Below are 55124 nucleotides of genomic sequence, written 5' to 3'. Positions count from 1 at the left end.
GTCATCGGTTCTCCTTGTTCCGGTCTCGCTCCTGAGAGCGAACCGGGCGGTGAAACGTGACATCGCCGCCCGGATGTGATCTGGATCGCTCGATGTCACACCGCGCGGCCGGATGCGCTCTCGGTTGGCGAAGGGATGAACCCCTCCTGTCACCGAGTGAAGGACATCGCCCGTGCTCCGAGAAACCGCATCATCCTCATTCCTCGCCACGCGCCGCGGCAAATCGACGCTGGCGCTGTTGTGCACCATCGCCTTCCTGGATTTCGTCGACGGCTCGATCGTCAATGTCGCCTTGCCGACGATCCAGCGGGATCTGGGCATGCCCGTCTCGACGCTGCAATGGATCACCAGCGGCTACATGCTCACCTACGGCGGCTTGCTGCTGCTCGGCGGCCGCTTGGCCGATCTGCTCGGCCGCCGCCGCGTTCTCGTTTCCGGCACCGTGCTCATCGCGCTCGCGTCGGCGACGGGCGGGCTGGCCCAGTCCGGGGGGTTGCTGATCGGCGCGCGGCTGGCCCAGGGGATCGGCGCGGCGCTCATGCTGCCCGCCGCGCTGTCGATTCTGACGACCAGTTTCCGGGAGGGCTCGGATCGCAATACCGCACTGGGCGTGTGGGGCGGCGCGGCCGGACTGGCCTCCGCCTCCGGTGTGCTGCTCGGCGGCCTGCTCACCCAGGGGCCGGGCTGGCGCTGGGTGTTCTACGTCAACACCCCCGTGTGCGTGCTGGTGCTGGTCGCGATCCCGCTGCTGATCGCAGACGATCGTCGCAATGAAATCCGCGGCGGCTTCGACGTTCTCGGCACCGCGCTCGCCACCGGTGGTGTGATGCTGCTCGTCTACGGCCTGGTGAAAGCGCCCGATCACGGCTGGTCCGATGTGCGGACGCTCACCATGCTCGCGGTGGCGATCGCCCTGCTGATCGGTTTCGTGGTCAACGAATCTCGCGCCGCCGCACCGCTGGTCCCGCTGTCGATCTTCCGCATCAAGGGGCTGGCCGCCGCGAATCTGTCCTACGCGAGCATCGCCGCCGGCATGCTGGCCATGTTCTTCTTCCTCACCCTTTACATGCAGTCCGTCCTCGATTACAGCGAACTCCAGGCCGGCCTGGCCTACCTGCCCTTCAGCCTGGCGCTCGCCGTCGTCGCCGGTCTCGTCACGAAGCTGTTCCCGCGCATCGGGACTCGCCCGTTCATCGTGGCCGGCGCTCTCGTCACGGGCCTCGGCCTGTTCTGGCTGTCGCGCATCCCCACCGACGGCACCTATGCGGCCGACGTGCTGCCCGGCATGCTCGTCATGGCGGTCGGCGCGGGCGCGGTCTTCGTGGCCGCCAATACCGCCGCCAATGCCGGGGTGCCGGCCGAACAAGCGGGATTGGCGGCGGCCCTGCTGAATACGGCCCAGCAGATCGGCGGGGCACTGGGCATCGCGGTGCTCACCGCCATCGCGACCTCCCGCACCGCGAACGAGCTGACCGCCGGGCACGCTCCCGCGGCCGCGATGACCTCCGGCTTCCGGCTCGCGCTGCTGGTCGGTGGCTTCCTGGTGCTGGCCGCCGCGGTCATCGGGCTGCGCACCGCCGATTCGCGCGGCGACGCGACGACCGGGGTGCTGTAGGCAACCGTCCAGTCTTGGGTGAGTGGATACGTTGGTGCGCATGGCATTGCGCACCGCGTTCACCGATCTCATCGGCATTCGCCATCCCATCGTCTCGGCGGGGCCGAGCCAGGACCCTTGGTGTCGCCATGCCTGATGTCCAGTGGGTGGTGTTGGAGGCAGTAGCGGCCCCTGACATCGGGTGCGGTGAGTGCACCTGGCACGGATCGATGTCGCTGAACATTGGATTGCGTCGATGACGGACCCGGTGACCGGCTGATCGACCGATCTCACGACGGATTCGCAACGTTCTCGTTCGAGACGCCACGCAATAGGGTGAGTTCTCGAGTTCGCAGCGATTCGTGATCTGCGGCGGAGGCGAAGTACGCGCGGCAGACACGTAATGCCGCCCGCGCGCAGGTCGCTCAGAATGCCATGCAGCTGGAAATGCAGCGCCAACAGTTGGCTGCGCTCGACCATGCCAATGTCCGGGAAGCCGTCCGGCCGAACGCAACCCCTCCCGGCTGGTACGGCGACCCGGGACAACCGGGTCAACTCCGTTGGTGGGACGGTAGCCGGTGGACCCAACATATCCAGGCGGCGCCTTCGCTTCCGCAACCGCCGCGGCCGCCTCACGGGTACTGAATCGTTGGGATAACGGCCGGAGGACTTACTCGACGGGCTTCGGGGTCCAAGGCCAGGATCGAACGACCGCCGTCGACCGGAATGGTTGCACCGTTGATGAATCCGCCGTCTGGGGTCAGCAGGAATTCGGTGGTGGCGGCGACTTCGTCGGTCGTTGCGATGCGGCCCAGGGGATGGAGCTCAGCCATTTCGCGTTCGACGGCCGCTGCGGATTCCGGTGTCAGTGCGGCAAGGTAGTCGGTGTAGCGCTCGGTTACGACCGAGCCCGGTGCCACCGAGTTCACCCGGATCCCGTATCGGCCGTACTCCACGGCGAGTGCTCTGGTGAGACCTTCGAGTGCGGCCTTGGCGGTGCTGTAGGGCAGCGCGCCGGGAACGGCTCGTCGGGCCTGATGCGAGCTGATGTTGACGATCGCGCCCGGGGTGCGGGCGGCCAGGAAGCGCCGAACTGCTGTGCCGCATCCGACTACCGCCGGGCGCAGGTTGGCATCGATGAGCTCCAGGACTCGGTCCGGACCCGAGTCGTGCAGTGACGCGTCTCGGAAGACGGCGGCGTTGTCGACCCAGCCGGTGAGGGTGCCGATCTGTTGTGCGCGTTCGGCTGCTTGTTCGGTGATCTCTTCATTGCCGGCGTCTCCCGTCACTGCTGTGGCCAGATCCGTAGTCCAGGAGAGGTTTTCGGTATCGCGGTCGACGATCACGACCGCGTGCCCGCGCCCCAGCAGTCGTTCCACGATCGCGCGTCCGATTCCGCGTCCACCGCCGGTTACTACGTAGGACTGCGTCATATATCCGATGCTAGACAAACCGGCCGCTTCCATATGGCCGCGAATGATTGCCCGGGTCGAGGGTGCGGTATTTCGCAGGAGTTCACGGGATGTTCGGTACCTGCAGTAGTGGTAGAAGCCATCGCTCGCCGACCGGCGCGCGGCGCGCCTCCACAGTGCTGCTCGCGGGATACGTTGGTGGGTATGGGGCTGCGCACCGTCTTCACCGAACTGGTCGGCATTCGGCATCCGATTGTCTCCGCTCCCATGGGCGGGGCAGCTGGCGGGGAGTTGGCGGCGGCGGTGTCGAACGGCGGGGGATTGGGGCTGGTCGGGGCGAGTCGCGCCGATGCCGCGTGGGTGGCGGATGAATTGGCGATTGTCGCCGCGCGTGCCGAGAAGCCCTGGGGCGTAGGGTTTTTGAGCTGGGGTGCGGAGGTGTCCGCGGTCGAGCGGGCATTGGAGTTCGAGCCGGCCGCGCTCATGCTGGGGTTCGGGGACCCGCGTCCCTTCCTGCCCGCGGTGCGGGCTTCGGGGGCCGTATTGCTGCTGCAGGTCACCGATATGGCCGAGGTCGAGGACGCGCTCGCGGTGGGGGCGGATGTGCTGGTGGTACAGGGTTCCGAGAGCGGCGGGCACGGCGCCCGGCAGGGCCGTTCGACGCTCACCTTCGTGCCCGCTGTGCTGGATCGCGCCGGCGCGGTGCCGGTGCTGGCCGCCGGCGGAATCGCGGACGGCCGGGGGCTGGCCGCGGTGCTGGCGCTGGGCGCGGCGGGCGCCATGCTGGGCACGCGGTTCCAGGCCACCCCGGAAGCCACGGTGAACGCCGCCGTCCATGCCGCCGTTGCCGCTGCGACGGGCGCGGACACCGAGCGCAGCAGCGTGCTCGACATCATTCGGGGTGCGCAGTGGCCGCGGCGCTGGACCGCCCGCACCCTGCATCACCCGGCGCTGGATCGCTGGCGTGATCGCGAGACCGAACTCGCACAGGATGATTCGGCCAAACGGGACTATTCGGATGCGGTGCGCCGGGGTGAGTACCCGCCCGAGCCGATCTGGGCGGGGGAGGCCATCGACAATATCGACACGGTCGTCCCGGCCCGTGAACTGGTGGAAACCCTTGCCGCTGAGGCGGAAGCGGCGCTGCGCCGGGCGAGCGGCGCGGACGAGCTGTCGTAGGGGCGCGGTAGGGTATCCGCGAATCGAGCTGGAGGGGAACCGATGTCATACGCAGTCATGCCCTACGCCGTGGACGTGAACCGCATTCGCGCGGCGGTGGACGCGGGGACGAGCTTCCCGGATGGGTACGCGTTCAAGGACTTCTGCGCGGCCGAGGGCGCCATGCTGGCCAACGAGGGCTGGTGGGGTATGCGGTCCGCGTACTTCGATGTGGTCGATGCCGCGTTGAGTGAACTGGGCGCGGGGTTCAAGGTGTCGCACCTGGTGTTCAGCGGTGCGCCGGTCTCTGTTCCGGTCGAGGACTTTCCGGTCATCGGTTATGTCGGAAATGACCGGGTCGGTGAATATGCCGACGCCCTGGCCGCATTGGATCTCGGCGGCGTGGACGCCGGCGTGCGGGAATCGATCACTCAGCTACGCGAGTGGTTCGAGGACTGCCGGGCGCGGGGGACCGGCTGGGTGAGTTTCTATCACTGAAACCGCGGCACTGCCGCGCAGGTCGTCCCCGGAATCGCGGGCCCGGCACCGTAAGATGCGCGGGTGACCGGTTACGACGACTTCGACGGGTTCGAGCATTTCGACACCTCGACCCTGCCGCCGCGGCAGCAGCAGATCCTGTGCACCATTCGCGATTGGGTACAGCGGCACGGGTATTCGCCCAGTACGCGCGAGATCGGCGACGCGGTGGGGTTGCGGTCCGGTTCGTCGGTTTCCAAGCATCTGAAGGCGCTGGAGGATCAGGGCTTGCTGCGGCGCAGCGAATCGGTGACGCGGCCGATGGATGTGCGGCTGTTCCTCAAGCCGGTCGCGGCGCCACAGACCGGGGACTCGGTGCCGGTCCCGGTGGTGGGCGATATCGCCGCCGGCGTACCGATTCTCGCCGAGGAGCACACCGACGACGTGTTGTCGCTGCCGCGCGAGCTGGTCGGTCGCGGCACCGTCTTCGGGCTGCGCGTGCGCGGTGATTCCATGATCGACGCGGCCATCTGCGACGGGGACATCGTGGTGGTGCGCAAGGAGAGCGAAGCGCACTCCGGCGAGATCGTGGCCGCCATGCTGGACGGCGAGGCGACCGTAAAGGTCTATCGCCGACGCAATGGTCACATCTACCTCGAACCTCGCAATCCGGCCTACGAGGTCATCGACGGTGACGAAGCGGTGGTGCTGGGCAAGGTAGTCTCGGTCATGCGCCGCGTCTGAGCCGTTCCGGGCCCCGGGGTTCGGGGGCTTGCCCCCGAGAGTCCGAGAGCTTCTGGACTGGACATTGCGTGTGAGGTCGATCATGATTCGACGCGTCATCATCATCCATCATCGGGAGTACGAATGTCGTTGTTGCGCAAGGCCGGGATGGGCCTCGCCGTTACATCGATGGCCGCGATCGGCACCGTGGCAGCCGGGCCCGCCAAGGCCGCGGAGGCCGACGGTCCGGTCTTCACGGCAGCCTCCGGCGATCTGAACGGATCGCTGGCGCTGTCTCGCAGCACCAGGAACGTCGCGTACGCGGTGAACTACACCAAGAGCGGCGACGCCGATGCCGACGCGCTGCGGCAGTGCGGTGGCGGTGACTGCGAAGTGGTCGTGCGGTTCACCAATGCCTGCGGGGCCGTCACGGCGGATTCGAACGGCGCCTTCGGCTATGCCTGGGCGCCGACCAAGGTGGAGGCCGAGAAGGCCGCCACCGATGTGCTGGGCAACAAGTCCTTCCCGGACGTGGGCTCGGCTTCGGGACGCAATACCAAGGTCATCGTGTCTGTTTGCACGGACAACGCCCGCTGAGCGGGTTGTTTCGGCCTGACTGATGCGCCGCACCGGATTCCGGTGCGGCGCATTCGTTTCGAAACTGTCGTGTTTGCCGGGCCCGATTCGCCCGCAACGAACCCGCTGTGCCCGCGATGATGCAAGGGTGGACGAGCTCACCTATGAAGGCACTCGGTTCGGATTGCACGCGGCGGCGGAGCTGCTCATCGCGGGGCCGCAGTACAAACGGTTCGGCAGTATCCGCATGCGGATCGTGCTGGGCGGTTTCGCGGGGGTGAAATGGCCGGTGTCGATAACCGGGGCGGACCTGGTGTGGCCGCAGGGCCGCATCGCGCTGCACGGCACCTATCGGGAACTGGCCATGCACGCCGGCTTCGATGCCGAGGCCCCGCCGGAGGGACTCTATCGCGACGGCACCCATATGGATCCGGACGAGCCGTTCACCGTCGACGCCGACGCGGCGGCCATCGTGCACGACTGGTTCGCGGTGGGCGATACCGCGCTGCGCCGCTTCGCGCTCGAGCAACCGGTGCTCTGGCCCGAGCACTTCGACCTATCGGTGGCCGTCGACGAAGTGAATTACGGTGTGTCGCCGGGGGATTCGCAGATTCCGCAGCCGTACGCGTACGTAGGCCCGTGGCAGCCACGGCAGGGTGAGTTCTGGAACGCGTCGTTCGGGGCGGTGCGCACCCGCGCCGAGACCGGCACGGTGGAGAGCCTGCTGGACTTCTTCCGCGAAGGAAGGCAGCGCGCCGCCGCCGCGAGCTGACCGGCGGCGCACCGCACCGAATCAGGGCTTGGGCCGCCCGTGCCGGCCGTCGCCGGTGATCCGGCCGCGCCGGATCAGGTCGCGTTTGGTGCCGGGCCCGAGTGCGATCTGATCGGCCCCGTCCGCGGCCGATTCGTTCGGGTTCGGCCGCACGAACAAGGTCACCGTGGTGCCCTCGGTGAAGCCGTTCTTGCGCATCATGCCCGCCGAGGCGGTGTTGTGCAGTTCCACATCGGTGACGATGCGCCGCGCCCCGTGCCGGAAGAGCGTGTCGCAGCAGACCGTCATGAGCCGCCCGGCGATCCCGCGCCCCTGCATCTCCGGATCGACCGCGATCCATTCCAGATACGCCCAGTCGTCGCGCAATTCGAATTCCATGGAGGCGAGCACGAATCCGACCACCCGATCCGAATCCACCGCCACCCAGCAGGACTTGCCGGCACTGTCGAGGTGCTCGGCCACCGAGGTCAGCGACCACGAGGTGTAGGGCTTGGCGGAGGTGTCGAACACCTGGTAACCGAGGTCGATGACCTGACGCAGATGGCCGAGACCCATCGGGACGATAGCGATGTCCGGTTCGATGGCTATGTCGGATTCCATGCCGAACAGTTTGCCAGGTGAATGCTGTTTCGCGGCGAATCGTGCAGCTCAGGCGCCCTTGCGGGTCGCCGATTTGGTCGCCGTCTTCTTGGCGGCCTTCTTGGCCGGAGCCTTCGCCGCGGCCTTGGCGGCCTTGGCCGGTTTCGCCGGTTCGGAACTCTTGGTCTTGCGCCCGGACGCTTCCAGACTGCGCTGCAACGCCGCGACCAGGTCCACCACCTCGGCGTCCATCTCCGGCGCGGCGGCCTCCGGGGCCCGGGTGACCTTGCTGCTCCCGCTGGCGATGGCCTCGTCCAGCATCTTCTTCAGCTCGATCTGGTACTCGTCCACGTACAGGCTCGGATCGAAGTCGTCCGACAGCGTGTCCACCAGCGTCTCGGCCATCTTCAATTCCTGCGCCTTCGGCGCCCCCACCCCGTCCAGCTTGTCGAACGCCACCGCCCGCACCTCATCGGGCCACAACAGTGTCTGCAACACCAGCACCCCGTCCCGCACCCGCAGCGCCCCCAGCCGCGTCTTCTGCCGCAACGTGAAATGCACCAGCGCGACCCGATCCACCTCTTCGAGCGTCTTGGCCAGCAGCACATACGCTTTCGGCGTATTGGAATCCGGTTCCAGGTAATAACTCTTGTCGTAGAGAATCGGATCGATCTGTTCCGACGGCACGAATTGCAGCACCGGAATCTCGTGTTTCTCCGCCGCCGGCAGTTTCGCGAAATCCTCGTCCGTGAGAATCACCCGATCGCCCTCCGGCGACTCGTACGCCTTGTCGATATCGGCGTACTGCACCGGCTGCCCATCGATGGTGCACAGCCGCTCATACCGGATCCGCCCCCCGTCGGCGGCATGCACCTGGTGGAACTTGATGTCGTGGTCCTCCGTGGCGGTGTACACCTTCACGGGGACGTTGACCAGCCCGAACGCGATGGAGCCCTTCCAGATGGACCTCATACCACCCCACTCTACGGATGACCATACGGGTCGGTCGACCGAATCGCCGTTGACGCGGGAATTGCAAGGGGCTTTCCACGGTGTGGAAAATCCGGGCGGTTCAGGATCGGGCTGAGCCGAATCGTTCTGCCGAAGAGGTTGTGCGCCTTACCGTTCCGGGCACCGACTTCCCGGAAGGATCCTGCCATGACGCTGCAATTGGACCCGCCGGTGTCCGTGCTGCCGGCCGTGCCGGAAGTTTCCGCGACCCGTGGCGTGTCTCCGAAGGTGGGCGCGGTCGCGCGGCGCGTGGGCGGGGTGGTCCGGAAATCGTCCGGATTGGTGCTGGTCCTGGTGTTGTGGCAGCTGGGGGCGCGGGGCTGGCTGGGGCCGACCACACCGGCGCCCACCGAGGTGCTCGAGGCGGGGCGGGAGCTGGTGGCCTCGGGGGAGCTGTGGCGGCATCTGGCGGCGTCCTCGCGCCGGGTGGGCGTCGGGCTGGCCATCGGGATCGCGATCGGGCTGGTGCTCGGGGCGGCGGCGGGGTTGTTCCGGCTGGCGGAAGATCTGGTGAACGGGCCGCTGCAGGCGTTGCGGATGTTGCCGACGCTGGCGCTGGTGCCGGTGTTCATCATCTGGTTCGGGATCGGCGATCCGTTCAAGATCGCGTTGATCATCGTCGCGCCGATCTTCCCGATCTACCTGAACGTGCTGGCCGGTATTCGCGGCGTGGACCGGCGGCTGGTCGAGGCGGCGGAATCGCTGGGCCTGAACCGGTGGCAGCTGACCACGCGGATCATTCTGCCGGGAGCGTTGCCGCAGATCCTGGTCGGTTTACGGCAGGCGCTCGGGCTGGGCTGGCTGACGCTGGTGGTCGCGGAGATGCAGACCACGCCGGTCGGGCTCGGCTTCCTGATGAACGACGCCAAGGAGTTCCTGCGCACCGACCAGATCTTCCTGGTGCTGGTGATCTACGCACTGCTGGGGCTGTTGACCGATCTGTTCGTGCGGGCGCTGGAACGCCGATTCCTGGCCTGGCGCACCGGATTCGAAGGAGAGTAGATGACCACGGCAGTCTCCGCCGCCGTCCGCATTCGGAACGCGACCCGGGTATTCGCCGGACGCACCGTCCTGAACGGCGTCGATCTCGATATCGCACCGGGTGAGTTCGTCGCGCTGCTGGGCGCGAGCGGTTCGGGCAAGAGCACGCTGCTGCGCGGGCTCGGCGGCCTGGATCGCGGCTTCACCGGCGTGTTCGACGCCCCGCGAACCAAGGCGATCGTCTTCCAGGAGCATCGGCTGATCCCGTGGATGACGGTGTGGCGCAATGTGATTCTGGGCGTGGACGGCGCGCGCAAACCCCGCGCCCTGGAAGCCCTGACCGAGGTCGGGCTCGCGCCCAAGGCCGATGTCTGGCCCGCCACCCTCTCCGGCGGCGAGGCGCAACGCGTGGCCCTGGCGCGCGCCCTGGTCCGCAATCCCGAACTGCTGCTGCTGGACGAGCCGTTCGGCGCCCTGGACGCGCTGACCCGGCTCAAGGCGCAAGCCCTGGTGGCCCGGCTGTGGTCTCAGCACCGGCAGGCGGTCCTGCTGGTCACCCACGATGTGGAAGAGGCGCTGCTGCTGGCCGATCGCGCCCTCGTCCTGCGCGACGGCCGCATCGCCGAATCCTTCGACATCACCGTGCCGCGCCCGCGCTCGGTGGTCGACCCCGCCTTCTCCGACCTGCGTCGCCGGCTGCTGCTCGCGCTCGGCGTCGATCCCGAAGCACCGACAGGAGCCGAGCAATGAGTGAACCGTGGCAGATCAGCACCGACGTCCTGGTGATCGGCGGCGGACCGGCCGCCTGCTGGGCCGCCGTGCACGCCCGCGAGACCGGCGCGGAGGTGGTGCTGGTGGACAAGGGCTACTGCGGAACCTCCGGCGCCACAGCGCCTTCGGGCACCGGCGTCTGGTACGTCGCACCGGAAGCGACGGCCCGCGCCAATGCCAAGGCCAGCCGCGAGGCGCTGGGCGGGCACCTGGCCGACCACTATTGGATGGATCGGGTCCTCGATCAGACGTACTCGAACATGAACCGGCTCGCCGTCGAGGGCCGCTACCCGTTCCCGGTCGATCCGGCGACGGGGGAACAGTTGCGCACCGGCGTGCAGGGGCCGGAGTACATGCGGCGTATGCGGGCCTGGGTCAAGCGCCTCGGGGTGCAGATCCTGGATCATTCCCCCGCACTGGAACTGCTGGTCGACGCCGACGGCGTGGTCCGCGGCGCGGCCGGATACCAGCGGCAGGCCGATCGCGACTATCGCGTGGCAGCGGGCGCGGTGGTGCTGGCCAGCGGCGGCTGCGCCTTCCTGTCCCGGGCGCTGGGCACCAATGTCGACACCGGTGACGGTGCGCTCATGGCCGCCGAGGTGGGCGCGCGGTTCTCCGGCATGGAGTTCTCCAACGCCTACGCCATCGTGCCCAAGGGCTCGACCATCACCAAGACCGCCTACTACGGCTACGCCACCTTCTTCCACGAGGACGGCCGGGTGCTGGAAGGTGCGGGCTCGACCAAGGGACGTTCGGTGATCGCGCGAACCCTGTTGTCGGAGAAGGTGTTCGCGCAACTGGACCGTGCCGATGCGACGGTGCAGGAACAGATGCGCCTGGGTCAGCCGAACTTCTTCCTCCAGTTCGATCGGCGCGGCATCAACCCGTTCACCGACCGGTTCGAGGTCGATCTGCTCGCCGAGGGCACGGTGCGAGGCACCGGCGGCATCGATATCGTCGACGACGATTGCGCCACCACGGTGCCCGGCCTGTACGCGGCCGGCGACGCGGCGACCCGGGAGCGGATCTGCGGCGGTTTCACCGGCGGCGGGAGCCACAATTCGGCGTGGGCCATGTCCTCGGGCAGCTGGGCGGGACGCGGCGCGGCCGAGTTCGCCTTGCGCGAGCGGCCCGCCGATCATGCCGCGCTGCGCGGTACCGGCGGGGCCGGATTGCGCCCGGCGGCAACCGCATCCGTGACCGCCGAGGAGGTCGTGGCGGCCGCGCAGGCCGAGCTGATCCCGTTCGAGAAGAACTACCTGCGCCACGGCGACCGCATCGAACCGGCCCTGACCGCGCTCGACGACCTCTGGGACCGCGCCGTACAGGGCCTGGGCGGCGGCACGGGGGAGGGGCGCGTGCGGGCCCGCCAGGCCGCCGCCATCACCGCCGTCGGCCGGCTCATGTACCGATCCACTTTGGCACGCACCGAAACTCGCGGCATGAGCAAGCGCGCCGACCATCCCGGCCTCGACCCGGCCCAGCATCACCACATCCTCTCGGGCGGGCTCGACGCGGTATGGACCGGCACGGCTGAAGCCGCGAACACCACGGCGGCGGTGGCCTGATGATCGAACTGGTACTCGCCGCCGACTGCATCGGCTGCGACAAATGCGTGGACGTCTGCCCCACCAATGTCTTCGACCGCACCGAATCAGGCATCCCGGCCATCGCCCGCCAATCCGATTGCCAGACCTGCTTCATGTGCGAGGCCTACTGCCCGACCGACGCGCTCTACGTGGCGCCCGATGCGACCCCGCTGCCCGATCCCGGGCTGATTCCCGAGGATCACATCGGCCGCTACCGCAAGGAGATCGGCTGGGGCAAGGGCCGCAGCCCGGGCAGCCTGGTCGCCGTCGGTCCCCGTCTGCCGCACGGCGCACCGCCGCCGCGGCTCTCCGAACTCTGAACTCCCCGAAAGCTTTTCCATGCGCTCCCTGAAACTCCTCGTCCCCGCCGTCCTGGCCGCTGCGCTGGTGCTGGTCACCGGCTGCGGCTCCGGCGGTGACGATTCGGCCACCCGCGCCGAGATCAAGACCCTCCGTATCGGCGTCATCGGCACCGGCAATGTCCTCACCGGCCCGGTGGGGTTCGCCCACCAGCGCGGCGTGCTGCTGCCGGCGTTGAAACCGCTCGGCGTCGACACCGTCGAGGTGTACAGCTTCCCGAACGGGCCGGACCTGAACCAGGCGCTGGTCGGCGGTCGCCTCGACGTGGCGACCTACGGCGATACGCCCGCTCTGGTGGCGCGCGGCAGCGGCTTGCAGACGCGGCTGCTGGGTATCGCCGCCGTCGGCTACAACGCGGGCGTGGTCGTCAAGAACCCGGAGTTCAAGTCGTTGAAGGACTTGGCCGGCAAGAAGATCGGCGTGCAATCCGGGTCCTATATCGACCGGTACCTGCAAGGCGCGCTGAAGGCCGAAGGCATCCAGGCCCAGCTGATCCACCTGCTGGCCACCGATGCCGAAGCTCCGCTCACCAACGGTGACGTGGACGCGGTCGCGTTGCCCGACGTCAACCCGTCCGCATCCTTCCGGGCCTTCCTGGCCAAGGGATTCCGCCAGATCGACTCGGTCAAGGACAATCACCCGGAGCTGGCGGGCACGAGTTCCTCGGTGAGCAGCCAGGCGTTCCTGGCCAGCCATTCCGACTTCGGCGGGACCTGGCAGACCGCCCTCAACGAGGCCAACAAGTATGCCAAGGAGCACTGGGACGACTACGTGAACTACGAAGTCTCCCAATCCAAGGCGCCCGAAGCGGTGGTCCGGGCCACCGCCCAGCGCGACTACCTGCCCGAGGACCTGTTCTCGGCCCAGGGCATCAAGCTGCTGACCGGCACCAAGCAATTCCTGGTGGAGCAGAAGAAGATCCGCGAGGACTTCTCCCTCGAGGACTGGTTCTACCGTCCGGACCGGCCCAAGCAGGGCTGATCGGCGACTCAGCGCACCGCCGGCGCGACACCTCCCGGGAAGGTCGCGTGGGCGGTGTTGGAGTATTCGGCCTGGACCTTGAAATAGCGGTCGGCGGGGCCGTACGCGGCGTAGAAGGTGAACCGCCGGGCCGCGCCGGGACTCGAGTCCGCGAACGGGGCGTCCTCGACGAACCGCGCCAGCAACGGATCTATCCCGGTCGGAAAGGTCTCGGCCGTATGGCGCATCGGGAAGCAGATGCGCCGCATCCCGGACGAGGTCCAGGAGAAGGTGCGATACACATTGAACGGGCTCGGGAGCGCGGCGAGTTCTTCCGGTGCCGCGGGGTGCAATTCCAGCTCGGCGAGCATCTCCGCGACATCGCCGGAGCTCAGTGTGCCCGGTGGCAGGACCTGCGAGTAGAGGTTCATGGTGCGGTTGGCGAAATCGAAGGCCATGATGCCGATTTCACCGCCGTAGCGTTTCAGATGACCGGTGTAGGCCGGAACCGCCTCCGGCAGCCCGGGCAGCGCGAGCACCTGGTCGACGCTGAGGACTTGCGGGAAAATCAGCCAGATCTTCTGCAAGCCCGTGCCCACCGCGAGATCGACGCCCGCCCGGCAGGGGGCGGCCGCCATCGTCGCGGTCAGCAGCGCCTCGATCGGATGCCCCACGAAGTCCAGCAGCCCATCCGCCCGCAAGGTGCCGACCAGCTCCGACGGTTCCCCCGGAAACTGCACGCGCGCATTGACTTCCCGCTCCGGCACCGGATGCGTGGTGGTGCGGACACCCACGATCGAATTCGCCCACGCGTCGGCTAGCGATGCCAGGACCGGATCGACGACTTCGGGACGATAGTCCGCCTCGGCCAGCTCCGCATAGGTGCGGAGGTCGCGGCGAAGCTGATCGAGCGTGGTGGTGACCGCACTGTTCATGGGTGCCCCTACCTGGACGCGATGTTCCGCCCAGGATAGTCGGCGGCCGAGGCGGCTGCTGGAAGATAGCGGAATCCTCTCGCGATCAACGGAATTGCCGGAACCAGCTCGTTCAGCGCCAACGGGCCGAGTGCCGCGGGCAACAGCAGGATCGACCCGGCGGTTGCGCCGCTACGCGGATGCCTATGCCACGGACCCCGCGACCCGCGCCCCCGGGTGTGTCCCCGATGTCGGTATCGCGTGGCACGATTTCACACGTGACCAGCAGACCCTCTCCGGAGCAGCATCTGCGTGATCTCGCCCGATTGCGCCGCGTGCGCGACCGTATGGACCGCGAATACGCGCAGCCTCTCGACGTGGAGGCGCTGGCTCGCGACGTGCACATGTCGGCCGGGCACCTCAGCCGCCAGTTCAAGGCCGCTTACGGGGAATCGCCGTATTCGTATCTGATGACCCGCCGCATCGAACGCGCCATGGCCCTGCTGCGACGGGGCGATGTGAGCGTCACCGAGGCCTGTTTCCAGGTGGGCTGCTCGTCGCTGGGCACCTTCAGCACCCGCTTCACCGAGCTCGTCGGCATGTCGCCCAGCGCCTACAAGAAGGAGATGGAGGATGCCCCGGAGGGTATGCCGTCCCTGGTGGAGAAGCTGGTGACCAGACCGATCAGGAATCGAGAAGCACCGGGCCCCCGCGGACCCATAGCGTGAATGCCATGGACATCAACATTCAATCGAGCTTCCTTCCGCAGGACGACCCCGAGGCGGCCCTGGCCTTCTATCGCGATGCCCTGGGCTTCGAGCTCCGCAAGGACGTCGGCTACAACGGCATGCGCTGGCTGACCGTCGGCCCGGCCGATCGGCCCGATACCGCGATCGTGCTGCATCCGCCGGCCATCGATCCGGGCATCACCGATGACGAGCGCAAGGTCATCACCGAGATGATGGCCAAGGGCACCTACGCCGGCATCGTGCTCGGCACCAAGGACGTGGACTCCACCTTCGAGAAGGTGCAGGCCAGCGGCGCCGAAGTGGTGCAGGAACCCATCGACCAGCCCTACGGCGTGCGCGACTGCGCCTTCCGTGACCCCGCGGGCAATATGGTCCGTATTCAGCAAGTCAACTGATTCAGGAGACAGACAGCATGGCCGTGAGGAAGAAGACGCACTCCGATCTGCACGAGGCCGACAGCCACGATTTGATCCGCGTGCACGGGGCGCGCGTCAACAACCTCAAGGACATCAGCGTCGAGATCCCGAAGCGCCGGTTGACGGTGTTCACCGGCGTTTCGGGGTCCGGTAAGAGTTCGCTGGTGTTCGGCACCATCGCCGCCGAATCGCAGCGGCTGATCAACGAGACCTACAGCAGTTTCGTGCAGGGCTTCATGCCGTCGATGTCACGCCCGGACGTGGACGTGCTCGACGGCCTGACCACCGCCATCCTGGTCGATCAGCAGCGCATGGGCGCCGACCCGCGCTCCACGGTCGGCACCGCCACCGACGCCAATGCCATGCTGCGCATCCTGTTCAGCCGCCTCGGCAAGCCGTATATCGGTTCCCCGCAGGCGTTCTCGTTCAATGTGGCGTCGATCAGCGGTGCCGGCGCGGTGACGGTGGAGAAGCACGGGCAGCAGGTGCGTGAGCGCCGCAGTTTCTCCATCACCGGCGGCATGTGCCCGCGCTGCGAGGGCCGCGGCGCGGTCAACGACTTCGATCTCACCGCGCTCTATGACGAGAACAAGTCGCTCAACGACGGCGCGCTGACCATTCCCGGCTACAGCGTGGACGGCTGGTTCGGCCGGATCTTCAGCGGCGCGGGCTTTTTCGACCCGGACAAGCCGATCAAGAAGTTCACCAAGCGCGAGCTGAACGATCTGCTCTACAAGGAACCCACCAAGATCAAGGTCGATGGCATCAACCTCACCTACGAGGGCCTGATCCCCAAGATCCAGAAGTCCATGCTGTCCAAGGACGTCGAGGCCATGCAGCCGCACATCCGGGCCTTCGTGGAGCGCGCGATCACCTTCACCACCTGCCCGGAATGCGACGGCACCCGGCTGAGCGAACTGGCCCGCTCGTCGAAGATCAAGAAGATCAGCATCGCCGACGCCTGCGCCATGCAGATCAGCGATCTGGCCGAATGGGTGCGCGCACTGAAGGAACCGTCGGTCGCGCCCCTGCTCGAGAACCTGCAGCAGACCCTCGATTCCTTCGTCGAGATCGGCCTGGGCTACCTGAGCCTGGCGCGCTCCTCTGGCACCCTGTCCGGTGGTGAAGCCCAGCGCACCAAGATGATCCGGCACCTGGGCTCCTCGCTCACCGACGTCACCTACGTCTTCGACGAGCCCACCGCGGGCCTGCACCCGCACGACATCCAGCGCATGAACGATCTGCTGCTGCGCCTGCGCGACAAGGGCAACACCGTGCTGGTGGTGGAACACAAGCCCGAGGTCATCGCCATCGCCGATCACATCGTGGACCTGGGTCCCGGCGCGGGTTCCGGCGGCGGCACCATCTGCTTCGAGGGCGATGTCGACGGCCTGCGCGAGAGCGACACCATCACCGGCCGGCACTTCGACGACCGCACCAAGGTGAAGGACAAGGTCCGCAAGCCCAACGGCAAGCTGGGAATTCGCGGCGCCACGGCCAACAATCTGCGCAAGGTCGACGTGGACATCCCGCTCGGCGTGCTGGTGGCCATCACCGGCGTGGCGGGTTCGGGCAAGAGCTCCCTCGTCCACGGGTCGATCCCCGCCTCCGAGGACGTGGTGTCGATCGACCAGGGCGCGATCAAGGGTTCCCGGCGCAGCAACCCGGCCACCTACACCGGCCTGCTCGATCACATCCGCAAAGCCTTTGCCAAAGCCAACGGCGTCAAACCCGCACTGTTCAGCCCGAATTCGGAGGGCGCCTGCCCGAACTGCAAGGGCGCGGGCGTCATCTACACCGACCTCGCGGTAATGGCCGGCGTCGCCACCGTCTGCGACGTGTGCGAGGGCAAACGCTTCGACGCCTCCGTGCTGGACTACCACTTCGGCGGCAAGGACATCAGCGAAGTACTGGCCATGCCCGCCGCCGAAGCCGAACAGTTCTTCAGCGCGGGCGAGGCGAAACTCCCCGCGGCGCACAAGATCCTGGACCGCCTGGTCGACGTGGGCCTGGGCTACATCACCATCGGCCAGCCCCTGACCACCCTCTCCGGCGGCGAACGCCAGCGCCTGAAACTGGCCACCCACATGTCCGAGAAGGGCGGCATCTACATCCTCGACGAGCCCACCACCGGCCTGCACCTCGCCGATGTGGAGAACCTCCTCGGCCTGCTGGATCGCCTGGTCGACAGCGGCAAATCGGTCATCGTCGTCGAACACCACCAGGCCGTCATGGCCCACGCCGACTGGATCATCGACCTGGGCCCGGGCGCGGGCCACGACGGCGGCCAGATCGTCTTCGAAGGCACCCCCGCCGACCTGGTCGCCAAGAAATCCACCCTCACCGGCGAGCACCTGGCCGAATACGTAGGCGCGTAACGACTTTCCTGGCTCTCGCCTACCTCAGGGCGAGGGCCAGGAAGAAGTCCACTCGATCCTCCAGCCGCGACAGATCGCGATTGGTGAGTTCTTCGATGCGCTGAATCCGGTAGCGCAGCGTATTCACGTGCAGGTGTAGCAGATCCGCGCATTTGGTCCACGATCCGGAGACCTCGAGGAAGGTTTCGAGGGTGTGGACCAGATCGCTGCGATTGTCCTTGTCGTAGGTGGCCAGGGGATCGAGCAGCCGCACCCGGAACATCCGCCGCACCTCGTCGGGCACGCTGGCCAGCAGCAGCATGTGGGTGGCCAGTTCGTCGTGGCGCACCACGCTGGTGGGATTGGGCCGTTCGGCGGCCATCCGGCGCGCGTAGCGGGCTTCCTCCACCGCGCCGCGCAGTCCCTCGCCGTCGGCCTCGCCGCTGATGCCGACCGCGAGCCGGCTGCCCTGCAAGCCCGGCTGCAATGCCTCGATGGCGCGATGGATCCGGTCGTCGAGGTCGGTGGTGTCGCCCAGCGCCACCAGCACGATCGCCTCGCCGTCCACCACGCCCGCGGCCGGGCTTGCGCCGTAAAGGATTTCGCGCAGCACGGCCCGCAATTCACCCGGCCGCACCTGCCCCGAATCCGCGGTCGCCGCCACCGCCAGATACCGGTCCGAGAGCCCGAGCCCGGTCAGCTCCAGCCGCGAGATGATCTCGGCGGGCTTGGCGTCGGACACGATGAGCTCGATCAGCTCCTGCGCCAGCCGCCCCTCGGCGCTCTGCCGATCATCCTGCCGCGCCCGTTCCAGCGAGACGACCGCCGCGAGTTCGCTGGTGAGCGCCCGGCGCTCTTCGGCCCAATCCTTGTGATCGCTCTCGAACACCACGAACCAGTCCGCGATCCGCGAGGTGCGGTCCGGATCCACCGCGAACAGCGAGTACCGGGTGTTCTCGTGCGAAACCACATGCGGCAGCCGCCGCGCGGTCAGCAATGCGGCCCGCACCTGGTCGGGGAGGGTTTTGCTGGCGCCCGCGACGACCCGGCCGGTGGAGGTCACTACCCAGCAGGGCGTGCCGAGCGTGCGATGGATCAGATCGAGCACCGAATCCAGGCCGCCGCCGGACACCAGCTGCCGGTGCCGGTCCAGAATCGCGGTCAGATCGGCCGCGCGACCGGTGGACAGGTTCCGGTTGACGGTCTCGGTGACGGTGGCGAAAGCGATGTGCTCGGGCACCCGGAACAGCGGGATTCGGTGTTTCTTACAGGCGTCGACGATATCGGCGGGCACTTCGCCGTAGAGCGCGTCACCCGCGGCCAGGCCCGCGACCTTGGCTTTCGCCAGCGCCGCCACGAACGTCTCGCTGTCGGCGGGATCGCGCCGCCACTGCATACCGGTGAGCACCAGCTCCCCGCCGGACAGGTACCGGCCGGGGTCCGCCATATCGGTGGTGACGACCCATCTGACGAATCGATCGAGCTCATCCTCCCCGGTAACGAGCGTGAGGCCCAGATCCGTCATGGCGAGCAGGGAATGCAACCGCATGATTGCTGAGGCTAACAGTGCGTGACGCGATGGTTACCGAGCTTGGAGGTTAGTACGAACACGGGGGTGTGAAGCAGGCCACAGGTTCGGAGGTCTCGTCCCTGCCGCCGGATGCCGCTGACGGGTGTACTTACCGGCAGCAAGCAACGGATGGAGGTCGGATGTCGGGTCGCCTGGAATGGCTCGGGTCGCTGCCGCTGGAGGAAGCCGAGACGCAGCTGCTGACGTGCTGCGCGTCGCGGGTCTGGGCTCGGAAAATGGTGGCGAACAGGCCGTACGCGGACGAGTCGAGTCTGGTGGAAGCCGCCAGGTCGGGGGTCGGGGAACTGGCCTGGATGGATGTGGAGGAAGCGCTGGCGGCGCATCCGCGCATCGGCGAGCGCGCGGAAGCGGCTCGGGCGGAAGCGGATTCGGCCGGTCTGAGCGAGCGTGAAGCGCAGTGGTCGCAGCAGGAGCAGTCCGGCGCCGCCACCGCCGATCCCGCGGTGCTCGCCGAGATCGCGGCCCGGAATCTGGCCTACGAGCAACATTTCGGCCACGTCTTCCTGATCCGGGCGACCGGTCGCAGCGCCGCCGAGATGCTCGAGGCCCTGCACCGCCGCCTGCACAACTCGGTCGAGGACGAAAGAGCCGTGGTGCGAAGCGAACTCGCCGAGATCACCGTGCTGCGCATCCGGAAACTGCTGGGGCTCTTATGAGTTTGTCCACGCACGTGCTGAACGCGGCGACCGGGCGGCCCGCCGAGGGGCTCGCGGTGCGGCTCGAGGCCGCCGGCGGCGAAGTGCTCGTCGAGGCCCGCACCGATGCCGACGGCCGGATCAAGGATCTGCCCGCCCCCGAGGCCGGAGTGCACCGGCTGATCTTCGACACCGGAGACATCAGCCCCTTCTACCCCACGGTGACCATCGAATTCCGGGTCACCGATCCGGCGGAGCACTATCACGTCCCGCTGCTGCTGAGTCCCTATTCCTTCTCCACCTATCGAGGTAGCTGAACCATGTCGATCAAGCTAGGTCCCAACCGTTACGGCAAGGCGGAGACGCGCGTCGTGCGGGTCACCAAAAGCGGTGGGAAGCATCAGATCCGGGATCTGAACGTGGGCGTGGCGCTGTCCGGTGACATGGCGGACGTGCACCTGACCGGCGACAATGCCGCGGTGCTGCCGACCGACACCCAGAAGAACACGGTGTTCGCCTTCGCCAAGCAGCACGGCATCGCCTCGCCCGAGGATTTCGGCCTGCGCCTGGCCCGGCACTTCGTGGACTCGCAGCCGACCATCGACCACGCGCGCATCGAGCTCGAGGAATACGAGTGGGAGCGCAATGTGGTGGGGCTCAACAGCCACCCGCACTCGTTCGTGCGCTCCGGCCGCGAAACCCGTACGGCGCTGGTGCATTACGACGGCAAGCAGGCCTGGGTGGTCTCGGGTCTGAAGGAACTCGTGGTGCTCAATTCGACCGGGTCGGAATTCCACGGTTTCATCAAGGACAAGTACACCACCCTGCGCGAGACCCGCGACCGGGTGCTGGCCACCGAGGTCAACGCCCAGTGGCGGCACGCGGGCACCGACGCCGAATGGGACAAGTCCTACGAGGTCGTGAAGCGTTGCCTGCTCCAGGCTTTCGCCGACACCCACAGCCTGTCGCTGCAGCAGACCTTGTACGCGATGGGCGAGCGGGTGCTCGAGGCGGTGCCGGGCATCGTCGAGTTCAAGCTGCAACTGCCGAACAAGCACCACTTCGAGGTGGATCTGACCCCGTTCGGGCTGATCAACGACAACGAGGTGTTCTGGGCGGCGGACCGTCCCTACGGGCTCATCGAAGGCACGGTGGTGCGCGATGTCCCGTCCGCCGGACCGGCGTGGGACTGACTACGGGAGTTATGGCGATGGATTTCCTGCAACCTGCGAGCTGGGCCGATGCGCTCGCGCTGAAAGCCGAACGGCCGGAAGCGGTGCCGATCCAAGGCGGCACCGATGTGATGGTGGAGCTGAACTTCGACCGGCACCGGCCGGGCGCGCTGCTCGACCTGAACCCGTGCCGGGAACTGTTCACCGTTCAGGAGCAGAGCGACGGACGCATCCGGCTCGGCTCCGGCGTGCCGTACGTGAAGATCATCAACCGGTACGCGGACCGGCTGCCGGGCCTGGCGCAGGCCTCGCGCACGGTCGGTTCGCCGCAGATCCGCAATCGCGGCACGGTGGGCGGCAATCTCGGCGGCTGTTCGCCCGCCGGTGACGCGCATCCGGCGCTGCTGGCCACCAATGCGGTGGTCGAGGTGGAATCGGCGGCGCGCGGCACCCGCATGATCGATATCGACGACTACTACGTGTGGGTCAAGAAGAGCTCCCTCGAGCCCGACGAGCTGATCCGCGCCATCTGGCTGCGGCCGGCCACCGGTCCGCAGTACTTCTCCAAGGTCGGCACCCGCAATGCCATGGTCATCGCGGTCTGCTCCTTCGGCATCGCGCTGCACACCGACACCAAAACCGTTGGGGCAGGGATCGGTTCGGCCGGGCCCACCCCGCTGCGCCCCGTCGCGGCCCAGGATTTCCTGGCCGAGAACCTGCCCTGGGACAACCCGGCCCCGCTGAGCGAGGAGCTCGCCCGCGAATTCGGCGTGCTGGTCGCCGCGGCCGCCAAGCCCATCGACGATGTGCGCGGCACCGCCGACTACCGCAAGCACGCGCTGTCGGTAATGGCGCGCCGCACGCTGGGCTGGGCCTGGAACGACTACATCGCTGAGAGGAGGGCGGCCTGATGCGGGTCGAATTCACCGTCAATGGCGCCCAGCAGATCGCCGACGACGTCTGGGAAGGGGAGAGCCTGCTGTACCTGCTGCGTGAGCGCGCGGGCCTGCCCGGTTCCAAGAACGCGTGCGAGCAGGGCGAATGTGGTTCCTGCACCGTCTATCTGGACGGCACCCCGGTTTGTTCCTGTCTGGTCGCGGCCGGTCAGGTGCAGGGGCGCTCGGTCCGCACCGTGGAGGGCCTGGCGAACGGAGAACGCCTGGACCCCATGCAGCAGGCCTTCGTCGAAGCCGGCGCGGTTCAGTGCGGTTTCTGCACCCCGGGGCTCATCGTGCAGGCGCACGACCTGATCGAACGCGTACCCGATCCCTCCGATGCCGAGATCCGCGAGGCGCTCGCCGGAAACCTCTGCCGCTGCACCGGATACGAGAAAGTATTGGACGCCGTACGGCTCGCGGCTGAGCGGAAGGCGGCAGGACAATGACCAAGCTTGTAATCGAGAACGCTTATATCGCACCGGTAGTCGGGGACGAGATCCCGAACGGCTACCTGATCGTCGGCGACGACGGTCGCATCGAAGCCCTCGGCGCGGGACCCGCGCCGACGGTGGTGGGAGCCGAACGCCTCTCCGGGACCGGATGCCTGGTGACCCCAGGTCTGGTCAACACCCACCACCACCTCTACCAATGGGCCACCCAGGGCCTGTACCAGGACGCCACCCTCTTCGAATGGCTGACCGGGCTCTACCGCCTGTGGGCCAGCATGGACGCCGAAGTCGTCTACGGCGCGGCCTCGGCGGGTCTGGGCTGGCTGGCGCTGACCGGCACCACCACCTCCACCGATCACCACTACGTGTTCCCCAAGGGCCGCGGCGATCTGTTCGAGGCCGAGGTGCGGGCCGCCCGCGAGATCGGCGTCCGGTTCCATCCGTGCCGCGGGTCCATGGACCGCGGTCAGTCCCAGGGCGGGCTGCCGCCGGACGAGGTCGTGGAGAACCGCGAGGAGATCCTGCTCAATACCGAGGAGATCATCCGCAAATACCATGACCCGTCCTTCGATTCCATGCTGCGCGTGGCCGTCGCGCCCTGCTCGCCGTTCTCGGTGAGCGAGCGGCTCATGGTCGAATCGGCGCAGCTGGCCCGGCAGCACGGCGTGCGCCTGCACACCCATCTCGCCGAAACCCTCGACGAGGAAGAACACTGCCTCGAGCAGATGGGCTGCACCCCGGTCGAATATATGGAGAAGATCGGCTGGCTCGGCGACGACGTGTGGTTCGCGCACGCTGTGCACCTGCACGACAAGGACATTCGCCGTTTCGCCGACACCGGCACCGGTTCGGCGCACTGCCCGAGCTCCAATGCCCGGCTCGGCGCCGGCATCGCCCGGGTGATGGATCTGCTCGCCGCCGGCGCGCCCGTCGGCCTCGGCGTGGACGGCGCGGCCTCCTCCGAACTGACCTCCATGGCCGGGGAGATGCGGCAGGCGCTGCTGTTCCAGCGCGCCGTGCACGGCCCCAAGGCGCTCACCGCGCGTCAGGCCCTCGAGATCGGCACCCTCGGCGGTGCGCGAAACCTGGGGCGGCAGAACGAGATCGGGTCCCTGGAACCCGGGAAGCTGGCCGATATCGCCATCTGGCGGGTCGACGGTTTCCGTGCGGCCCTCGAGGATCCGGTGTGCTCGCTGGTCTTCGGCCCGCAGCCGCCGCTGGCGCGTCTGCTCGTCGGCGGCAATACCGTCGTGGCGAACGACGAACTCAAGACGGTCGCGCACGATCAGGTCGGGCGCAACGGCGTCGCGGCACGCGAGCGCATCATGCGTCAGGAGGCACGATGACCACCTTTCGTACCACCAACTTCCCGCACGAGGTCGCGGTGCCCGGCAAGGGCGGGGTCGGCGAGAGCCCGCTGCGGCCGGACGGGAACCTGAAGGTCAAGGGCGAATTCGCCTACACCTCGGATCTGTGGATCGACGGCATGCTCTGGGGCGCGACCCTGCGCAGCCCGCACGTGCGCGCCAAGATCCTCGGCATCGACACCACCAAGGCCCTGGCCCTGCCGGGTGTGCACGCCGTCCTCACCCACGAGGACGTGCCGGGCCGCAAGGTGTACGGGCTCGACCACACCTGGGATCAGCCGGTGCTGGCCTTCGGCGAGGTCCGCCATCACGGCGAGCCCATCGCCCTGGTCGCCGCGGATCATCCCGAGATCGCCCGGCGCGCAACGCAACTCATCGAGATCGAATGGGAGCTGCTCGAACCGATCGTCGATCCGATGGCGGTCATCGAGAATCCGGACGAGCTCAAGGTGCAGGAGCGCGGCGGGATCACCCGCTACCAGCCGGTGCGACTGGGCGATATCAATGTCGGCCGGGAACTCGCCAGCATCGTGGTGAGCGAGGAGTACGAGGTCGGCATCCAGGACCAGGCGTTCCTGGGACCGGAATCGGGCCTGGTCATTCCGGCCGAGGACGGGTCGCTCGAGTTCTACGTCGCCACCCAGTGGCTGCACTGGGACCTGTCGCAGATCCTGCCCTGCCTGGGTCTGCGAGAGGACCAGGTCCGGATGACCATGGCCGGGATCGGCGGCGCTTTCGGTGGGCGCGAGGACATCTCGATGCAGATCCACGCCGGCATGCTCGCCATGCGCACCCGCAAGCCCATCAAGATGATGTACAACCGCGAGGAATCCTTCTTCGGGCACGTGCATCGCCATCCGGCCAAGATGCGGTACGAGTACGGCGTCACCGCCACCGGCAAGATCACCTACGCCAAGGTGCTCATCGTCCTGGACGGCGGCGCGTACACCTCGGCCACCCAGAACGTGGTCGGCAACGCCGCCTCGCTGGCCGTCGGGCCGTACGAGATCCCGCACCTCGAGATCGACACCTACGGCGTCTACACCAACAACCCGCCGTGCGGGGCCATGCGCGGATTCGGCGCGGTGCAAGCGTGTTTCGCGCACGAATCCATGATGGACAAGGTCGCCGAGACCCTCGAACTGGATCCGGTGCTGGTGCGCCAGATCAATGCCGTCTCCGAGGGATCCAAGCTCGCCACCGGTCAGGTGCTGCACGCGCCGACGCCGCTCGCGGACATGCTGGACACCCTCAAGGACATGGAACTGCCTGCGGCCGTGGACAGTTCGGATATCCGCAATCTGCCGGGCGGGGCGTCGCAGACCACCCACGGCGAGGGCGTGTACCGGGGCATCGGTTACGGCGTCGGCATCAAGAACATCTGCTTCTCCGAGGGGTTCGACGATTACTCCACCGCGCGGGTGCGCCTGGAAGTCATCGGCGGTGAACCGGTTGCGCTGGTGCACACCGCGGCCGCCGAGGTCGGCCAGGGCCTGATCACCATCGAGGCGCAGATCGCGCGCACCGAACTCGGCATCGAACGGGTGGTCATCCATCCGGCCGACAATGCGGTGGGCAGTTCCGGCTCGTCCTCGGCGTCACGGCAGTCGTACATGACCGGCGGCGCGGTGATGACCGCCTGCCAGGCCGTGCGCGACGAACTCCTCGTGCTGGCCCGGAACCAGCTGGGCAGCCACGGTTTCCTGCAACTGGTCGGCGGCAAGATCGTCACCGACAGCGGGGAAGTGCTGGCCGCCATCGCCGACGTGCTCGGCGATCGGGTCATCGAGCAGACCCGCGAATACCACCATCAGCCGACCACCCGGATGGACCCGGTCACCGGTCAGGGCGACAGCCACACCCAGCTCGCGGTCTGCGTGCACCGGGCCGTGGTGGACGTCGACACCGAACTGGGACTGGTGAAAGTCGTTGCGCTGGACGCGGTCCAGGACGTCGGCAAGATCATGAACCGGCTCGCGCTGGAAGGTCAGATCCACGGCGGCTCCATCCAGGGCCTCGGACTGGCAGTTATGGAGGAAATTCAGGTAACCAACGGCAAGGTGCGGAACCCGTCCTTCACGGACTATCTGATTCCCACCATTCTCGACACGCCCCCGCAGCAGCTGGAGATCCTCGAACTGCCCGATCCGCGCGCACCGTATGGTCTGCGCGGCGCGGGCGAACCGCCGACGCTCTCCTCCACGCCGGCCATCGCCGCGGCCATTCGCGACGCCTGCCGCAAGCGGGGCGGCACCGGGAACATCACCCGGGTGCCGGTACGACCGGAAGACATCATCCGGAACAGTTGATCAACAGGGGCAGACCGTGATTCGCGAGAGGGCGGATCACGGTAGGGACCCCACAACAGAACACCGAGTCCGCGCTCGGAAGGTGCAACTTCCGAGCGTAGGTCGGCTACGCCCTTAGGAGGGCAGCCATGACCCAAGTTCAGTCCCCGAAGACCGCCACAGCTACCACGGCTCCCAGCCGTTCGGCCCTGGATCGCTTCTTTCACATCAGCGAGCGCAAATCCACTGTATCGCGTGAAGTGCGCGGCGGCATAACCACATTCGTCGCTATGGCGTATGTCATATTGCTGGTCCCGCTGATATTGGGCGGCGTCACCGATGTGGACGGCAGCAAGCTCAGCATCGCCCAGCTAACTACAGCAACCGCCTTCTCGGCCGGATTGTCCACCGTCCTGATGGGATTGGTCGGCAACGTCCCGCTCGCCCTGGCCGCCGGTCTCGGCGTGGTCCCGGTGGTCGCGTATCAGGCGGCCCCGCACATGACCTGGGCGCAGACCATGGGCCTGGTGGTGCTGATGGGCATCGTCATCGTGATCATGGCGGCCACCGGGCTGCGGACCATGATCATCAATGCGATTCCGCTGTCTTTGAAGAACGCCATCGGCGTCGGGATCGGCATGTTCATCGCCATGATCGGCCTGGTCTCCTCGGGCGTGGTCGGGCACGGCGCGGCGGGCGGGCCGCCGGTCACCCTCGGCGTGGACGGGCATCTACAGGGTTGGCCCGTGGTGGTTTTCGCGGTCGGGCTGCTGGTGATGCTGGCGCTGTTCATCCGCAAGATCCCGGGCGCGATCCTGATCAGCATCCTGATCTCGACCGTGCTGGCCGTCGCCATCAATGCCTGGGCGACCATCGATCCCAAGGCGTGGGGGACCGTGGTGCCCGAGGCGCCGTCGAAGTTCTTCGCCGCACCGGATTTCGGGCTCATGCTGAATATCGACCTGTTCGGCGGGTTCGCCCGGGCCGGCGGGCTGATCGCCAGCGTGGTGCTGTTCACCCTGGTGCTGACCGGGTTCTTCGATGCCATGGGAACGGTTTTCGGCGTCTGTGACGAGGCCGGGCTGACCGACGAGAAGGGCACCGTGCCCGGCATGGGCAAGATCCTGACCGTGGACGGCGTCGCGCAGATCATCGGTGGCGCGAGCGGCGGCGCGGGATCCACGGTGTACGTGGAATCGGCTACGGGTGTCGGTGAGGGCGCTCGTACCGGACTCACCTCGGTGGTCACCGGCGGATTGTTCTGCGCGGCGATCTTCTTCACCCCGCTGGCGGCCGTGGTGCCGATCCAGGCCGCGGCGCCGGCCCTGGTGCTGGTGGGCGCGCTGATGATGACCCAGGCCCGCAAGATCGACTGGTCGGATCTGGAGGTGGCGGTGCCGGCGTTCATCACCATCGCGCTGATGCCGTTCACCTACTCGATCACCAACGGCGTGGGCGCGGGCCTCATCGCCTACGTGGTGATCAAGGCCGCGCGGGGCAAGTTCCGCGAAATCCATTGGCTGGTAGGCGTGGTGAGCTTGGTCTTCGCCGCCTACTTCGGTATCTCGGCCATCGAACTGGTGCTCGGAGGGTAATCATGCGCGACATCGCGGCACAACTCCTGGAATGGCATGCGGCACAGAAGTATTACGCCGTGGCCTCGATCGTCTCCATCGGCGGCAGCGCACCCCGGCCGGTCGGCGCGGCCCTCGCGGTCGACACCGACGGCACCGTGGTGGGCAGCATCTCCGGCGGCTGCGTCGAGGGCGCCGTCTACGAGCTGTGCCGCGAGGCGCTGCGCACCGGGGAAACCCTGCGCGAAACCTTCGGCTACAGCGATGCCGACGCCTTCGCGGTCGGATTGACCTGCGGGGGCACCATCGAAGTGCTGGTGCAGCCGGTGACGGCGCTGAACCGGGCCGCCATCGGAGCGATGCTGCGGGCCGAAGGGTCCGCGGCACTGGTCCGCGACGTGCGCACCGGAAAGGCTGTGGCACTGGGGGATTGGTGGACCGAAGGCGAAGCCTTCCACCCCACCGTCCTCGCCGAAGCCCGCGCCATGCTCGACGCCGGCGCCACCGGCCTGCGCACCATCGGCTGCGATGACGCCGAAGTCACCGTCTTCATCGAATCCTCGGTCCCGCCACCGCGGATGATCGTCTTCGGCGCCATCGACTTCGCCGCCGCCGTGGCCCGCATCGGCAAATTCCTCGGCTACCACGTCACCGTCTGCGACGCCCGCCCCATCTTCGCCACCCGGGCCCGCTTCCCCGAAGCCGACGAAGTAGTCGTCCAATGGCCCGACCGCTACCTGTCCCAAACCCACGTAGACGCCAGAACGGTCCTGTGCGTACTCACCCACGACGCCAAATTCGATGTCCCCCTGTTGGAAGTGGCCCTCCGCCTCCCGGTGGCCTTCGTCGGCGCCATGGGTTCCCGCCGCACCCACGAAGACCGCCTGTCCCGTCTCCGCGAAGCCGGGGTGACCGAAGCCGAACTGGCGCGGCTCCGCTCACCCATCGGGCTCGATCTCGGCGGCCGTACACCCGAGGAGACAGCCGTCTCCATCGCCGCCGAGATCGTGGCCACCCGCCGCGGCGGCACCGGCCACCCCCTCACCACCAACCCCGGCCCCATCCACCGAGACACCGTCCCCACCCCCACCATCCAAATCCCCGACACCGTGGAAATGTCAGCCGCATAACCACTTCCGGGGACCCGAAGAGTCCTCTCGGCCATGAGGGGGCCGAGAGGACTTTCGCGTTCCCGGATCCATGGGTCCGGAGCACGCATCGTCGACTCAGCCGCGGCCGAGTAGGGCACCACCGTTGATCTGGAGGATCTGACCCGTCGTCCAGCCTGCGTCGGGGGAGGCGAGATGGGCTATGCCGGCCGCGATTTCGGCTGGGGTGCCGGCGCGGCCGAGGGGGACTTGTGAGATGCGGTCGGCTTCGAGTTCGGGGGTGAGGCGGTCGGTCCAGAATTCTGTGGCGGGGACGAAACCGGGGGCTACGACGTTGACCGTGATGCCTTGTGGTGCAAGCTGTTGCGCCAGGCCTATCGACCAGCCGTGTAGGGCTGCTTTCGCGGCGCCGTAGGGGCCGGCGCCGCGTAGGGCGGCGATGGAGCTCACGGAGACGATTCTGCCGCCGGGACTTGTTATGTGCGGGATCAGTGCTTCGGTCAGCAAGACTGCCGTGAGGACGTTCAATCTGAAGGCGTCGGTGTACGCCGCTGCGGTATCTTCGAGGCTTTTTGCCGCGATCGCTGGATTGCCGCCGGCGTTGTTTATCAGGACGTCTATGTTTCCTTGTGCGGTGATCCTTGCGGCCAGTTCCTGAACCTGTCCGGGCTCGGTCAGGTCCGCTGCCGCCGTGGTGACGCGATCGGCTCCGATATCGGCGTTGATCTCCTTCGCGGTTGCTTGGAGGACGGACGGCCGACGTCCGATGATGAGCACCGAGTCTCCTTCGGCGGCCAGACGGTGGGCGATCGCGCGTCCGATTCCGGTGCCCCCTCCGGTGATTACTGAATTTCGCATTTGTGGTCCTTCTCGTGGTTGTCGGTTGGGGCGAGGGCGCGGGAGCCGAGGGTGGCTAGGAGGGCGATTGCGACGGGGATGGTGAGGGCGGTGGTCAGGGTCCAGTGGTGGGCTATGAAGCCGATGAGGACTGGGCCGGTGAAGAAGCCGCAGTAGCCGAGGATGGAGATGTTGGCTATTGCGCGGGCTGTGGGGATGCCCGGTAGGTCGCCGCCGGCGGAGAAGGTGAGGGGGAGGGTGTAGGAGATGCCGAAGCCTAGGAGGGCCAGGCCGATCAGGGCTGGGGTGGTGCCGCCTATGAGGAGGGCTGTGCCGAAGCCGAGGCCGGCGGTGAGAGTGCCGGCGAGGAAGGGGCGGATGCGGCCGAAGGTTGCTACCAGGTGGTCGCCCAGTAGTCTGCCGAGGGTCATGCCGATCGCGAAGATGGCGAAACCGATGGCGGCGGTTGTTCCGCTGGAGCCGGTTTCGTCGCGGAGGTAGACGGCTGACCAGTCGTTCGCGGCGCCCTCGATGAGGGCGACGGCAAATGCGAGTAGGCCGAGGATGAGCAGGCGGGTGGGCCACTGGCGGTTGTTACTCGGTTCGGTGGATTCCTGTCCGACACGGTCGACGGCTGACGGTAGTAGTTTGCGGGTGCGTATGGACGCGATGGCGATCGCGAGTAGTGCGATGATCCAAAAGTGCAGCGTTAGTGAGAGGTTCGCTCGTTCGGCGGTCGCACCGAGTAGGGAGCCGCTGACCAGTCCGAGGCTGAAGTAGGCGTGGATGCCGGAGAGCAGCGAACGGCCGCTCAGCTTTTCGACGGCGACGCCGTGGGCGTTCATGGCCACGTCCACGACGCTGTTCGCCATCGCGAAAATGACTGCGGCAATGGTCAATCCGACCCGGTTGGGCACCAACAGGAGACCCGGTAGGCACACCGCGAACACGGGCACCGCGACCCGAAGTGTCGCCTTGCTCCCGAACCTCAACGTGACGTGCTTACCCAGCTGCAATCCGGCGATCGCCCCGATGTTCAACCCGGCGAACACGATGGCCAACCCGGCGTCATCGAGTCCGGCGCTGTCCTTGACCGTCGGTATTCGCGCCGCCCAGCTGGCGAAGAGCAAACCGGAGAGCAGGAACATCAACCGCACCGACCACAACGCCGGCCGATAGCCCACCTGCAAGGCGGTACCGCTCTGGATGGACACGAGAACTCCTCTCGAAACCCCCGACGCCTGCGCCACACACGGACCCGTCCGAGGCAATCACGATATCGGCTTGGCCCGCAAGGGTTTTGCGCCTCGTAGTGAACGCGTGGGGATAGTCGATGAGCTGTAGGGGGTCCGGCCGACTGTCGCTGCTCGACGGGCTGTACCGACCAGGCGATGTCCCCTCGATCCGATGAAATTCTCCCTCCGCTGAAGGCAGCGCACCGGCGGGCCACGGCAGGATGGGTTGTATGACTTCACTTCCTGAAGGTTCTGCGCGTGCTGTCGATGGGGTTCGGGCAAGTGCCTACGACAGCATTGCCGAGGGGTATGACGCCGAGAACGAGAGTGGCCTGCTGCACCTGTATTACAACCGGCCAGCGATTTTGGAGCTGGCAGGGGAGGTGGCTGGGCGGCGGATTCTCGATGTGGGGTGCGGGTCCGGGATTGTGCTGGGGGAGTTGCGGGATCGTGGGGCGGTGATGACGGGGATGGATTCGAGTGGGGGGATGTTGGAGCTGGCTCGGCGGCGGCTCGGACCCGAGGTGGATTTGAGGTTCGGGGATTTGGGTGAGCCGCTGCCGTTTTCGGATGGGGCGTTCGATGACGTTGTCGCGTCGTTGGTGCTGCACTATCTGGAGGATTGGGGGCCGGCGTTGGGGGAATTGCGGCGGGTGCTGGTGCCTGGCGGCAGGATGATCGTGTCGGTGGAGCATCCGTTCGCGAATTTTCTGGGGCAGCGGCTGGAGGGGAAGGAGACCAACTACTTCGAGACCCGGAATCGGGTGGACGAGTGGACCATGGGTGGGCAGACGGCTCGGTTGAGTTTCTGGGATCGGCCGTTGCATGCGATGACGGATGCGTTCGCCGAGGCGGGGTTTCGGATCGGGGTGATCAGTGAGCCGGGGGCGTTGCCCGGTGCGCGGGAGGTGTTTCCGGAGTTGTTCGATGAGCGCACCGGCACGCGGTTCCTGTGTTTTCTGTTCTTCGTTCTGTATTCGGAGTAGGGCTACTTCGTCAGGGGTTCTTGCAGTTCGGTCACCCATTCGCCGTGGTTGGCGGGGCATTCGAGGCTGATTTCGCGGGGGTAGCCGGCGGAGCGGTAACCGTTGGCGTCGATCCAGCGGCCCAGGGTCTGCAAGGTGGGGAGGACGGCTTCCATTGCGCCGCGGTGCAATATCGTCGCGGCCTGTTCGATCGGCGGCAGGTCGTGGATGCGGAGGCCGTACTCGTCGCACAGGGGCGCGGACACCTCTACGCCGGCGTGGACGAGGACGCCGCCGTCGGGGGCGTCCTCGTAATAGGCGACGCCGAGGCCGGCGGGAGCGATGCCGGCGGCTTGCAGGCGCTGGAACAGCTCGTCGTAGAGAGGCTGGATGACGGGGGCGATGGCGTCGAAACCTGTTGCTACGCCACTGAGTTCGGCGATCCGGATGGACGGCAGGGATTTGAGGACGACGTCGTCGGTGGGCATCTGACCCTCGCTTTCTATGGAGCGGAGCCGCGCCTCGACCTGGGTGAGCCGGGCCGCCGCGGCCGTCATCGCCGACTCCAGTTCGGCGCGCCGCAGCCGCAGCATGGCGCGCAGTTCCTCGGTGGTGACCTTCTCGTCCAGGATGGTCTGGACCTGCTGGAGGGTGAAGCCGAGATCCTTGAGCGCGATGACGCGGTTGAGGCGGGCCAATTGGGCGGCGGTGTAGTAGCGGTAGCCGGTGGCCGGGTCGACGTGGGCGGGCCGCAGCAGCCCGGTCGCGTCGTAGTGACGCAGCATCCGGACCGATACTCGGCCGTGCCTGGCGAAGTCTCCGATGGTGAACATGATGGCTACGAGTCAACCGCCTGACACGGTGTCAGGGTCAAGCGCCGCGCGGAACTATCCGGCGAACCGCAACCGCCGGGCGGTCACAGCGCTGCTTGCACCGCCGCGAACAGATCGTTGACGGGTTGGGTGAGCGGACCGAGAGCATCGGGGGTGAGCGGCGGCAGTTCGCGGATGGCTGTGCGCAGGGAGGTGACCGCGACATTGGCGTCGACGTTGACCGTGGCGACGGTATCGGCGACCGCGGTGACGGCATTCGCCGCTGATGGATCCCCTTGCGCGGCTCGAGCATTCACGACGGGAAGTGCTGCGGCAGCGGGACTCTCACCGCCCGCGGCATTCCCGCCGCCTTCGGTCGCAGTCGCACCGCCCAGCGCCCCGCCCGCGAATCCGCCGATCGCCGCACCCCCGACCAACCCCGCGATATCCACCGGAATGGCCACCGCCAGCCCGCCGAGCAGACACCCCGCCACCCCACCGACCGCCGCCCCGACCGGCGTTCCCGCGCCGACCGTCGGCAGCGCGCCGATGATTCCGCCCGCGACCGCCCCGACCGTCGCCCCGACCCCGCATCCCACGATTTCGAGGGGAAAGACCGCGACCTTCCCCACCACCGCACCGATGACCTGCCCCGCCGTGGTGGCGGCATTGCGGCGCGCGGCTTCGTCCCGCGGAAACCCGACGCTGTCGAAGGTCGCCGCGACCTGCCCCTGCACGCCGTCCAGATAACTCTGCGCCTGATCCCGGAGCCGAGGGTCGATCCCCGCGGGCAGTCGAACCGTCTCGGAGCCCACCTGCAAGGTATCGGGCGCGGCAGCCGCCGTACCGGGGGCGAAGCTGAGCAGTGCGGGCACTGCCGTCAAGGCAGCGTATACGCGCAGAACAGTCATCGGCGCATCCCTCGATCCGGCGACCACCGTCGAGCCTCTCGGGAGCGGACCCGAACCAGCGACGGTCACACTGAGCGCTGATCTTACCTCGAACCGGTTGCACAGCAAGGCGATTCGCGAGCCCGGTCGATCTTCACCGGCGACTGGCCGGAGCCGGCGCGCCCGCCCGGTTTCCGCTCCCCGCGAGAGTTCGGTAAAGTCCGTGACCAGGGCCGTTCCGGCCGAGGTGGGGATTTCAGCGGGCGCCTGTTCCGCCCGGATACGAGGAGAATTGCGATGCCGTACGCGGCCGTCGGTCTGATCACGCTGGCACTGTGGATCTTTGCCCTGGTCGACATCATCACCTGCCCCGAGGCGGGCGTCCGCCACCTGCCCAAGGGCGCCTGGCTGCTCATCGTGATCCTGGTCCCGACCATCGGCGCCCTGCTGTGGCTGATCCTCGGCCGCCCGCTCTACGAATCGCGCGGCCCCCGCTCGACCACCCGCTTCTCCGAGTACGACCGTCCCGGCCGCTACGTACCCCAGGACCCGGAAGCCGACGAGGCATTCCTGCGCGGCCTGCGCGAGCGCGCCGAACAACAGCGCGCGGAAGCCCGGCGCCAGGAAGCGGCACGTCAGCAGGAAGCCGACCGCCGCCGCGAACAGGGCGAACAGGTCTGACGCGTCAGCGCAGATCGTCGGACAGCGCCCGGCCGACCTGACCCAGCAGCGGAACGGCCCGCTCCAGCAGATCCTCGGTCATCCGCCCGACCGGCCCGGAAATGGAGATGGCGAGCCGCGCCGGCGCCTCGGGCACAGCCACCGCGATACACCGGACCCCCAGCTCCTGCTCGCCCTCGTCGATCGCGTACCCGGTATCGGCGGCGGTTTCGAGCTGACGCGCGAATTCGGCCGGATCGGTGATGGTGTGATCGGTGTAGCGCGGCATCCCGGTGCGCTGCAACAGATCTCGCACCTTGTCGGCGGGCATCCCCGCGAGAATGGCCTTGCCGACCGCCGTGCCGTGGGGGAGCGCCCGCCGCCCCACCTCGGTGAACATGCGCATCGAATGCCGTGACGGCACCTGCGCGACGTACACGATCCGATCACCGTCGAGCATCGCCATATTCGCGGATTCACCCAGCTCGTCCACGAGCCGGGTCAGATGCGGCCGCGCGGTCACGCTCAACATGTGAACCGAACTCTCCCCGAGCCTGATCAACCGCGCCCCCAGCGCGTACTGCCGCGACGGTTCCTGATGCAGATACCCGAGTTCGACCAGCGTCCGAACCAGCCGGTGAATGGTCGGCAGCGGTAACCCCGATAGCTCCGAGAGCTGCGAAAGACCCAGCATGCCGCCGTGATCGGCGAGAATTTCCAGGAGCGCGAACGCCCGCTCGATCGATTGCACGCTGCCTGATCGCCCGCTGGAGGCATTCGCCGCAGTCACTGGCCCGCTTTCTCGAAGTTTCCGGATGGCGGAAGTTTACCGGGGTGTCGCCGCCCGGTTGGGTTGTAGCCTGATGCGCATGCGGCTACGCGCGGAATTCACCACCGAACCCTTCCACGGCGAGGGCGATCCGCCACCGCACGCCACCGAAACCTTACGGGCGCTGGAAAAGTCCGGCCTGGCTTGCGAATTCGGGCCGCTGGGCACCGCGGTCGAGGGCGAGGAAGCGGTCCTGCTCCCGGCGCTGGGCGAGGTGCTGGCGCTGGCTTTCGCGCACGGCGCGTCCCGGGTGACATTGCAGGTCGAGCGCGATGAGCAGTGACAGCGCCACGGTCGATCCGGCCCACCCGGCGCTGGCCATGCTCGCGCCCCTGCTGGAGCGCGTCGGCGGCCGGCTGATTCCGGCCGCCGAATGTTTGCCCGACGATGTGCCGTTGGTGTGGGAGGGGCAACCGCTGGCGGCCGTCCGCTTCGCGAGCTCCGATTCCGAGTCCGAGGGCGGGATCCGCCGCCTGCTCAACGAGGTGGCCGCCGAATTCGGCACGCCCCTGGCCGATCTCCCGCGGGCGGAGAAGCAGCGGGCGGTGCGCCTGCTCGAGGAGCGCGGCGCGTTCAGCTATCGCAAATCGGCGGAAACGGTGGCCGAGGCGCTCGGCGTCACCCGGTTCACGGTCTACAACTACCTCAACCGCACCCGTTCCTGAATCGGCCTGCGTACACCCCGGTGAATCCCACTGCCATGCAGTGGGATTCGTCGTTTCCGTGCACGTCACGCCCCCTGCGTGCGCTACTTGACCACAGAATTTCAACAAACTGTTGACGCACCTTCGTGACCTGTGCCACTATTTCGTTATTCGGAAACTAACTTCCGCGATGCGAAAAGGTGCAGCTCATGGTCACTCTCGGCGAGTTCAATGGGATGGCGGGTGATCGCCTGCGGCCGGCCCTGCTGGAATGCTGCGACGTGCCCGAGTGGGCCGACGCCCTGCTGGACGCCCGCCCCTTCCCGGACTTCGCCGAACTGCTGGCCACCGCCGACCGCATCGCCGAGAAGTTCACTCCCGGCGACGTCGATCGCGCCATCGCCGCGCACCCGCGCATCGGCGAACGCCGTGAAGGCGACGACAACGGCGCGGCCTGGTCCCGGCAGGAGCAGTCCGGCGTCGCCGCCGACGTCGAGACCGCCGCGGCCTTGTACTCCGCGAATCGCCTGTACGAGAAGCGTTTCGGCCGCGTCTTCCTGATCTGCGCCACCGGCCTCACCAGCGCCGAGATCCTGGGCGCGGTCCTGCTGCGCCTGGGCAACGACGAACCCACCGAGGCCGCCGTCGTCGCCACCGAACTCCGCAAGATCGCCCTGCTGCGCCTGGGCAAGGTGATTCACGCATGAGCGCCCTCACCACCCACGTCCTCGACACCGCCCTGGGCCGCCCGGCCGCCGGCGTCGCGGTCCGCCTGCAGCGCGCCGCGGACGGCCGGTTGGTCGCCGCCGGCGTCACCGACGCCGACGGCCGCATCCGCGAACTCGGCCCCGCCCAGCTCGAGAACACCCCGCACACACTGACTTTCGACGTCGCGGCCTACGCCGCCGCCACCGGCCAGCGCTATTTCCTGGCCGCCGTCGACATCACCTTCACCCCCACCGGCGACGGCCACCTGCATGTCCCGTTGCTGCTGAGTCCATTCGCCTGTTCCGCCTATCGAGGGAGTTGATCGCCATGGCCATCCAGCTGGGCCGAAATCAATACGGCAAGGCCGAGAACCGCATCGTGCGGGTCTACCGCGACACCGACCGGCACCGTATCCGAGACCTGAACGTCTCCAGCTCCCTGCGCGGGCGCTTCGAGGACGCCCACATCACCGGCGATCAGAGCGACATCCTGACCACCGACACCCAGAAGAACACCGCCTTCGCCTTCGCCAAGGAGAAGGGCGTGGACGCGATCGAGGATTTCGCGCTCACCCTCGCCGACCATTTCATCGCGCGCTCACCGGGCGCGGACGGGGCACGCATCGAGATCGAGGAGTACGGCTGGGACCGCATCCCGGTCGACGGTGCGGGACACGATCATTCGTTCGTGCGCTCGGAGGCCGGCACCCGCACCTGCGTGGTGAACATGGACGGCTCCGGCCCGAATCGCCAGGCGCACGTCATCTCCGGGCTCAAGGACCTGGTGCTGTTCAAATCGACCGGGTCGGAGTTCCACGGCTTCTTCGAGGACAAGTACACGACCTTGCAGCCCACCAAGGACCGCATCATGGCGACCTCGCTGGTGGCGCGCTGGCGCTACGACCATCTGGACGTGGCGTGGGACAAGTCGCATGCCGCCATCAAGGCGCTGCTGCTGCGGCAGTTCGCGGCGGTGCATTCCCTCGCCCTGCAGCAGACCCTCTACAGCATGGGACGCGCTGTGCTGGAACAGCATCCGGAGGTCGCGGAGATCAAGTTCTCGGCCCCGAACAAGCACCACTTCCTGGTCGATCTGAGCCCGTTCCACGTGGAGAACCACGGCGAGGTGTTCATCGCCGCCGATCGTCCCTACGGCTTGATCGAAGCGAGCGTGGAACGCGACGACGCCAGCGACCCGGGTTCGGCCTGGCATGCCGTACCGGGATTCTGCTGAGCGGGGCGGTGGCGTGATGAAAATCTTCACCCACCAGCGACATCCGGGCCCCGAGGACGAACGCTATCCGCTGCCGCAGCTGGTGGCCTACGGAACCCAGCACATTCTCACCATGTACGGCGGGGTGATCGCGCCGCCGCTCATCGTGGGCGGCGCGGCCGGGCTCTCCCCGGGTGAGATGGCGATGCTGGTGACCGCGGGCCTGTTCGTCTCCGGTCTGGCGACCCTGTTGCAGACCCTGGGCATCGGCCCGGTCGGCAGCAGATTGCCTATCGTGCAAGGGGTTTCGTTCGCGAGCGTCTCGACCATGGTGTCGATCTCGAACACCGGCGGCCTGCAGTCGGTGTACGGGGCGATCATCGTCGCCGGGGTGATCGGGCTGGCGCTGTCGTCGGTGTTCGCGCATCTGGTGCGATTGTTCCCGGCGGTGGTCACCGGCACCATCATTACGGTGATCGGCCTGTCGCTGCTGCCGGTCGCACTGCGCTGGGCCATGGGCAACAACCCCAAGGATCCGGCCTACGGTTCGATGGGCAACGTCGGTTTCGCGGGCCTGACACTGCTGATCATCCTGGTGATCAGCCGCGTGTTCCAGGGCGCGATCTCACGCTTGTCGATTCTGATCGGCCTGGTGCTCGGCACGCTCGCCGCCGCACTCGCGGGCCGCGCCGATTTCTCCGGCGTGGGCGATGCGAAACTCGTGGCGCTGCCGCCGATCCTGCCGGTGGGCGGACCGACCTTCCAAGCCGGGGCCATCGTCGCCATGACCATCGTGATCCTGGTGATCATGACCGAGACGACGGCCGACATCCTGGCCATCGGCGAGATCGTCGGCACCGACGTCGACGCCAAACGCGTCGCCGCGGGCCTGCGCGCCGATATGGCCTCCACGACGGTAGCGCCGCTGTTCGGCACCTTCCCGTGCAGCGCCTTCGCCCAGAACGTCGGCCTGGTGGCGCTGACCGGCATCAAGAGCCGGTTCGTGGTCGCGGCCGGCGGCGTGGTGCTGGTGCTGCTCGGCCTGGTGCCGGTGATCGGCGCGGTGGTGGCCGCCATCCCGTACCCGGTACTCGGCGGGGCAGCCGTGGTGCTGTTCGGATCGGTTGCCGCCAGCGGCATCCGGACCCTGGCCCGGGTCGACTTCCACGACAACCTCAATATGGTGATCGTGGGCGTCGCCCTGGCGGTCGGCATCATTCCCATTGCGGCGCCGACGTTCTGGGACGCGTTCCCCGAATGGCTGGGCACCATCATGCATTCCGGCATCAGCGCCACCGCCGTCGTCGCCATCGTGCTCAACCTGCTGTTCAACGAACTCACCCTCGGCAACAAACACGGCGCGTCGGTGTTCGCCGCCGCCGAGCACGCGGGCGACAGCCTCGGCGAACGCCTCGACGACGACATCCGCGACTGAACCGCGCTGGATGAATCTACGAAATCGGCAGCGATTCGATTCCACCGATTGGTGCTGATCGTCGCTATCGGCAACGACGCCGCCACCAACATAATTCGACCCAACGGGGAGGAAGGATTTTCGATGCCCCTCATTTTCCTGAACGGTGGCGCCATGCGCGGCGGACCGCTCAACCACCTGCTGGCGGGCGCACCGTTCGCCGGCGAAGTGACCACCGCACCGCAATACCGGTTCTATTCGGTCGGCGACCGATTCCCGGGCCTGCACCCGGTATCCGACGGCGGCGCGCCCATTACCGGCGAGCTGTTCGACGTGCCCATGGAGGTGCTGCGTACCAGCCTGCTGCCCGCCGAGCCGCCCGAATTGGAGCTCGGCGTCATCGAACTCGACGACCAGCGCTCGGTGCTGTCCATGGTGCTGCGCCGCCCGCCCGTCTCCTATCCGCAGCTGATCGACATCACCGAATTCGGCAGCTGGACGACCTATCGCGAAGGAAACCGATGACATTCCCGGCCGGGGGCGCACCCCGGAAATTCGATGTGAATTGCTCGATCCTGTTCACGGATCTGCCACTGCTGCAACGGCCCGCCGCGGCCAAGGCAGCCGGATTCGACGCCGTGGAATTCTGGTGGCCGTTCGGCGAGGACCCGACGCCCGCGGATCGGGATATCGACGAATTCGTGAATGCCATCGCCGACGCGGGCGTGCGGCTGGTCGGGCTGAACTTCATCGACCTGATTCCGGCCGGTCGCGGCCTGGTGTCGGTACCCGGGCAGGAGCAGCGCTTCCGCGACAATATCGACGTCGCGGTGGGGATCGCCGAACGCACCGGCTGCAAAGCGCTGAACGCCTTGTACGGCAACCGGATTCCCGGCGAGGACCCCGACAAGCAGGACGCGCTGGCGCTGGAGAACCTGCGCCTGGCCGCCCGCGCCGCCGACCGGATCGGCGCGACGGTGCTCCTGGAAGCACTGAATTCCTATGAGTCGCAAGACTATCCGATCGTCTCGGCCGCGCACGCGGTGCGGATCATCGAGGAGGTCGGGGAGCCGAACGTGCGCTTCCTGTGCGACCTCTACCACCTGGCCCGTATGGGCGAGAACCTGACCGGCGTCATCGACACCTACGCCCGCTATATCGGGCACGTGCAGATCGCCGACTCACCCGGGCGTGGTCGTCCCGGCACCGGCGTCCTGGACTTCGCGGAGCTCTACGCCGCGCTCGACGCCGCGGGCTACGACGGCTTCATCGGCCTGGAATACAAAGACCCTGAACTGGATTGGGAGTGGATCAAGTGAGCACCATTGGTTTCGTCGGCCTCGGCATCATGGGTGGCCCGATGGCCGGGCATCTGGCCAAGGCCGGGCACGAGGTCACCGGCTTCGACCTCAACCCCGCCGGGCTGGAGAAGCTGAAGGCGGCCGGGGGAGCGGCGGCGGGCAGTGTCGCCGAGGCGGTGCGCGACCGCGACATCGTGATCACCATGCTGCCGCAGGACGAGCACGTGGAAGCGGTGTTCGCCGACATCCTCGAGCACGCCGCGCCCGGCACCCTCTACATCGACTTCTCCACCATCACCCCGCGCACCTCGGAATGGACCGCGCGCGAGGGTGAGAAGAAGCGCCTGCGCGTGCTGGACGCCCCCGTCAGCGGCGGCGAGCCCGGCGCCATCAATGCCGCGCTGTCCATCATGGTCGGCGGCACCCAGGCCGACTTCGAGGCCGCCACACCGGTTTTCGAAGCCGTCGGCAAGACCTTCGCCCTGGTCGGCCCGAACGGCGCGGGCCAGGTCGTGAAGGCCGCCAACCAGCTCGTGGTGGGCGGCACCTACGCCCTGATCGCCGAGGCCATCCTGCTGATGGAGAACCTGGGCGCGGACGCGGAGAAGGGCCTGGACGTGCTGGCCGGCGGCCTGGCGGGCAGCAAGATCCTCGAGCTCAAGCGCAAGACCATGCTCGAGCGCAGCTTCGCCCCCGGTTTCCGGATCGACCTGCACCACAAGGACATGGGCATCATCCTGGCCGCCGCCCGCCAGGCCGACGTGTCGATCCCGATGGGCGCGCTCACCGCCCAGCTGATCGCCGCCGCCAAGGCCATGGGCCACGGCTCGCTGGACCATTCCGCGCTGCTGCTGGTCGCCGAGGCGCTGGCGGGTAAGGGCCGCGGGTGAGTCCGCACGGGCCACGCATGGCCGGCGGGCACGGTGTGTGCGCCGTCGGCGTGCCCACCGGCTGGGTGGTGGAGCGGGTGACCGTGCAACCGCGCGGCCTGCCCGCCGCCCGGCCCATCGACACGACCCTCGTGCTGGTGAGGGAGAGGATCTGACATGGCACGCATGCGCACCGTGGACGCCGCGGTACTCATTCTCGAAAAAGAAGGCGCGACACAGGCTTTCGGTCTGCCCGGCGCGGCCATCAACCCGTTCTACAGCGCCATGCGGGCGCACGGCGGCATCAAGCATGTGCTGGCGCGGCACGTCGAGGCCGCCTCGCACATGGCCGAGGGGTACACCCGCGCGGCCGCCGGGAACATCGGCATCTGCATCGGCACCTCCGGTCCGGCCGGCACCGACATGATCACCGGGTTGTACTCCGCGAGCGCGGATTCCATTCCGATCCTGTGCATTACCGGTCAGGCGCCGGTGGCCAAGCTGCACAAGGAGGATTTCCAGGCGGTCGATATCGCCTCGATCGCCGCCCCGGTCAGCAAGTGGGCGGTCACGGTGCTCGAGCCCGCGCAGGTGCCGGGCACCTTCCAGAAGGCGTTCCAGCTCATGCGTTCCGGGCGGCCGGGACCGGTGCTGATCGATCTGCCGATCGACGTGCAGCTGACCGAGATCGAATTCGATATCGACACCTACGAACCCCTCGAGGTGCACCGGCCCGCCGCCAGCCGGGCGCAGGCCGAGAAGGTCCTGGCCATGCTGGCCGCGGCCGAACGACCGCTGATCGTGGCGGGCGGCGGCATCGTGAACGCCGAAGCGGCCGACCTGCTGCTGGAATTCGCGGAGCTGACCGGGGTTCCGGTGGTGCCGACGCTGATGGGCTGGGGCACCATCCCCGACGATCATCCGCTGCACGCCGGCATGGTCGGCCTGCAGACCTCGCACCGCTACGGCAATGCCACCCTGCTGGAAGCCGATTTCGTGCTCGGCATCGGCAACCGGTGGGCCAACCGGCACACCGGCGGCGTCGAAACCTACACCAAGGGACGCACTTTCGTGCACGTCGACGTCGAGCCCACCCAGATCGGGCGGGTGTTCGCACCCGACTACGGCATCGTCTCCGACGCCGGGGCCGCGCTCGCCGCGTTCCTCGAGGTCGCCCACGACCGGGTGCAGGAGGGCGGGCTGCCCGATCGCGGCGAATGGGCCGAGCAGTGCCGGGCACGCAAGCGAACCCTGTTGCGCAAGACCGACTTCGACTCGGTGCCGATCAAACCGCAGCGCGTGTATCAGGAGATGAACCGCGCCTTCGGACCCGACACCCGCTACGTCACCACCATCGGGCTCTCACAGATCCAGGCCGCGCAGCTGCTGCACGTGTACAAGCCGCGCCATTGGATCAACGCCGGCCAGGCCGGGCCGCTGGGCTGGACCCTGCCCGCCGCGCTCGGCGTCGCCACCGCCGACCCGGGCGGCACCGTGGTCGCGCTGTCGGGCGACTACGACTTCCAGTTCCTGATCGAGGAATTGGCGGTCGGCGCGCAGTTCAACATCCCGTACATCCACGTGGTGGTGAACAACTCCTACCTGGGGCTGATCCGCCAGGCGCAGCGCGCGTTCGACATGGACTACTACGTGCAGCTGTCCTTCGACAACATCAACAGCCCCGAACTCGGCGGCTACGGCGTCGACCACCTGAAGGTGGCCGAAGGCTTGGGCTGTAAGGCGATTCGGGTGCTCGACCCCAACGATCTGGGTTCGGCGTTCGATCGCGCCAAGCAGCTGGCCGCCGAACACCAGGTGCCGGTGCTGGTCGAGGTCATCCTCGAACGCGTCACCAACGTGTCGATGGGCCTCGAGATCGACAACGTCAACGAGTTCGAGGCGCTGGCGGACTCCTTCGACGACGCGCCCACCGCCATCGCCGCCCAGCCCGACTACGAAACGGCCGGGAGCACACGGTGATCCAGGTGCGCGGCGGCGGACGCAAAGGGTGGCAGGAGGGCCATGTGCTGATCGCCCCCGACAAGTTCAAGGGGTCCCTGACCGCCCCGCAGGTCGCCGCGCACCTGGCGGCCGGGCTCCGGCAGGTACGGCCGGACCTGCCGATGGTGTCCGTCCCCGTCGCCGACGGCGGTGACGGCACCGTCGACGCCATGGTCGCGGCGGGCTACACCCGCCTGCAGACCACAGTGACCGGGCCGCTGGGAGACAAGGTGGTCGCCTCGTTCGCGATGAGGGACGAGACCGCGGTCATCGAGCTCGCCGAAGCCTCCGGGCTGCGGCGCCTCCCGGGACGGCCCACCTCGGTGTCCGCGCTCACCGCCACCAGCGCGGGCACCGGGGAACTCGTTCGCACCGCCGTCGCGGGCGGGGCGAAACGCATCGTGCTGGGGCTCGGCGGCAGCGCCTGCACGGACGGCGGGGCGGGCCTGCTGGCCGGGCTCGGCGCGCGTCTGCTCGACGCGTCCGGGCAGCCCATCCCGCCCGGCGGTATCGGACTGCGGCACCTGTCGCGGATCGACACCTCCGAAATGCTGCGGGTGCCGGTCGTCGTCGCCTCCGACGTGGACAATCCGTTGCTGGGTCCGCGCGGTGCGGCGGCGGTCTACGGGCCGCAGAAGGGCGCCGGCGCCGGGGCCGTCCGCGAATTGGAAACCGGGCTGGCGCGTTTCGCCGAGATCGCCCGGCGCGACCTGCGCGCCGATCCGCTCGCCGGTGATATCGCGGCCCGGGCCGGAGCGGGCGCGGCGGGCGGCGTCGGCTTCGCGGCCCTGGCGTTCCTCGGCGCGCACATCGAACCCGGTATCCGAATCCTGTTGCAGGAGCTGGACTTCGACCGGCTGCTGAGCGGCGCGCGCCTGGTCGTCACCGGGGAGGGCTCCCTGGACGAGCAGTCCCTGCACGGCAAGGCGCCCATCGGAGTGGCGCGGGCGGCGGCCCGGGCCGAAGTGCCGGTGCTCGCCGTGTGCGGCCGCCGCACCCTGACCCGGGAGACGTTGCGCCGCTCCGGAATCGAGGACGCCTTCGCGCTGACCGATATCGAACCCGATCCCGAAGTGTGCATGGCGCAGGCCGCCCCGCTGCTCGAACAACTCGGCGTGCGACTGGCGGGCAGCCGCCATTTCGCCGAGCTTTCCCGTAACTCGAAGTGAGAGAGGCTATGTCGGATTTCACCAACCTTCCGGACCTGGCGCTGCGCAGCTACCGCTCCAGCGTGATCGCCGCGAGCGATGAATCCTTCGAGGAACGCGAGAACCTCATCCAGCCGTGGCAGCCGCGGTTCACCCCGGAGAGCTTCGGGCCCAAGGGGCAGGAGTACGACGGCTGGGAGACGCGCCGGCGGCGCACGCCCGGAAACGACTGGGCGCTCATCCGCCTCGGCCTGCCCGGCATCGTGCGCGGCGTGGTGATCGACACCGCCTGGTTCAAGGGCAACTACCCGCCCTTCGCCTCGGTGGAAGCCACCCGCGTCGAGGGCTATCCCTCGGTCGCGGAACTGGAGGCGGCCGACTGGGTCGAGATCGTGCCCCGCAGCGCCCTGGAAGGCGATGCGCGCCACGAGTTCCCGGTCGCCGCCGACGGCGTCTTCACCCACGTGCGGTTGCACATGTATCCCGACGGCGGCATCGCGCGGCTGCGGGTGCACGGGGAAGTGGTGCCCGATCCGGCGCTGCTCACCGGCCTGACCGTGGACCTGGCCGCGCTCGAGAACGGCGGCCGAGTCACCGCCTGCTCCAACGAGTTCTACTCCGTGCCGGACAATATGCTCGCCCCCGGACTGGCCCGCAATCAGGCCGAAGGCTGGGAGACCGCCCGCCGCCGCGACGACGGCAATGACTGGGCCGTGATCGAACTGGCCGCCCAGGGCGTACCGCAGCTCATCGAAATCGACACCACCAACCTGGTTTTCAACTCCCCGGGCCGGGTGCGGGTGCTCGGCATCGATCACAGCGGACCCGAACCGCTCCCGGCCGCCGACGACGCGGCGTGGGTGGAACTGCTCCCGGCCGTGCCGGTGCAGCCCGACACCCCGCACCGCTTCCGGCTGGCCGACGCCACGCGACTGGTCACACATGTGCGCGTGGACATCTACCCCGACGGCGGGATCGCGCGGCTGCGCGTGCTCGGATCGCTCACCGCTGCGGGTGAGAACGACCTGGCGGCCCGCTGGTCGGTGCGCTGAGGTCCGGAAGACAGCCCGCGCGCGGCCCGCTCACGGCCGCGCGCGCTTCCGCGGCCTCACCACCGCCGCCGCCATGACCCGCCGCGTTCGCCAGGGCAGGGCAGCGAAGAGCGAGGTCATGGCGGCGGCGGTACCCGGGAGATCCTCGCGCCCGGACAGATAGGCGCGCTGAGCCGGCACCGGCAGCGCGAAGAAGGCGTCGAAGAAGGCCGGGAGGTCCTGCGGGGGCAGGGCCAGCAGCGCCCGCAACCCGGCCGCGCGCAGGGCGTGCACGGCCCGCGCGGGGGCGGGCCACAGCGAGTCACCGCGCACCACGGCATCGGCCGTTGCGAGCGCGGTGGCCACGCTGTATCCGGTGGCGGGGTGCATGAGCGCACCGGCCGCGCCGAAGGCCGTGGCTTTGCGGAGGCCGCCCTCGACGGGGAAACGAACCCGCTCGATCGCTTCGTCGCCGGTGAGTTCTATTCCGCGCGAACGCAACCGGTGCCGTAGCCGGTCGTGCAGGTCGCGCGGGTCCAGGGCCGGGCGGCCCACGAGGCAGGTTTCCTCGAGGAGCACGCGCTCGTCGTCCAGGGGCACCGCGTACAGGAACGACGGCGGCGCACCGGTTTCCGCGCCGTTGTCGGCGCGCCAGTCCATGAACAGCATGTCCTCTCTCCAGCGGTCCCGCTCCACGATCACCCCGAACGCCGTCTGCTCGGCACGGGCGGGGGAGCGGCCCACACCCCGGGCATCGATGACACGCCCGGCCGCCATGACGTTTCCCGAGGCGAGCCGCACCGACGGCAGGTCCAAGCCTCGCGTGCCCCAGCGGGTCGGCGGCACGATCTCGGCCACCCGGTCCGCGACGATATGCGCCCCCGTCAGGTCCAGCGAATCCCGCAGCCGCCCGATATCGAATACGACGTACGGGCGGTCCATCACCGCCCGCCGGGTGCCCCACGCGACCGGCCGGTTCACGGTCGCCGCCACCGCCTCGGACGCCAGCCAGCCGGGCAGCTCGTCCGCCCAGGCCGCATACGTTGCGGTCCAGCGCCGTTGCGGTTGCGGTTCGATCACGGCCACCGATAAACCGTGGGAGAGCGCACGATGAGCAAGAGCCCGACCGGCGGGTCCCGCACCGCAGACGAGGAGATCGGAGGTCATCGGGTGATTGGATCATGAAGCGTGACCGTCATACGCTTCGGTAACGACTGTCGGCTCGGGAGCGGCCCGGCACGGCGCGAAAGGTTGTGCACATGACGTATCCACCAGGACCGCCGTCGGGTCCCGGCTACGGCGGCGATCCGCAAGGCGGCTACGGACAACAGCAGCCGGATCCCCAATGGTGGGGACAGCCGGCGGCGCCGGGGGATCAGAGCAATCAGCCCACCTGGACCGGGCAGCCCATCGACCCGAACTGGCAGCAGCCCAATGCCGGTCAGCCGCAGGGGAATTGGGGCACCGATCCCGGATATCAGCAGCAACAGCCGGGGTACGGGCAGCAGCCGGGATTCCCGCCGCCGGGGTATCCGCAACAGCCCGGATATCCGCAGCAGCCGGGCTATCCGCCGCCGAAGAAGTCCAATACCGGGCTGATCGTCGGCATTGTGCTCGGGCTGGTGGTGATCCTGGCGGTGGGCGTCGGGGCGATCGTGTTCGTCAATCGGGGCGACGACTCCGATCAGGCCGGGGGAGCCTCCAGCAGCCTGGTCAGCGCCACCAGCGCGCCGACCACCTCCAAGTCCGGGCCGACCGCGACCACCACCAGCAAACCGCAGACGGCGGGCAAGAAGTTCACCTACACCGAGTACGGGCAGAACTGGAACTTCAAGTTCGGTGACGTGGCGTTGCAGGCGGACTGGGTGACGGGGCAGGACTTCAACAACTGCCAGTCCATCGCCGACGGGCCGAAGCTGATCGAGCTCGGCTGCCAGTACGGTTCCTCGCTGAGCTGGAAGGCCGAGAACGGCGCGCTCATGATGAGCCAGCTCGTGCTCACCATGGGTGATGAGGCGAAAGCCACTGCGGCGGAGGACAATTTCGACGACAAGGACTTCCAGGTTCCGCCCGGCACCTACATCAAGGACTGGGAGTACGGGAAGTGGCGGGACGGGAGCTCCAAGGAGTTCCTGGTGATCACGCTGGTGACCGCGACGGCCGCCATCGACTCGGCCACCGCGGACAAGTACCTGCGCTATCGCAGCAGTGACACCATCGCCGCCCTCGGGTTCCGCTGACCCGCACCTACTCCGCATTCGGCTCGCCGGTAGCGGCGATCACTCGGCCCGAGTCGATCGCCGCGAGCAGCCGATCATGGTCTGCCACAGTCTGATCCGCGTACGCCAGCGCGAATTCGCCCATGGCACGGTCGAATCCGTCGCTGGTGCCCAGATAGGCGCTGATGGCGACCCGATCGCCGGACCGGGCGTGGCCGCGCGCGAGAGTGTGCCCGCACAGCGCGGCGTACTGGTGCAGCTGCTCGGCCGACATATCCTCGATCGTCAACGAGCCCTTCATGTCTCGCAGCTGCCGCCAGTAATAGAAGAGGCCGTCGGGGCCGGTCGCCCAGCCCAGGAAGATATCGCCGGCGGCTTGGGTGAGGCGCTGACCGTGCACGACGCGATGACCTTGATGCTTCTGCGCGCTGCTGCGCAGATGCGGGGCCAGCACCGAGTTCTCGGCCTGTTTGACCTGTAAGAACAGTGGATCGCCGGTCGTGCGGCCGGTCAGCAGCGCTATGAAACAACGAGTTCCGACACTGCCGACGCCGACCACCTTCATGGCGACATCGCGCAGCACATACCTGTCCAGCAGCACCCGCCGCTCCTCGGGCAGGGTGGCGCGATAGTCGGACAGCACCGAATCCAGCGCGGTGCGGGCCTCCAGCGGAATCGGTTGCACCAGAGGCGGATCCGGCTTGATGTGCAGTTCACCATCGGGCCCGGTCTCGGTGAGCTTGTCCAGCGCCTGCAAGCTGGTGCGGGAACGCGCCTTGTCGATCACCTTCGTGGCCAGTTTGCGGTTCTGGGAACTGAGCAGCGCCTGCACCTTCTCGGCATCCACCATCTCGTACCAGACATCGGTCTCGCCCAGCGCGGCCAGCCGCGCCATGGCCTCCCGGTACGCGGTCGCGGCAGCCGTCGCGGCAGATCCGGCGGCGGTGTCATCGCATCCATTGGCGCGCGCCGCGACCGCGACGCTGGCGGCCAATCGCTTCACATCCCATTCGAACGGGCCCGGCAGCGTTTCGTCGAAGTCGTTGAGGTCGAAGACAAGTGCGCGCTCGGGCGAGGCGAACAGGCCGAAATTCGACAGGTGCGCGTCGCCGCACAGCTGCACCAGCAACCCCGTGTGCGGGCCCGCCGCGAGATCTGCCGCCATGATCGCCGGCGCACCGCGATAGAACGGGAACCGCCCCGCCGCCATTCGCGCGTACCTGATCCGCACCAGATCCGGCACCCGCGTCAGCGCCTGCCGCTCCAGCACGGCGACCGGATCCTCCCGGCCTTCGCTCGCTTTCCATGCGCCGAGCGCGGACCGCGCCACCCGCTTGCGCGCCGCCTTCCCGAGCTCGCTCGACGCCATACCCGCACTACCGCCAGCAGTCGCCATGCCCGGACTCTAATACCTGCTCCGGACGGATTGCCGCAGGTGCGCGGCGACTCCGGAACGCGGTCGCGGCTTGACAATTCCCGGATACCGGGACAGCATGGCCAGGTCAGCACCTCGCTAGGCGAGGCTCCTGTACGAACACAGGCCACTGATCCGACGACGTCGAGAGACGCCCAGGGTTAGGACAGATTTCTCCGGACTAAGGGGTTATCCGAAGTGGCTTCCCGCCAGCGGGATACGTCGTGCAGTGCCGAAGCTCTGACGAGAGGGGTGCTTCCCGGACGTCCGGTCCGGGTTCCTCCCCGTGGTTCTGGCGCATCGACACAGGTGACGTGCGCGTCCTGGCGGCAAGGAGGTGAGGGACGAATGAAGTCCGGCGATAGTCCGTATCCGAGTCCGGTTCGACAACCATCGTTCCCGGCCCGCCGCGACCGCGTAACCGCCTGACCCCTCCGAGCCAGGCGCCGACTCAACGACGATCCCATCGTCGAATGAGGGGGTCGGCGCATGCCCTCGACCAGGCAGCGGTGCGCGGAACGCTTTGCGGCGGGCTGCCTTTCGCAGAGGAGTGCCATCATGGCAGTAGTCACCTTTCCCCGCACCACCACCATCTCGCCCATCGCGTCGCTCGCCGAGGCCATCCGCCGCCGCCTCGCCCGGTGGCAGCTGACCGACCAGGAACGCCGCAACCTGCAACTGGCCCGCAGCCGGACCGCGGTCTACACCGCCTCCCTCGGCGGCCACCCCTTCCACGTGTAGCCGGTCTCGAACAAGGAGTCCGACATGCGGATTCTCGTCGCCACCTGCTGACCCCCGGCATGCCCGATGCGTGAGCGAGCCCGGCATCGAACCCCGATGCCGGGCAAGCGTCTTCGTTGTCTCAGATCCCACCGGTGGCGAGCAGCCCGCCGTCCACCCGCACGGTGGTCCCCGTGATCCACGACGATTCCGCCGAAGCCAGGAACCCGATCAGCCCCGCCACATCCTCCGGAGCTCCTAGCCGCTTCATCGGATAAACCCCCGCTGCAGCCTCCTCATCCGCCGAGTACAACGCATCGGCGAACTTGGTCTTCACGACCCCCGGCGCCACCGCGTTGACCCGAATCTTCGGCCCCAACTGCCAAGCCAACTCTTCGGTCAACCGAATCAACGCCGCCTTGGAAGCCCCATAAGCCCCAATGACCCCCGTGGACCGCAACCCAGCCACACTGGCCACATTCACCACGGCCCCACCATGTTCACCCATCCAGGCTTTGTACGCCTCCTGCACATACCCCAGCGCCGCAACCACATTCACATCGAAGATCTTCCGCACCGCGTCCAGATCCGCCTCCATCAGCGACCCGTACACCGGATTGATGCCCGTGTTATTGATCAGCACATCCAGCGACCCGAACTGCTGAACGGCAGCCGCAACCTGCTCCGCCCGCGATTCCGCATCCCCGGCATTGCCCGATACGGCAACGACCTTCCCGGCATGCCCCAGCCCCCGCAGTTCCTCAGCAGCGGCCTCCAGCGGCTCAGGCTTCCGAGCCGAAATCACCACATTCGCCCCCCGCCGCAGCAACTCACCCGCCACCGCAAGCCCGATACCCCGGCTAGCTCCGGTAACCAGCGCACTCTTACCGATCAGATCATCGCTCATGTGAGGGCACGTTACGTCAGTCACCCGGTCCGTGCGATCCCGCCCCAGCTGTGGCTCGTACGGTCGCATCAGCCAGCCACTCCGGCCACAGGGAAGATCGACCTGGGCGCTCTCGGATACGGATGTATCATCTGTCGTTCGGCGGGCGGGCGTGCCGGTGAACTGCCGGCTGTTGGGTGGCGTGCTCAATCACGCCACCCAGCGCCTTGAAATGTGCTGATCAGAAGCCTATTTTACGGCGGTCGGGCGTCAAAGGTCTTACCTTCCGGACGAAGAATGACACACGCAGCGGGCGGCGATCCCGCATCGATCGCTTCCCGATGATTCAGAGGCGACGCTGGGCGATGAACATCGACACCGCCACCGTGGAAAACCGAGGGCGGCTACAAGGCGGCGGTCCGCGTGCCAGTCCGTCGGGTCGCGCGCGCCTGATCGGTGATACTCCCGTCATGAACGATCTCGAGCCCCGGTGCTACGCCAATCCCGCGCTGACGGATGTCCTGACCGAGCTGACTGCGCGGGAACCGCTGTTTCATCGCGCCGAATTCGGCCTCACTCGAGCGGATTTCGACCGGCTGACGGCAACCGACTACTGGGAGGTCGGCGCCTCCGGCAACCGCTACAGTCGCGAGGACGTCTGGACGGTGCTGCAGCAGCGCTACGCGGTCGCACCACCGGTCTGGCCCGAACCTGATTCGGCCATAGGCGAATTCCAGGTCCGTGCCCTCGGCGCGGACACCTATCTACTCACCTACGACCTACGTCAGCCGAATCGGCTCACTCGCAGAGTGACCGTCTGGCAATTCCGTGCCCACGATTGGACGGCCCTGTATCACCAGGGCACGGTGGTCGCCCAGGAGAAATGAAGACCTCTTCGGGCTCTGGGGGTCACCGCCGACGGGAGATCGGCGTGGTAAACGCGGCCGGGGAAGTCGGCATCACCACTGCGCCCGTATCGAAGACAGAATCCGCGCCGGTAGCTGGTCGCCGAGCCGCCGGAGGTCGTATTTCAGATCTGGCCGTGCAGTTGGGCGAGGAAGCCAGGAAAGTCGTCGTTGTGGATGACGTGTCCCGTATTGGCCACGGTGCGGACTTGGTAGCCGAGTTCACCCAGGAGAGCTGCCTTTTCGGGAGACACGACCTGACTGGGATCGGCGAGCAGGACCAGGCTGGGGACGGGCGGCTCGACGGGCTGGAAGCCGGGGAATCCATCCATGATGGCCAAAGTTCCTGTGTCCCAGCGGCTCAGCGATTCCAACTTACCGCGCTGGGCTTCGGGAGCCCAGCGCGGGGTGGCGGCGCGGACCTGCTCGAGTGTCCATTGCTTCTGAGTCCGGAACATATCGGCCATAGCGGGATGGCCCGGGCTCCAGGCGGGGTCCGCATAGACAACGCGATCGGGCTTCACGTCATCGACAATGTGAGCGAGCAGCAGTGCGCCGAGGGAGTGGCCGATCACGAGTTCGGGCCGGTCCGGCAGCGCTGCGGCGAGTGCGCCGGCCATGGCCTCGAGGGAGTAGGTCTGCGCGCGGGCGCTGTGGCCATGGCCGGGCAGGTCAGGGGCGATGACCTTGTAGCCGCGTGCGGCCAGCGCCGGACCCAGCTGCCACCAGCTGGTCGAATCGGTGGTCAGGCCATGGACCAGGACCGCGATTCGCTCGCCGGTGCCCCATTCGCGTACGTGCAAGTCTGTCATTGCGGGTTGTACTCCTTCTGATCATGGGCGGCGCGCAGCAGTGCGTCGAGCAGCCCGGTCTTGCGGCATTCTCACTCCGTGCATGAAATGGCCGGAAAGCGTTGTGCCGCATACGAACTCCTGGACCACGCCCCTATTCGACGGGCATGTAGATCTGGTTGATCACACCGGTGGTGAAGGTCTCGGCGGAGACCAGCCGCAGTTCGACGGTGTCGTCGAGCTTGTCGAACCAGTGCGTGCCCTTGCCGAGGACGACGGGGTGGACGAACAGTTGCAGCTGATCGAGCAGGCCCGCGTTGAGCAGCGACTGGACGAGGGTGAGGCTGCCGGTGATTGCGATGTCCTGGCCTTGCGACTTCTTGAGGATTTCGAGGTTGGTCAGCACGTCACCGGTGATGATCTCGGTGTTGTTCCAGCTGGCCTCGGTCAATGTCGACGTGACGACGTATTTCTTCTGGTTGTTCATGAATCCGGCGAAATCGTCGTCGCTGTCGGGCCAGTGTGCGGCGAACTCCTGGTATTGGATGCGTCCGAGGAGCATCGCGTCCGAGGAGTTCATGGCCGCTACCAGGGCGGCGCCCATCTCGTCGTTGAAGTAGGGGAAGTGCCAGGTCTCCGGTGATTCGGCGACGCCGTCGAGGGAAACGAACAGGCTGGAAACGATCTTGCGCATCGATGCTCCTTGCGGATGGGCGGTGGGTGGATCAGGCGGGGGATAGTGCACGTCGCTGCAGCGTCTGTGAAATCGCGCGCAAGCCGAGGAAGACGGCGGCAGCGACCACGACATGCATCAGTGCCAGCGAGAGGCGGCTGGCGGTGGAGTCGAAGTCGGTGAGGAGTGCGCCCGCCGCGGTCACTGTCGCCAGTAGCACGCCGATCATCTGGGCGGCGGGGATGATCCGAGGCCATTTGACGGCTGCGAGCGTCGCGAGCGTGAGCCCGGCGGCGAGTGGCACAGCGGTTTCGGCGATGACGAGTATCGGTGTCGACGTGAAGGTTTCGCCGTTGCTGAGGTAGGTGAACGTCGCGCCTGCGGCCTTGCCGATGAGCCAGAGGATGAGGTTGACGGCGACCGCAGCGGTGACGGTGCCCGCGACGATCAGAGCGCGGTGCGCGGTGGTGGTGGTCATTTGCTGTGCCTCTGAGATCTGCGAATGGGGGTGTACCGTACGGTACGGTACTGCCGAACCGTACCGTACGGTACACTTGTTGCCACGTCAACAGCTGCGAGAATCACGATCGTCAGGAGTGCAAGTGCCGAGGTCTCCATCCCGACTCGACGCCGCCGAGCCGAGTTCGGCAGCGCAGGCACGCCGCCGAATCATGGATGCCGCGATGGAAGTGTTCTTGCGCGACGGATACATCGGCGCCAAGACCGACGAGATCGCCGCGGTCGCGGGATCGTCGAAGCAGACGATCTACAAGCACTTCGGCTGCAAGGAGAATCTCTTCGAGCAGATCGTGCTCGATCGTCTCCAGGGGATCGACCAGATCTTCCAGGACGCCATCGGTGAACTCGCCACCACCGAGGATCTGGACGATACTCTCCGGACGGTCGCGCACCGGTTCGTCGAGTTGCTCACCCAGCCGTCCCAATTGCGCGTGCGGCGTCTTGTGATCGCAGAAGCCGGGCGGTTCCCGGCGCTGGGACGCGCTTACTTCCAGGCCGGCCCCGAGCGCGTCCACGCCATGCTCGCCTCATGTCTGGCCGAATTGACCAGCCGCGGGCTGCTGCGGGTCGAAGAACCCGAACTCGCCGCGAACCATTTCACCTGGTTGGTGGTATCGATTCCGGTCAATAAGGTGATGTTCTGCGGCGAACAGGTCGAGTTCACCGCGACCGAACTCGACCGGTACGCCGATTCCGCGGTCGATGTCTTTCTCGCCGCCTACCGGGCACCGGCCGCGCCCGGCAAGACGGCGCGTCTCGGCAAAGCACTACCGTAGGTTGCCCGGCGTCGCGGGGAACGGTGCATCAGTGGCGGGCAAGTGCATTGTGAACCTGGGTTGGTGAGTTCGAATCCGGCTGGGGTGCAATGCGTTTGCCCAGGGTGATGAAGAACAGCACCAGGCCTGCGGTGAGCAGGATGTGCCCGAGCCCGGCCAGCAGGGAGACGGGTGTCGATTCGGGCAGGCCCAGCACGGTGCGGGTGCCGTGCAGTGCCATCATCGTCGTGGTCAGCGCCAGGCCGCCGTTGTAGATCCAGTAGAACCAGCCGAACAGTGGGTGCCCGGTGAGCGTGAACTGTTTCTCCAGGGCCAGCACCAGCAAGAAGAACAGCATCCCCAGGGCGAGCAGGTGCGTGTGCAACACTCCGAGCTGGGTCCGGCCTGTGAAATCCTCGAGTTTGGTGATCTCGCGATAGTAGAGGCCACTGAACACGCCGATGATCATGTAGGCGTGGGCGGTGTTGATGATCAGTCGCATGCGCTCTGCCCCATCACGATCGGGGATCGATCGGGCTCGCAGGTCCCAGCGCGTTCTCGATGTGGCTCGCGGCGAGCAGTCCGCGATGCTCGGCGAACGGGCTGGTGATCAGCTGTACGCCGATCGGAAGTCCGTCGTTCGAGCGTCCGGCGGGCACTGTGACCGACGGCAGCGCAAGGTAGTTGGCGGCGACCGTGAGGCGTTGCGCGTCGTACATCTCGGCGACTGCCTCGGTGCCGGTCAGGTCGTAGCCGACCGGCCACGGCAGCTGCGCGGACACCGGTCCCAGCACGATCGGATGGTCGGCGAGGAAACGGGACCATGCCGCACGCACCGGAAGTCGTTCCGCCAGGCCGGACATGTAGCCCGGAAGATCCAGGGGCGGAAACAATTCCAGCGCTGCGTCGAGGAATGAGTTCAGCCCGGCGCTGCCGACCTGGCGCATGGTGTCGCGGCGCTGGACCACTACTTCGGTGGAAACCAGCCGGCCGTATGCGACGGTCGCCTCGGTCAGCTGCGGCGGGGTCAGTTCGGCAACCCGATAGCCCGCGTCGGTCAGTGCGTCCGCGGCGCGGCGGATGGCGTCCCGGACCTCGGGATCGACCTGGCCCGCGCCGCCGTCGAAGGTCACCGCCACGGCGGGCATGGTGGCATCGGCGTTG

General features: G+C 67.5%; 62 protein-coding genes and 1 riboswitch (2 of these 63 only partly in view). Of the genes, 43 read left to right on the top strand and 19 right to left on the bottom strand.

Annotated elements, in window-relative coordinates:
- Nucleotides 1-5: the 5' end (the start) of an RNA polymerase sigma factor SigJ gene (gene sigJ / locus NY1_RS15375; RefSeq protein WP_067712926.1), read on the bottom strand. 925 nt of this gene lie to the left of the window's left edge; the window shows 5 of its 930 coding nt (coding positions 1-5); its start codon is at nt 3-5; the stop codon falls past the left edge of the window.
- Between the two features lie 167 nt (nt 6-172).
- Between sigJ and NY1_RS15370 the strand changes: the two genes are divergently transcribed.
- Both NY1_RS15370 and NY1_RS42015 read left to right on the top strand, forming a co-directional pair.
- A complete protein-coding gene (locus NY1_RS15370) occupies nt 173-1615 on the top strand; it encodes an MFS transporter (RefSeq protein ID WP_067712923.1) in 1443 nt (480 codons plus the stop codon).
- Between the two features lie 414 nt (nt 1616-2029).
- Nucleotides 2030-2239, top strand: a complete 210-nt coding sequence (locus NY1_RS42015) for a DUF2510 domain-containing protein (protein WP_369690441.1) — start codon at nt 2030-2032, stop codon at nt 2237-2239.
- Here NY1_RS42015 and NY1_RS15365 read toward each other — a convergent pair.
- Nucleotides 2227-3027 carry an SDR family NAD(P)-dependent oxidoreductase gene (locus NY1_RS15365; protein WP_067712920.1) on the bottom strand — a complete coding sequence of 267 codons (801 nt, stop codon included), beginning with the start codon at nt 3025-3027 and terminating at the stop codon, nt 2227-2229. The genes NY1_RS42015 and NY1_RS15365 overlap by 13 nt on opposite strands.
- Nucleotides 3028-3210: 183 nt before the next feature.
- Between NY1_RS15365 and NY1_RS15360 the strand changes: the two genes are divergently transcribed.
- From NY1_RS15360 to NY1_RS15340, 5 genes are all read left to right on the top strand, one after another.
- Complete coding sequence (locus tag NY1_RS15360; RefSeq protein ID WP_067712917.1) at nt 3211-4185, top strand: nitronate monooxygenase; 975 nt, start codon at nt 3211-3213, stop codon at nt 4183-4185.
- Between the two features lie 42 nt (nt 4186-4227).
- Nucleotides 4228-4662 carry a DUF7691 family protein gene (locus NY1_RS15355; RefSeq protein ID WP_157762257.1) on the top strand — a complete coding sequence of 145 codons (435 nt, stop codon included), beginning with the start codon at nt 4228-4230 and terminating at the stop codon, nt 4660-4662.
- A 63-nt stretch (nt 4663-4725) separates the two neighbouring features.
- Nucleotides 4726-5385 (top strand): transcriptional repressor LexA, encoded by a 660-nt coding sequence (gene lexA / locus NY1_RS15350; RefSeq protein WP_067712911.1) that lies wholly within the window; start codon nt 4726-4728, stop codon nt 5383-5385.
- 123 nt (nt 5386-5508) lie between these two features.
- Entirely contained in the window at nt 5509-5961 is a 453-nt protein-coding gene (locus NY1_RS15345; RefSeq protein ID WP_067712908.1) for a DUF4189 domain-containing protein, read from the top strand.
- A 127-nt stretch (nt 5962-6088) separates the two neighbouring features.
- Nucleotides 6089-6712, top strand: coding sequence for a hypothetical protein (locus tag NY1_RS15340; RefSeq protein WP_067712905.1), 624 nt, complete (start codon nt 6089-6091; stop codon nt 6710-6712).
- Between the two features lie 21 nt (nt 6713-6733).
- On the opposite strand, the gene NY1_RS15335 is transcribed toward NY1_RS15340, so the two are convergent.
- Together NY1_RS15335 and ku are read right to left on the bottom strand one after the other, a co-directional pair.
- Nucleotides 6734-7312, bottom strand: a complete 579-nt coding sequence (locus tag NY1_RS15335) for a GNAT family N-acetyltransferase (protein ID WP_067712902.1) — start codon at nt 7310-7312, stop codon at nt 6734-6736.
- A 48-nt stretch (nt 7313-7360) separates the two neighbouring features.
- The gene (ku, locus tag NY1_RS15330) at nt 7361-8263 is read right to left on the bottom strand and encodes a non-homologous end joining protein Ku (RefSeq protein ID WP_067712900.1); all 903 of its coding nucleotides are present in this window, start codon (nt 8261-8263) and stop codon (nt 7361-7363) included.
- A gap of 186 nt (nt 8264-8449) precedes the next feature.
- Here ku and NY1_RS15325 point away from each other — a divergent pair, with 186 nt between their 5' ends.
- From NY1_RS15325 to NY1_RS15305, 5 genes are read left to right on the top strand one after another with little or no spacing between them, the layout of a single operon-like run.
- On the top strand, nt 8450-9304 hold the full coding sequence (locus NY1_RS15325) for an ABC transporter permease (RefSeq protein WP_067712897.1): 855 nt from the start codon (nt 8450-8452) through the stop codon (nt 9302-9304).
- Nucleotides 9305-10033 (top strand): ABC transporter ATP-binding protein, encoded by a 729-nt coding sequence (locus tag NY1_RS15320; protein WP_067712894.1) that lies wholly within the window; start codon nt 9305-9307, stop codon nt 10031-10033. It abuts the gene before it with no gap.
- The gene (locus NY1_RS15315; RefSeq protein ID WP_067712891.1) at nt 10030-11622 is read left to right on the top strand and encodes an FAD-dependent oxidoreductase; all 1593 of its coding nucleotides are present in this window, start codon (nt 10030-10032) and stop codon (nt 11620-11622) included. Before NY1_RS15320 ends, NY1_RS15315 begins: the two co-directional genes overlap by 4 nt.
- Nucleotides 11622-11963, top strand: coding sequence for a 4Fe-4S dicluster domain-containing protein (locus tag NY1_RS15310; RefSeq protein WP_067712888.1), 342 nt, complete (start codon nt 11622-11624; stop codon nt 11961-11963). Before NY1_RS15315 ends, NY1_RS15310 begins: the two co-directional genes overlap by 1 nt.
- 19 nt (nt 11964-11982) lie before the next feature.
- Entirely contained in the window at nt 11983-12984 is a 1002-nt protein-coding gene (locus tag NY1_RS15305; protein WP_067712886.1) for an ABC transporter substrate-binding protein, read from the top strand.
- An 8-nt stretch (nt 12985-12992) separates the two neighbouring features.
- On the opposite strand, the gene NY1_RS15300 is transcribed toward NY1_RS15305, so the two are convergent.
- Nucleotides 12993-13898 carry an aromatic prenyltransferase gene (locus tag NY1_RS15300; protein ID WP_067712883.1) on the bottom strand — a complete coding sequence of 302 codons (906 nt, stop codon included), beginning with the start codon at nt 13896-13898 and terminating at the stop codon, nt 12993-12995.
- A 227-nt stretch (nt 13899-14125) separates the two neighbouring features.
- Here NY1_RS15300 and NY1_RS15295 point away from each other — a divergent pair, with 227 nt between their 5' ends.
- Genes NY1_RS15295 through NY1_RS15285 form a run of 3 tightly spaced genes read left to right on the top strand, consistent with a single transcriptional unit; the run spans nt 14126 to nt 17420 of the window.
- Nucleotides 14126-14605, top strand: coding sequence for a helix-turn-helix transcriptional regulator (locus tag NY1_RS15295; RefSeq protein ID WP_084534992.1), 480 nt, complete (start codon nt 14126-14128; stop codon nt 14603-14605).
- 5 nt (nt 14606-14610) lie between these two features.
- Nucleotides 14611-15021 carry a VOC family protein gene (locus tag NY1_RS15290; protein WP_067713570.1) on the top strand — a complete coding sequence of 137 codons (411 nt, stop codon included), beginning with the start codon at nt 14611-14613 and terminating at the stop codon, nt 15019-15021.
- Nucleotides 15022-15038: 17 nt separating this feature from the next.
- On the top strand, nt 15039-17420 hold the full coding sequence (locus NY1_RS15285) for an ATP-binding cassette domain-containing protein (RefSeq protein ID WP_067712878.1): 2382 nt from the start codon (nt 15039-15041) through the stop codon (nt 17418-17420).
- Nucleotides 17421-17439: 19 nt separating this feature from the next.
- Here the strand turns inward: NY1_RS15285 and NY1_RS15280 are convergent, their stop codons facing one another.
- A complete protein-coding gene (locus tag NY1_RS15280) occupies nt 17440-18948 on the bottom strand; it encodes a PucR family transcriptional regulator (protein WP_067712876.1) in 1509 nt (502 codons plus the stop codon).
- Nucleotides 18949-19109: 161 nt separating this feature from the next.
- Between NY1_RS15280 and uraD (NY1_RS15275) the strand changes: the two genes are divergently transcribed.
- From uraD (NY1_RS15275) to NY1_RS15235, 9 genes are all read left to right on the top strand, one after another.
- On the top strand, nt 19110-19646 hold the full coding sequence (gene uraD / locus NY1_RS15275) for a 2-oxo-4-hydroxy-4-carboxy-5-ureidoimidazoline decarboxylase (protein ID WP_067712873.1): 537 nt from the start codon (nt 19110-19112) through the stop codon (nt 19644-19646).
- The gene (gene uraH, locus NY1_RS15270) at nt 19643-19942 is read left to right on the top strand and encodes a hydroxyisourate hydrolase (protein ID WP_067712871.1); all 300 of its coding nucleotides are present in this window, start codon (nt 19643-19645) and stop codon (nt 19940-19942) included. The genes uraD (NY1_RS15275) and uraH (NY1_RS15270) overlap by 4 nt, the downstream gene beginning before the upstream one ends.
- 3 nt (nt 19943-19945) lie before the next feature.
- The gene (gene pucL, locus NY1_RS15265; RefSeq protein ID WP_067712868.1) at nt 19946-20818 is read left to right on the top strand and encodes a factor-independent urate hydroxylase; all 873 of its coding nucleotides are present in this window, start codon (nt 19946-19948) and stop codon (nt 20816-20818) included.
- A 17-nt stretch (nt 20819-20835) separates the two neighbouring features.
- Nucleotides 20836-21708 (top strand): FAD binding domain-containing protein, encoded by an 873-nt coding sequence (locus tag NY1_RS15260; RefSeq protein ID WP_067713568.1) that lies wholly within the window; start codon nt 20836-20838, stop codon nt 21706-21708.
- Complete coding sequence (locus tag NY1_RS15255; protein WP_067712866.1) at nt 21708-22181, top strand: (2Fe-2S)-binding protein; 474 nt, start codon at nt 21708-21710, stop codon at nt 22179-22181. The genes NY1_RS15260 and NY1_RS15255 overlap by 1 nt, the downstream gene beginning before the upstream one ends.
- On the top strand, nt 22178-23530 hold the full coding sequence (locus NY1_RS15250) for an 8-oxoguanine deaminase (protein WP_067712863.1): 1353 nt from the start codon (nt 22178-22180) through the stop codon (nt 23528-23530). Before NY1_RS15255 ends, NY1_RS15250 begins: the two co-directional genes overlap by 4 nt.
- Nucleotides 23527-25860, top strand: a complete 2334-nt coding sequence (locus tag NY1_RS15245; RefSeq protein ID WP_174567193.1) for a xanthine dehydrogenase family protein molybdopterin-binding subunit — start codon at nt 23527-23529, stop codon at nt 25858-25860. Before NY1_RS15250 ends, NY1_RS15245 begins: the two co-directional genes overlap by 4 nt.
- A gap of 128 nt (nt 25861-25988) precedes the next feature.
- Nucleotides 25989-27434, top strand: a complete 1446-nt coding sequence (locus NY1_RS15240) for an NCS2 family permease (protein WP_067712861.1) — start codon at nt 25989-25991, stop codon at nt 27432-27434.
- Between the two features lie 2 nt (nt 27435-27436).
- Entirely contained in the window at nt 27437-28543 is a 1107-nt protein-coding gene (locus NY1_RS15235; protein WP_067712858.1) for an XdhC family protein, read from the top strand.
- 96 nt (nt 28544-28639) lie between these two features.
- On the opposite strand, the gene NY1_RS15230 is transcribed toward NY1_RS15235, so the two are convergent.
- On the bottom strand, nt 28640-29380 hold the full coding sequence (locus tag NY1_RS15230) for an SDR family NAD(P)-dependent oxidoreductase (RefSeq protein WP_067712855.1): 741 nt from the start codon (nt 29378-29380) through the stop codon (nt 28640-28642).
- A complete protein-coding gene (locus NY1_RS15225) occupies nt 29365-30573 on the bottom strand; it encodes an MFS transporter (protein WP_067712852.1) in 1209 nt (402 codons plus the stop codon). The genes NY1_RS15230 and NY1_RS15225 overlap by 16 nt, the downstream gene beginning before the upstream one ends.
- A gap of 251 nt (nt 30574-30824) precedes the next feature.
- Here NY1_RS15225 and NY1_RS15220 point away from each other — a divergent pair, with 251 nt between their 5' ends.
- Entirely contained in the window at nt 30825-31580 is a 756-nt protein-coding gene (locus NY1_RS15220; RefSeq protein ID WP_157762256.1) for a class I SAM-dependent methyltransferase, read from the top strand.
- A 2-nt stretch (nt 31581-31582) separates the two neighbouring features.
- Here the strand turns inward: NY1_RS15220 and NY1_RS15215 are convergent, their stop codons facing one another.
- Nucleotides 31583-32392: a MerR family transcriptional regulator gene (locus tag NY1_RS15215; protein ID WP_067712846.1), complete on the bottom strand. Its 810-nt coding sequence runs from the start codon at nt 32390-32392 to the stop codon at nt 31583-31585.
- An 83-nt stretch (nt 32393-32475) separates the two neighbouring features.
- Nucleotides 32476-33282 (bottom strand): hypothetical protein, encoded by an 807-nt coding sequence (locus NY1_RS42935; protein ID WP_157762255.1) that lies wholly within the window; start codon nt 33280-33282, stop codon nt 32476-32478.
- 276 nt (nt 33283-33558) lie between these two features.
- Here NY1_RS42935 and NY1_RS15205 point away from each other — a divergent pair, with 276 nt between their 5' ends.
- Nucleotides 33559-33942 carry a PLD nuclease N-terminal domain-containing protein gene (locus tag NY1_RS15205; protein ID WP_067712840.1) on the top strand — a complete coding sequence of 128 codons (384 nt, stop codon included), beginning with the start codon at nt 33559-33561 and terminating at the stop codon, nt 33940-33942.
- Nucleotides 33943-33946: 4 nt separating this feature from the next.
- On the opposite strand, the gene NY1_RS15200 is transcribed toward NY1_RS15205, so the two are convergent.
- Nucleotides 33947-34672 carry an IclR family transcriptional regulator gene (locus tag NY1_RS15200; RefSeq protein WP_233434340.1) on the bottom strand — a complete coding sequence of 242 codons (726 nt, stop codon included), beginning with the start codon at nt 34670-34672 and terminating at the stop codon, nt 33947-33949.
- 118 nt (nt 34673-34790) lie between these two features.
- On the opposite strand from NY1_RS15200, the gene NY1_RS15195 reads away from it, so the two are divergent.
- From NY1_RS15195 to alc, 13 genes are all read left to right on the top strand, one after another.
- Nucleotides 34791-35033 (top strand): thiamine-binding protein, encoded by a 243-nt coding sequence (locus NY1_RS15195; protein WP_067713562.1) that lies wholly within the window; start codon nt 34791-34793, stop codon nt 35031-35033.
- A complete protein-coding gene (locus tag NY1_RS15190) occupies nt 35023-35415 on the top strand; it encodes a helix-turn-helix domain-containing protein (RefSeq protein ID WP_067712834.1) in 393 nt (130 codons plus the stop codon). Before NY1_RS15195 ends, NY1_RS15190 begins: the two co-directional genes overlap by 11 nt.
- Nucleotides 35416-35603: 188 nt before the next feature.
- The gene (gene uraD, locus NY1_RS15185; RefSeq protein ID WP_067713559.1) at nt 35604-36101 is read left to right on the top strand and encodes a 2-oxo-4-hydroxy-4-carboxy-5-ureidoimidazoline decarboxylase; all 498 of its coding nucleotides are present in this window, start codon (nt 35604-35606) and stop codon (nt 36099-36101) included.
- Nucleotides 36098-36424: a hydroxyisourate hydrolase gene (uraH, locus tag NY1_RS15180; RefSeq protein ID WP_067712829.1), complete on the top strand. Its 327-nt coding sequence runs from the start codon at nt 36098-36100 to the stop codon at nt 36422-36424. Before uraD (NY1_RS15185) ends, uraH (NY1_RS15180) begins: the two co-directional genes overlap by 4 nt.
- Nucleotides 36425-36429: 5 nt before the next feature.
- A complete protein-coding gene (gene pucL, locus NY1_RS15175) occupies nt 36430-37335 on the top strand; it encodes a factor-independent urate hydroxylase (RefSeq protein WP_067712826.1) in 906 nt (301 codons plus the stop codon).
- A gap of 16 nt (nt 37336-37351) precedes the next feature.
- On the top strand, nt 37352-38749 hold the full coding sequence (locus tag NY1_RS15170) for a nucleobase:cation symporter-2 family protein (protein WP_067712823.1): 1398 nt from the start codon (nt 37352-37354) through the stop codon (nt 38747-38749).
- 123 nt (nt 38750-38872) lie between these two features.
- On the top strand, nt 38873-39253 hold the full coding sequence (locus tag NY1_RS15165) for an allophanate hydrolase-related protein (RefSeq protein ID WP_067713556.1): 381 nt from the start codon (nt 38873-38875) through the stop codon (nt 39251-39253).
- On the top strand, nt 39250-40047 hold the full coding sequence (locus tag NY1_RS15160) for a hydroxypyruvate isomerase family protein (RefSeq protein WP_067712821.1): 798 nt from the start codon (nt 39250-39252) through the stop codon (nt 40045-40047). The genes NY1_RS15165 and NY1_RS15160 overlap by 4 nt, the downstream gene beginning before the upstream one ends.
- A complete protein-coding gene (locus NY1_RS15155) occupies nt 40044-40919 on the top strand; it encodes an NAD(P)-dependent oxidoreductase (protein WP_084534988.1) in 876 nt (291 codons plus the stop codon). The genes NY1_RS15160 and NY1_RS15155 overlap by 4 nt, the downstream gene beginning before the upstream one ends.
- Nucleotides 40916-41074: a hypothetical protein gene (locus NY1_RS42930; protein ID WP_157762254.1), complete on the top strand. Its 159-nt coding sequence runs from the start codon at nt 40916-40918 to the stop codon at nt 41072-41074. The genes NY1_RS15155 and NY1_RS42930 overlap by 4 nt, the downstream gene beginning before the upstream one ends.
- A gap of 1 nt (nt 41075) precedes the next feature.
- On the top strand, nt 41076-42878 hold the full coding sequence (gcl, locus tag NY1_RS15150) for a glyoxylate carboligase (protein WP_067712818.1): 1803 nt from the start codon (nt 41076-41078) through the stop codon (nt 42876-42878).
- A complete protein-coding gene (locus tag NY1_RS15145; protein WP_233434339.1) occupies nt 42875-44068 on the top strand; it encodes a glycerate kinase in 1194 nt (397 codons plus the stop codon). The genes gcl and NY1_RS15145 overlap by 4 nt, the downstream gene beginning before the upstream one ends.
- 8 nt (nt 44069-44076) lie before the next feature.
- Nucleotides 44077-45099 (top strand): allantoicase, encoded by a 1023-nt coding sequence (gene alc / locus NY1_RS15140; protein WP_084534987.1) that lies wholly within the window; start codon nt 44077-44079, stop codon nt 45097-45099.
- A gap of 30 nt (nt 45100-45129) precedes the next feature.
- Here alc and NY1_RS15135 read toward each other — a convergent pair whose 3' ends face one another.
- Nucleotides 45130-46245 carry a lycopene cyclase family protein gene (locus tag NY1_RS15135; RefSeq protein ID WP_067712812.1) on the bottom strand — a complete coding sequence of 372 codons (1116 nt, stop codon included), beginning with the start codon at nt 46243-46245 and terminating at the stop codon, nt 45130-45132.
- A 92-nt stretch (nt 46246-46337) separates the two neighbouring features.
- Here NY1_RS15135 and NY1_RS15130 point away from each other — a divergent pair, with 92 nt between their 5' ends.
- Nucleotides 46338-47318 (top strand): proline-rich domain-containing protein, encoded by a 981-nt coding sequence (locus tag NY1_RS15130; RefSeq protein ID WP_067712808.1) that lies wholly within the window; start codon nt 46338-46340, stop codon nt 47316-47318.
- A gap of 7 nt (nt 47319-47325) precedes the next feature.
- Here the strand turns inward: NY1_RS15130 and NY1_RS15125 are convergent, their stop codons facing one another.
- A complete protein-coding gene (locus NY1_RS15125) occupies nt 47326-48693 on the bottom strand; it encodes a DUF2252 domain-containing protein (RefSeq protein WP_084534986.1) in 1368 nt (455 codons plus the stop codon).
- Between the two features lie 106 nt (nt 48694-48799).
- Nucleotides 48800-48970: riboswitch (M-box (ykoK) riboswitch) on the top strand.
- Nucleotides 48971-49269: 299 nt separating this feature from the next.
- Between NY1_RS15125 and NY1_RS15120 the strand changes: the two genes are divergently transcribed.
- Entirely contained in the window at nt 49270-49452 is a 183-nt protein-coding gene (locus tag NY1_RS15120; RefSeq protein ID WP_067712801.1) for a hypothetical protein, read from the top strand.
- 121 nt (nt 49453-49573) lie between these two features.
- Here the strand turns inward: NY1_RS15120 and NY1_RS15115 are convergent, their stop codons facing one another.
- Entirely contained in the window at nt 49574-50338 is a 765-nt protein-coding gene (locus NY1_RS15115; RefSeq protein ID WP_067713548.1) for an SDR family oxidoreductase, read from the bottom strand.
- Nucleotides 50339-50787: 449 nt separating this feature from the next.
- Here NY1_RS15115 and NY1_RS15110 point away from each other — a divergent pair, with 449 nt between their 5' ends.
- The gene (locus NY1_RS15110) at nt 50788-51204 is read left to right on the top strand and encodes a nuclear transport factor 2 family protein (protein ID WP_067713546.1); all 417 of its coding nucleotides are present in this window, start codon (nt 50788-50790) and stop codon (nt 51202-51204) included.
- Nucleotides 51205-51347: 143 nt separating this feature from the next.
- Here NY1_RS15110 and NY1_RS15105 read toward each other — a convergent pair whose 3' ends face one another.
- The 3 genes from NY1_RS15105 to NY1_RS15095 all read right to left on the bottom strand — a co-directional run bounded on the left by NY1_RS15105 (nt 51348) and on the right by NY1_RS15095 (nt 53164).
- Nucleotides 51348-52034, bottom strand: coding sequence for an alpha/beta fold hydrolase (locus NY1_RS15105; protein WP_067712798.1), 687 nt, complete (start codon nt 52032-52034; stop codon nt 51348-51350).
- Nucleotides 52035-52167: 133 nt separating this feature from the next.
- Nucleotides 52168-52707 (bottom strand): dihydrofolate reductase family protein, encoded by a 540-nt coding sequence (locus tag NY1_RS15100; RefSeq protein WP_067712795.1) that lies wholly within the window; start codon nt 52705-52707, stop codon nt 52168-52170.
- Nucleotides 52708-52738: 31 nt separating this feature from the next.
- Nucleotides 52739-53164, bottom strand: coding sequence for a DUF6069 family protein (locus NY1_RS15095; protein WP_067712792.1), 426 nt, complete (start codon nt 53162-53164; stop codon nt 52739-52741).
- Here NY1_RS15095 and NY1_RS15090 point away from each other — a divergent pair.
- Nucleotides 53079-53981, top strand: coding sequence for a TetR/AcrR family transcriptional regulator (locus NY1_RS15090; protein ID WP_084534985.1), 903 nt, complete (start codon nt 53079-53081; stop codon nt 53979-53981). The genes NY1_RS15095 and NY1_RS15090 overlap by 86 nt on opposite strands.
- Nucleotides 53982-54009: 28 nt before the next feature.
- Here the strand turns inward: NY1_RS15090 and NY1_RS15085 are convergent, their stop codons facing one another.
- Nucleotides 54010-54462, bottom strand: a complete 453-nt coding sequence (locus NY1_RS15085) for a DUF2871 domain-containing protein (protein ID WP_067712786.1) — start codon at nt 54460-54462, stop codon at nt 54010-54012.
- A gap of 13 nt (nt 54463-54475) precedes the next feature.
- On the bottom strand, nt 54476-55124 hold the end of the coding sequence (locus NY1_RS15080; RefSeq protein WP_067712784.1) for an amidase family protein. It continues 761 nt past the right edge of the window; the window shows 649 of its 1410 coding nt (coding positions 762-1410); its start codon lies off the right edge, out of view — the gene reads right to left on this strand; its stop codon occupies nt 54476-54478.

Source organism: Nocardia yamanashiensis NBRC 100130, from assembly GCF_001613325.1.
Taxonomy (GTDB): domain Bacteria; phylum Actinomycetota; class Actinomycetes; order Mycobacteriales; family Mycobacteriaceae; genus Nocardia; species Nocardia yamanashiensis.
Note: the sequence above shows the minus strand (reverse complement) of the source record. Positions and strands in the feature narration are given on the sequence as shown.

Coding starts and splice junctions, on each gene's coding strand:
- NY1_RS42015 (WP_369690441.1), top strand. CDS start 2,030: ATGCAGCTGGAAATGCAGCGCCAACAGTTGGCTGCGCTCGACCATGCC.
- NY1_RS15365 (WP_067712920.1), bottom strand. CDS start 3,027: ATGACGCAGTCCTACGTAGTAACCGGCGGTGGACGCGGAATCGGACGC.
- NY1_RS15360 (WP_067712917.1), top strand. CDS start 3,211: ATGGGGCTGCGCACCGTCTTCACCGAACTGGTCGGCATTCGGCATCCG.
- NY1_RS15355 (WP_157762257.1), top strand. CDS start 4,228: ATGTCATACGCAGTCATGCCCTACGCCGTGGACGTGAACCGCATTCGC.
- NY1_RS15345 (WP_067712908.1), top strand. CDS start 5,509: ATGTCGTTGTTGCGCAAGGCCGGGATGGGCCTCGCCGTTACATCGATG.
- NY1_RS15335 (WP_067712902.1), bottom strand. CDS start 7,312: ATGGAATCCGACATAGCCATCGAACCGGACATCGCTATCGTCCCGATG.
- ku (WP_067712900.1), bottom strand. CDS start 8,263: ATGAGGTCCATCTGGAAGGGCTCCATCGCGTTCGGGCTGGTCAACGTC.
- NY1_RS15325 (WP_067712897.1), top strand. CDS start 8,450: ATGACGCTGCAATTGGACCCGCCGGTGTCCGTGCTGCCGGCCGTGCCG.
- NY1_RS15320 (WP_067712894.1), top strand. CDS start 9,305: ATGACCACGGCAGTCTCCGCCGCCGTCCGCATTCGGAACGCGACCCGG.
- NY1_RS15315 (WP_067712891.1), top strand. CDS start 10,030: ATGAGTGAACCGTGGCAGATCAGCACCGACGTCCTGGTGATCGGCGGC.
- NY1_RS15310 (WP_067712888.1), top strand. CDS start 11,622: ATGATCGAACTGGTACTCGCCGCCGACTGCATCGGCTGCGACAAATGC.
- NY1_RS15305 (WP_067712886.1), top strand. CDS start 11,983: ATGCGCTCCCTGAAACTCCTCGTCCCCGCCGTCCTGGCCGCTGCGCTG.
- NY1_RS15300 (WP_067712883.1), bottom strand. CDS start 13,898: ATGAACAGTGCGGTCACCACCACGCTCGATCAGCTTCGCCGCGACCTC.
- NY1_RS15295 (WP_084534992.1), top strand. CDS start 14,126: ATGTCGGTATCGCGTGGCACGATTTCACACGTGACCAGCAGACCCTCT.
- NY1_RS15290 (WP_067713570.1), top strand. CDS start 14,611: ATGGACATCAACATTCAATCGAGCTTCCTTCCGCAGGACGACCCCGAG.
- NY1_RS15285 (WP_067712878.1), top strand. CDS start 15,039: ATGGCCGTGAGGAAGAAGACGCACTCCGATCTGCACGAGGCCGACAGC.
- NY1_RS15280 (WP_067712876.1), bottom strand. CDS start 18,948: ATGCGGTTGCATTCCCTGCTCGCCATGACGGATCTGGGCCTCACGCTC.
- uraD (WP_067712873.1), top strand. CDS start 19,110: ATGTCGGGTCGCCTGGAATGGCTCGGGTCGCTGCCGCTGGAGGAAGCC.
- uraH (WP_067712871.1), top strand. CDS start 19,643: ATGAGTTTGTCCACGCACGTGCTGAACGCGGCGACCGGGCGGCCCGCC.
- pucL (WP_067712868.1), top strand. CDS start 19,946: ATGTCGATCAAGCTAGGTCCCAACCGTTACGGCAAGGCGGAGACGCGC.
- NY1_RS15260 (WP_067713568.1), top strand. CDS start 20,836: ATGGATTTCCTGCAACCTGCGAGCTGGGCCGATGCGCTCGCGCTGAAA.
- NY1_RS15255 (WP_067712866.1), top strand. CDS start 21,708: ATGCGGGTCGAATTCACCGTCAATGGCGCCCAGCAGATCGCCGACGAC.
- NY1_RS15250 (WP_067712863.1), top strand. CDS start 22,178: ATGACCAAGCTTGTAATCGAGAACGCTTATATCGCACCGGTAGTCGGG.
- NY1_RS15245 (WP_174567193.1), top strand. CDS start 23,527: ATGACCACCTTTCGTACCACCAACTTCCCGCACGAGGTCGCGGTGCCC.
- NY1_RS15240 (WP_067712861.1), top strand. CDS start 25,989: ATGACCCAAGTTCAGTCCCCGAAGACCGCCACAGCTACCACGGCTCCC.
- NY1_RS15235 (WP_067712858.1), top strand. CDS start 27,437: ATGCGCGACATCGCGGCACAACTCCTGGAATGGCATGCGGCACAGAAG.
- NY1_RS15230 (WP_067712855.1), bottom strand. CDS start 29,380: ATGCGAAATTCAGTAATCACCGGAGGGGGCACCGGAATCGGACGCGCG.
- NY1_RS15220 (WP_157762256.1), top strand. CDS start 30,825: ATGACTTCACTTCCTGAAGGTTCTGCGCGTGCTGTCGATGGGGTTCGG.
- NY1_RS15215 (WP_067712846.1), bottom strand. CDS start 32,392: ATGTTCACCATCGGAGACTTCGCCAGGCACGGCCGAGTATCGGTCCGG.
- NY1_RS42935 (WP_157762255.1), bottom strand. CDS start 33,282: ATGACTGTTCTGCGCGTATACGCTGCCTTGACGGCAGTGCCCGCACTG.
- NY1_RS15205 (WP_067712840.1), top strand. CDS start 33,559: ATGCCGTACGCGGCCGTCGGTCTGATCACGCTGGCACTGTGGATCTTT.
- NY1_RS15195 (WP_067713562.1), top strand. CDS start 34,791: ATGCGGCTACGCGCGGAATTCACCACCGAACCCTTCCACGGCGAGGGC.
- NY1_RS15190 (WP_067712834.1), top strand. CDS start 35,023: ATGAGCAGTGACAGCGCCACGGTCGATCCGGCCCACCCGGCGCTGGCC.
- uraD (WP_067713559.1), top strand. CDS start 35,604: ATGGTCACTCTCGGCGAGTTCAATGGGATGGCGGGTGATCGCCTGCGG.
- uraH (WP_067712829.1), top strand. CDS start 36,098: ATGAGCGCCCTCACCACCCACGTCCTCGACACCGCCCTGGGCCGCCCG.
- pucL (WP_067712826.1), top strand. CDS start 36,430: ATGGCCATCCAGCTGGGCCGAAATCAATACGGCAAGGCCGAGAACCGC.
- NY1_RS15170 (WP_067712823.1), top strand. CDS start 37,352: ATGAAAATCTTCACCCACCAGCGACATCCGGGCCCCGAGGACGAACGC.
- NY1_RS15165 (WP_067713556.1), top strand. CDS start 38,873: ATGCCCCTCATTTTCCTGAACGGTGGCGCCATGCGCGGCGGACCGCTC.
- NY1_RS15160 (WP_067712821.1), top strand. CDS start 39,250: ATGACATTCCCGGCCGGGGGCGCACCCCGGAAATTCGATGTGAATTGC.
- gcl (WP_067712818.1), top strand. CDS start 41,076: ATGGCACGCATGCGCACCGTGGACGCCGCGGTACTCATTCTCGAAAAA.
- alc (WP_084534987.1), top strand. CDS start 44,077: ATGTCGGATTTCACCAACCTTCCGGACCTGGCGCTGCGCAGCTACCGC.
- NY1_RS15135 (WP_067712812.1), bottom strand. CDS start 46,245: ATGACCTCCGATCTCCTCGTCTGCGGTGCGGGACCCGCCGGTCGGGCT.
- NY1_RS15130 (WP_067712808.1), top strand. CDS start 46,338: ATGACGTATCCACCAGGACCGCCGTCGGGTCCCGGCTACGGCGGCGAT.
- NY1_RS15125 (WP_084534986.1), bottom strand. CDS start 48,693: ATGGCGACTGCTGGCGGTAGTGCGGGTATGGCGTCGAGCGAGCTCGGG.
- NY1_RS15120 (WP_067712801.1), top strand. CDS start 49,270: ATGGCAGTAGTCACCTTTCCCCGCACCACCACCATCTCGCCCATCGCG.
- NY1_RS15115 (WP_067713548.1), bottom strand. CDS start 50,338: ATGAGCGATGATCTGATCGGTAAGAGTGCGCTGGTTACCGGAGCTAGC.
- NY1_RS15110 (WP_067713546.1), top strand. CDS start 50,788: ATGAACGATCTCGAGCCCCGGTGCTACGCCAATCCCGCGCTGACGGAT.
- NY1_RS15105 (WP_067712798.1), bottom strand. CDS start 52,034: ATGACAGACTTGCACGTACGCGAATGGGGCACCGGCGAGCGAATCGCG.
- NY1_RS15100 (WP_067712795.1), bottom strand. CDS start 52,707: ATGCGCAAGATCGTTTCCAGCCTGTTCGTTTCCCTCGACGGCGTCGCC.
- NY1_RS15090 (WP_084534985.1), top strand. CDS start 53,079: ATGAGCCAGAGGATGAGGTTGACGGCGACCGCAGCGGTGACGGTGCCC.
- NY1_RS15095 (WP_067712792.1), bottom strand. CDS start 53,164: ATGACCACCACCACCGCGCACCGCGCTCTGATCGTCGCGGGCACCGTC.
- NY1_RS15085 (WP_067712786.1), bottom strand. CDS start 54,462: ATGCGACTGATCATCAACACCGCCCACGCCTACATGATCATCGGCGTG.